A 57,671-nucleotide genomic window follows, 5' to 3' on the forward strand; every position below is an offset into this window, starting at 1 on the left:
CCGAAAAGTAAATTATCTTCTCGCGATGTCTTTAATGCGAGAATGCGAAACCATGCAAATCGATCTAAAATCAGCTAAAGAAGGTTATTTCTGGCTCAATGAACTAGCCGAAATCTTAAATCCTTATTTGGATGTAAATGATTAAACTATAATAAACGAAAAGCCACTTCACAGTGGCTTTTTTTATTTTTATTCTTTTCTGATTGTTTCCTTTTTTCGCCCGCTTTGTCATTCCGAAGAATGATGAATCTCCGCAAGAAACTCCGTCGCGATTGTTAAACTTGTTTTTCTGCAATTGCGTTTTGAATTTCAAGAATACAAGAATTCAAATTCTTTTTGATATCATTACTCCAGAAACGCAAAATCTTCCAGTTTTGAGATTCCAGATAAGTATTGACTTCTATATCTCGTTGCATATTTCGTTCAATTTTTTTGATCCAGAATTCAGGATTGGTTTGTGGTTTTTTTCGAGTTTCCCAATCTTTCCCATGAAAGAATTCTGAATCTACAAAAATGGCAATTTTTAATTGTTTGAAAGTAAAGTCCGGTTTGCCGAAGACTGTTTTGTTATTTTTTCTATATCTATAACCTAGATTCCATAATGCTTTTGCCAACGTTACTTCGGCTTTTGTTGCAGTGCTTTTGATGGCACGCATGTTTTTGGAGCGTTGTTCTGGATTATGGACATCCATATTTAAATTTAATAATTAGTAGTGTTTTATTAATTATATGGTAGTGAGAGAAAGTTATGTTATTTACATTTTTGAATTAAAGTTAATCTAATTCTTTTATTTTTATAAAATAATCTAGTAAATCCTCAATTGTTGTATCTTCCCTATGTTTGGCTAGTAATAAACGATTATCTAATGTACAGAAGCATTTACCATTTAGTCTCTTAAAGTTTTTCTCAATAAAAGCTGAATATTCTCTTTGATTAAGTTTTGATTCATAAAACTCAAAATCACATTCTTTATTATTGTTGAAAAATTCTAAAAAATGATTTCGAAATGTTTCTTTTACTTCTTTTCGAAATGTTTGAATTTCGGACTCATTAAAATTTGTATAAGACTTTAAAACGTATAAAAAATTAATTTTATATTGATGAACAAATAACGTATCCCTATCAAATAATCGTTGTATAAAATGATATGAAGATATTGGACTTCCTTTTTTTGTTATTGAATGTGTGTTATAATTTGAAATATCATCTATATAACCATAAATGAAGAAGTTCGGAGAAATATTATAGCCTTCGCTTATTTCATCCCTATACCTTAAATTACCAATGTGATTTTGATTGTTTTTATTAAGTAAATCAATATTGAATTGAATTACATTTTTTGCATAAGTAAACTGTTTGTATTTGGATATTTTTCCTGCTGTATTATCTGATTTATAGTATTTAGAATCTCCAATATAGAAGATATCACTAGTATCAATTAAGGATTTATAATCATAAATATGATCAATAATTTTGCCGTCATCATTGTGCTTTAACTTGTCAATTGTTATACCATCTACTTCAAGATTATTTAATTCATTCGAAAATAATTTGTCAACCATATCTTCAAACACTAGATTATAATTACTAATAGCAAGAAAATCTTCTCTTTTTCTTTTGATACTACTTTTGTCAAATTGAGAAAAATATAATGCACACAAACCATACATTTTTTTTAAAGTATCGTTAAAATATCGATATTTTATTTTTCTAAGTTTAGCACTACCATTTAGGCACAATTTGTCAAAAGATTTTCCTTTTATAAGATTGAATGCTTTATCAATTTTAAGGTTAAGATTATGTTGGGTATTTAGATGATTTAGTATGGAAAAAAAATAAGTTAGTAGTTCTTCTTCTGTGTTTGTTATTTTTTTCTTATTAGTTATTTCAATGTACATAGGTTTTTTCCCATTTGTTAAAATAGGTAAAGACTTTCTAATTGTTTTTTCCCATTTTGGTTTTTTAGCTTGATTAGAAATAAACTCTATATGTTTGAATAATATTTGTTGTTTATTTTTTTTGTAGAAATTCACAAAGCTTAATAATAAGTCTAGAAAAGAATATTCCTTATCACCTAAATTAGTATTAAGTTCAAATGTTTCAGTATTATGAATTATAGATGTGTCCCTAGATCTTTTTTTAAATTCAGATAAACTATTGTAGAAATGTATTGATAATTGGCGTACCCAATTATATTGAGTTTTATGTTTTACTGATTCATTCTCAATTAAGTCAACTAACTCAATTTTTTCGCAACCAAATACAGTTTTCTCTTTGTTTTCCATAAAGACTTTTGGGAGCATAAAAACCAAGCTGTTTTTCTCAAATGAATGATAATATCCTACCGACGTAATTATTCCATCCAAACCGTTTTGTTTGTAAAACTTTGGATCATCGAATACTCCTTGAAGTAGTTTTATTGGATATATTTCGTTCTCAATTAGGATTTTCATTTTTTTAAGCCTCTATTTTTTCAGTATCTTTTGCTGTTTGACTTGCTTTAGAATCATCTTCTTTCCCCTTTGATTAAGGGATTGGGTTTAATTCAATTCTATCAAATAATTCTTTGATTTTCTTTTTACCATTTTTACTGATAGGGAAGAAATTTTCATAAGAACTGTTTTCTTCAAAAACGTTATTGTCTTCATCTTTAAAAACATCATTCCATAAATAAAAAATCACTTTATTAATAAACGGTTTTAATGAAATCGTATTCTCAATGTCAGGTTTAATGAAATAATTCCCAATACATTTATCCATACCTAATGATTTATTATCATTGATGTGATTTAAATTTATTTTTTCAATGAATTTAATCCAACTATATTTTTTACCATCTTCTATGTCAATTTCAAAATAATAAGATTCGTTTTTGTTTTCAAAATCATCAGTAGGATCGTAGCATATAGGAATGTATTCCCAATCCCAACGTCTTTTAAATGCACTATCCATAGGGAATAAGGATTGATCGGAAGTATTCATTGTAGCTAAAATGCTTAAATTTTTAGGTAGTTTTAAACCATTTTTAATACCTAAATGATTTTTGTCTTTGAATGAGCCTTCTAAATATTCTTGTAATTCTTTGGATGGAGAAACGGTATATTTTGAGGTTCTATCTAATAATTGGAAGATTTCTCCAAAAATCTCGGCGCAATTACCTCTATTGATTTCTTCAATCACTAAATAATATGGATTGTCTAAATCTTTCCACGCACGCTCGTAGATGCTTGTAAAAGATTGAGATACAAATTCATAGTGTATCTCAGTCTCGAAATATTCTCCGCCTTCGTCTTCATGTTTTATTTTTACTGATCTTGGTTTATATCCACCTATAAAAGATATGTTGTCAAATTCAGGATGAAAAGTTACTCTTTCAAAAAAATGATTATCTAAATCTTCAATTTTTGTATCTATTTTATGAGATTTTCCTGTTCCTGGCGCACCATAAAAAATGATATTTTTTGCGGTTGTTGATTTTTCTTCTGAAATAATTTCGGGTCTTTTACTAAGAAGTAAGTGAACTGAATCTTCACTTGTAAGTTCAAATTCAGGATAAAATTTGTCTATAAGTTTTTTTAAAGATACAAGATCCAATCGACGCTCTTTTCCATTTGTCCATTCAGTAGAAAAATAATAAAATTTATTATCATTTATGAATAACGGCTCGGTAAAATATCTTAGTCTACCATCTTCAAAAGATAGATCAGTAGGATTTAGTAATTCTGTAGATGTTTTGAAAATACTTGTTAAACTAATTCCATCATTCTTGATAGATGTAAAGTTGGAGTCTTTATTTTTTTCAATTGTATCCTCTATCGCGTTCAAGTTGTCGTACTGATAAAGAAAAGAGAATACTTCTCTCGCGAAAACTTTGGTTATATCATTTTTAATTATGTATGGAATTTTATTAATGAATTTTCGTTCCAGATAATTATATAATTCTATGTTTTCGCATAAATTAAATATGAAGCTACCTAAAATTGAGGAGCTAGCTTGAGGAATGTTGATTGGTTTTAAGATAATTGAACTAAAAAAATCAGCAGTCCCTCTTAATGTATATTTTCCTTTTTTATCTTTATTTACTATTGATTTAGCACCTAGATTAAAGCTTGGATTAAAGAATATTTCTGGCCCAATTTTTTTACTGTAATCATCCAAATCTAAAGTAGAAAAAGATAGACTTTTATTGATTATCATTTCGCAAATCTCTACTGTATTAAACTTTGTTTTTAGCTTTTCAAAAGCATCTAAAAATTGCTTTACAGATAATGCTAGTGCTTTAATACTTACAGCATATAAAATATATTGACTTGGTAAAATAACATGATTATCCTTAATTTTTAATTGTAAAGAATGATCATTGACTAGTATGATGCTTTCTAATTCATTCAGATTTTCTTTATCTGTAGTATCAAATTTTATTTCTGGCCAAAAGTCAATACTTTTTATTTTTTCTTCCAGTGTTTGTGCTAATTCTGAATAGTTTTTAAGCATAATGTTATAGTAATTGCTTTTTAATTTCATTAAAAATAGTTTGTATCACAGGTACAGATACACTATTCCCAAATTGTTTGTAAGATTGATTATCTGATACAGGAATAATAAAGTTGTCAGGGTATCCTTGTAAATTTGCAGCTTCTCTGGGAGTTAATTTCCTTGGGTTTTTATTTTTTTGTTCAATCAAAATTTCGCTACCATCTTTATAATATCTCGCTGATATTGTACTTGTATAATTAGAATCTTTGTTGAAAGAAGAAAAGCCAAAACCATTTCCTTTTTCTCCATGTTCTTTTCTTCTTCTAATGTGGCCCGCATAGAGCTTATCCGAAATAGTATATTTTGGATCTACTTTATTGGATAATATGTCGCCGACTTTTGTTTTTTTAACTTTTGATATATCTTTTGAATCAAAAATTATATTTCCGTTTTCATCAATCCCTAAAGGGAATTTGAATTCTCTTTCAGTTTCTTTCAGCCATGCTACAATAAAAATACGCTCTCTGTTTTGAGGTAATCCAAAATTTTTAGAATTTAAAACCTCTTTTTCAACATTGTATCCTAAATCATCAAACGTTCGTAAAATGGTTTTTAAAGTATTACCCTTATCATGATTTTTTAATCCTTTTACATTTTCAAGGAAAATTACTTTTATTGGATTTCCGTTTTCAATTCTCTTATTAATAATATCGGCAACATCAAAAAACAATGTTCCTCTTGTATCTTCAAATCCTTTTTTTAAACCAGCATGAGAAAATGGCTGACAAGGAAATCCTCCACATAAAACATCAAATTCGTTAGGGATATATGCTTTTGTGCTTTCTTTTGTTATGTCTCCAAAAGGTGTTTCTCCAAAATTAGCACGATAAGTTATTTGTGAAAATTTATCCCATTCGCTGGTGAATATGCATTTTCCACCAGAGTTTTGTAATGCCATTCTAAATCCACCAATTCCAGCAAAAAGATCAATAAATTTAAAACTATAATTTTCAGGAGTTGGAAAAGGTACATTTTCAACTTCAAATAATAGATGTTGTAATGCAGAATCAGAAAGAATATTTAATTTTTCTTCTTCATTTTTATACTCAACAATTTGTTTTAAATATACTGTAGCTTCTTCTTCAAAATGATCTTTAACTCCATTATGATAATTATGTAAATAATGAGTTAAAACAGCTTTTCGATTATCATCTTCTTCGACAAAACGAATTTTAAATTTTTTCCCATCAAATTCATCAATTGATATTATCTCTTTCATTTCTTAAAATTGTTATCGTTAAAAAAAGCCCCAAAGTCAGTGTCAAGAGCGGTAATTATTTTTTCTATTATTTCTATTGAAACATTTCGTTGACCTTTTTCAATATCTGAAATGTAGTTTCTGTCAACGTTGGAAATATTGGCTAAATACTCGATTGAGTATCCTTTTTGTTCTCGAAGTTCTTTGACTTTGAATCCGAATTTTTCTTTGATATTCATAGTTTATAAAAGTAGTTTCGTGCGTACAATTGACCTGCGTACAATTGACCTCATTAAATTTTAGTTTTCAACGTGATATTAACCGAAGATTTTAAGTTTTTTCCGTAAAAAAAACGCCAATCATTTCTGACTGGCGTTAATTAATATTTCTAAACTTTCTTATGAAACCAAAAGCCCTAGCCCTGATGGGAACGGCATCCTTTTGTGGCGGGGTTCGCTGCAAAAGATATAGTGGACAGCAGGAAATAGCTTCTAGAAATTGAAATTACAATATTTTTAAATCCCAAATTTTAAAAGCTCTTTGACTTCGCTCAGAGAGACAAATCTTTGGCGAGTACTAGCGTGATTGCTTCGTTCCTCGCAATGACAAGATTGTATGAATTAGTGGGTGTTTTTATGCAATATTGCGTGATAAAATCACTTTCCTTTATCCTTCTTTCCCCATTTGATTTTCATTTTCCCATCGTCGTCAAGTGCGATTAAATGCAGTACAATTCCGCGGTCGCGAACGGCGTCGCGTTCGGCTTTGGTGGCGAGTTTGATGTCATTTTTAGAGTTTCTGAGTGGGATTGTGAGAGCAAGATTTGTGCCTCGGCCAAAAGAGTAAATTCCGTTGACGTCGAAGTTGAGCACGCTGGAACTTATGGTTAGATTATTCACGTCTATTTGTTCTCCGCGTATGTTGAGGTTGCCCGACAAATCGCTAAAAGTAATGTTCTTGACATCGCGAAACGGAAACGCAAATTTCCCAACTTTTACAATAGGTTCAAAGTTAAGTAACGCGCCCTGATTGACATTAAAATCAAGTTTTCCGTGCATAGAATTGGTGATTAATTCGCCTTTGCTATTGATTAATCCGGTGACATTTGCCTTGCTGCTAAGTTTTCCTTTGATATTATTTGGAGAAAAAGACTGAATCCCGAAGTTGTTAAACGATCTTAAAAAACTCGCAATATCAACCCGATTTACTTGTGCATTCGAACTAAAATTAAAGTTGTTTCCATTTGGCGCGACGATAGTGCTAAAAGTAATACTTCCGCCAGAAGTTTGCAGCGAACCATTTTTTATAATAAGCCTGGAATCGATCATCTGGATTTCGGCTTTTGTATTGGTGGCGGTCAGTTTATTATAATTTATTTTGTCGGCTTTGATGTTAATATCTACGACGCATTTTTCGATAGCATTTCGCAATTGATGAGACATTGTTGCTTTTTTGGGCGTTGCTTTACTTTTTTGTGAACTCGCCAAAACGCCCAGAAATTGTTTGAGATCAATATTAGGGCAATAAATATCCCAGTTTACAACCATTTTTTCGGGTGCATCGTAATATAGATTCAGGAAATTATCGATTTTACCTTCGATATAAACGATGTTTTTATTGTGTTTGTATGCGATTTTTTTAATCAGCAAAGCTTTTTCGGTAAAGTCGAGCTGAACGTTGATTTTTTCGGCGTGAATGTTTTTCGGAATAAAATGAAAAGAGACATTCTGCACATTTACGTTTCCAATAAAACGCGGTTTGGTGATAAACAAATCGACAATATCAAACTGAAACTTTAGATTTGCTGTGGCGTGACCTTCAGAAAACTGAATCCATTTGTCGTTGCTTGCTTCGTTTAGTTTCGTAACATCAAAATCTGAACTTACATAACCGGTTGCCAGCGGTTTCTCGAGATTATTGATCGACAATTGCGGAATCTTGAGCGGTATATTTTCATAATTTGCTGCAAAATGAGTTAAAATAATAGCCGAATTTGCATCGTTAAAACCTTCTTTTGGTTTAAAATTATTGGTGAAAATACCTTTAAAACTACAATCGGTAAGTTGCCCGTCTGGAATGCTGAGTTCGTTATTTTTAATTATTGCCTGAACTACAATTCTGGGATCACCTTCGGCATTAAAATCGCCTTTGATGTCACAATTCACATCGATTTCTTTTTTCAAGTTAAATCGGTTAAGCTTAGAACTTATGTTTGCCGATAATAAATTGGATGCATTTTGCCATAAAATAGTTGTTCCAATATTAATTCCGAAGAGCGCATTTCCTTTGGCTAAATTAAAATAAGCGGTAATATCAAAAGAATCTGTGCCTATTTTGAGACCTTTGATTACGACATCAATTTTTTGTTTTCCGGAATCATAAGAAACCTCAAAAGTTCCTTTGAGTTGTTTTTGTTTTGCAAAACTTCCGTGTACGGTATTAAATGCCAAACTGGCAATTTGAGTGTCCAGAAAAACATTTGTTTGCCAATTATCACCGTCATAATCTACTTTTGTGGTTAAGTTGGCAACATCAAAATCAAATAGTTTGTGCCCTAAACGATTATCGAGAATAAAGTGAACGCCGTTTAACTCAACTTGGTCAACTGTAGTTTCGGTTTCAGATTTATTGTTAGGATCTTTTTTCTTTTTAGGTTTAAAGATGTTCGCATTCGAATAGCCATTTTCGGCTTTATAAACATAAATATTGGCTTCGTTAATCAGGATTTTATGAATATTGATTTCGTTTTGCAATAAACTCCAAACGTTCAGTCGAACCTCAATTTCTTTTGCATTCAATAAAGTATGTTTGTGTGTTTGCCATTGATTGTCTTTGATTTCAACATCTTTTAAGGCCAAAGTAAAATTGGGGAAACCAGTTAAAAACTTATAATGAAAATCGCCAATGTGAAACTTTCCATTAATGTTTTCGTTGATTTTGGTATTGACTTTGGCGATAATTTCGGTTTTATTTTGGTTGAAGTAAATCGATAATCCGCCACAAGTAAGAAGTAGTAAAATGATGAGTCCCAAAATAAAGAAGCCAAAACGTTTGGCATATTTCTTAAAACGAACCGATTGAAAAAAGGTTTTTATATGAAGTAAAATTTCTCTCATTTCGCGTGGATTTTCAGGATCTATAAAGATAAGGTAAAAAACTGACGTTTTTTTAAAAAGATGAAGCTCAAATAGTTGTAGGTTAAAACTTATAAATAATACTTTTCGTGTTAATATAATTATTGACAATACATTTATAATGAAAACTAATCTGGGAATGGTGTTTCATTTGTATTTAATTTTTAAATTTGTACTCTAGTTTGAAGAGTAACAATTCAGACGATAATTTTAAAAAGATAAGAAATTATGGCATTAGCAATAACAGATGCTACTTTTGACGAAGTAGTTTTGAAATCAGATAAACCAGTAATGGTAGATTTTTGGGCAGCATGGTGTGGTCCTTGTAGAATGGTTGGTCCAATCATCGACCAAATCAGCGAAGAGTACGCAGGTAAAGTAGTTGTTGGTAAAGTAGATGTAGATGCAAACCAAGAATTCGCTGCAAAATATGGTGTGCGTAACATACCAACCGTTTTGGTTTTTCATAACGGTGAAGTAGTAGGAAAACAAGTAGGAGTTGCTCCGAAACAAACCTACGCAGATAGTTTAGACGCTTTGTTGTAATCGTAAGATTATGATTTATATAAAAGAGGTTTGGCGAAAGTCAAGCCTTTTTTATTGGAATAAAATTGAGCGTAATTTCTTAACATATAGATTTTTAAAAGAAATGTGTTTCTTAAAAAAAAAAGACTTTGCGCCTTTGCGTCTTTGCGCGATTATAATTTTAAGCGCTTTAATTGTTGGTTGAAATTTGCGCGCAAAGACGCAAAGGCGCAAAGTTTAAATATCTATGGCGTAAAAAAGCTTTAGAATGCAATCGTGAAAGTAGTTCCTGAATCTTGCAGAGATTTGACTTCGATTTTGCAATTTATGGCTGTAGCCAAATCCCGAATCAAATGCAATCCTAAACCGGATTTGATTCCTATAACTTCTGAATCGTCGTATAAAGCTTTGAATTGTTCCTGAGTTCCGCCTGGACCATTGTCTGTAATAGAAAGATACGTTTGATTGTTTTCCTGCCAGGCTTTCCAGATTATTTTGCCGTTTTGGGTTTTATCAAGTGCTTTTATGGCATTTCCTGTTAAGTTTCTGATGATGGTTTTTAGGTAATTTTCATCTGTGTTTAAGATGATGTTTTGCGAATTTTCGAATAAAATTTCAATGTTTTCTACACTCGAAAAATGGTTTTTCATTTCTTCAAATATTGTAGCTATTGAGATTTCTTTAAAATGAGGTTTGAAATTTTCCATCTGACTTTTGCTCCACAACAAAATATCTTCCATTGAGGATAATAGATTTTCTGCTCCCGAAATAACTTTCGTTTGCATGCGCAAGGCGGTGGCTTCATCAATAAGTTCCGGATTTTCTTTTTGAAGATGTAGAAAGTGAATTAAATTCGAAACGGGACTTCGCAAATCGTGATTTAAAATACTAAAAAATCGGGCTTTTATTTTATTTGCTTCGTCGAGTTCGTGGTTTAAAACCTGTAATTTCTCATTGGTTTTCTTTCGATTCTGGCTTTGTTTGAATACTAATAATACAATTATTCCAATGAGAATTAATCCCGAAATTAAAAAGATTCTCTGCTTTTTGGCTTCTTCAATCTGAATGTTTTTAATGGTATTTTGAGCCGAAAGATTTTTTATTTCCTGACCTTTTGTTCGGTTTTGATAACGGGCTTCGGCATTTGCAATGTTCTTGCTGGCAGATTCCTGCATGATTTCGTCATTAATCTTGCTGTAATTTTCGTTGTATTCATAGGCTTTTTGCCAAAGTCCCAAAGCAGCGTAACTTTGCGATAGTTTCTTGTTGATCGTAACATAAGATTCCTTGTCGTAGGTAAAAGCATTTTTTGAAGCAAGTGTCAAAGTTTCAATGGCTTTTTTATAATCTCTTTTTTCATATAAAACCCTTCCCATCGTTGTGTTCGCTTCCATTATAATTTCTTCATCGGTCGATTTTTGTCCTAATGAAACTGCTTTTTTAGCATAATTATAAGCAATGCCGATTTTGTTTTGTGTAATATAATATTCGGAAAGACTTCTATTAGCCAAACTCAAATTAAGAAACAAAGAATCTTTGGCGGAAGGATATGTATAAATTAGCTTGTAATATTTTTGAACGCTGTCGATTTTCTTTAACGGAACAAAACATTGCAAATAATAATTGCATAAAAACGCTTTGACGTACGGCGATTTTATATAAGGTTTTGATTCGTTTAAGTATTCAATTCCTTTATCATATTGCTTCATTTTTGTGTAAGCACTTGCAATCTGACTGTATGATATTCCAATGTTTTCGTAATTTGCTTCGCTTTTTTCGAGTTGCTTTTTATAGTTTATTGCTTTTAATTGATAACTAATAAAAGTGTCATAATCGTAATTGTCCATGTAATATTCGGCAACACTTCCGTTAAGGACAGCTTGAGAATAAGTGCTTTTTGTAGTGTCTAATACTGTTTTGATGTACTCAATTAGATGATCTCTTTTTGCAGTTGCATTAAGAGAATAATACATATAATTAAGACGCATCAAAGTGTTGGTTTCTATTTTAAGATGTCGGGATTTTTTAGCATATTTCCATGATAACTCATAGTTGTCTACTGCTTTTTGATATTGATTGTTGCTAAACTCATACGCATATCCTTTAAAATAATAGAATTTACCCAAGAAAGCAGGATATTTTTGAGAGAGGTTTATGCCTTTATCAGCACTAATTATAAGTTTTGGATAATCGTCTAAATTCTTAACATCGTTGCAGAATTTAACCCAGGCTTTAAGTTTTTCGGGTTGCGTTTTATACTTTGCCAGAATAGGTTCTTGCTGTGCGAAAACAGTTAAGTTGATGAAAAACAAAAACAAGAACCCCATTTTTTTCATGAGAACAGATTTAGGTTTTCTTTATAACTTCTGCCAACGGGAATCGTAATATTGTTGTTTAGAAGAATTTCGGTCGAATTTATTTTCTGAATGAATTGCTTCTGAACCGCAAAACTTCTATGAATTCGGATAAAAGACTGAAAATGATCTTCTTTCAAAAGATTGCCAATACTCGATAAAACGCAATGTCTTTTTTTGTCTGTAATAATTAAGGTATAATCTTTTAAAGCTTCGAGATATAAAATTTCGTGTAGTTTGACTTTCGTCTGATCGTGACCTTCTTTTATATAAATAGTGTCGCCGCCAATACTTGCTTCAAAAAGTGAGGCTTTCAATTTAATTTCCATAAACTCTTCGATTCGGCTTATGGTTTGTGCAAATCGATCAAGTTTTAATGGTTTTACAATAAAATCAAGCGTTTCTATTTCGAAACTTTCTACCGCATGTTCAGGATGTGCTGTTATAAAAATACAAACGGGAATTTCTAAGGCTTGTTTTCTGAATTCGATTCCGTTTAAACCCGGCATATCAATATCCAGAAACAAGATGTCGATCTTTTCTTTTTCGATAAATAAAAACGCATCTTCTGCCGATTCAAAAACACCTAAAATATCCAAAATCGGAAATTTTTTGGCAAACGATAACACCGTAAGTCTGTCAATTTCGTCATCGTCGATAATGATACAAGTGTATTTTTTGGTCATTTGATTCGGTTTTATAGTTGTCTGTCTATTTAAAATGTTGTTTATCTATTGGTGGTTTTTCCGCCCATTTTAATCCTGCAAATTTGTTTTGTAATTAAGCCTTCAGATAAAAGAAACGTTCTGTTACTATCATTTGGCTTTTACAAAAATAACGCTATTGAATTAAAAATTAACCATTTAATGAATTATTAAAACCAAATTATTATGAAAATTACTAAAACCATTTTTGCCATTTTATTACTTACTATTTTTTCAACTTCATGCAGCAGCGATGACGGAAAAGACGGAGTTGATGGACAAGTAGGAGCAACGGGAGCAACCGGAACGGCAAATGTTATTTATAGCGCATGGATAACGGCGCCAACTGCAGCTGCAGAAACAATTGATGGAACTTCAGGAATATCTACAACTATTAATGCACCGGAATTGTCTGATGATATTCTTTCAAAAGGAACCATATTAGTGTATGTGTCTTTTGGAATTGGTACCTATACATTGCCTTATACTTCGACAGCTGGCGGATTTGTCAATACAATTACGGCTATTTCTACTCTAAAGAAAATCAAATTGTTCCGATTTAGACATGATGCCGGAGGAACTGTAGGTCTTCCAACAACGCTGAGCTGGCGTTATATCTTGATTCCGGGTGGCGTTGCTGCGGCGACATCAAAAGAAGCCAAATTAGATTATTCTAAAATGAGTTACGAAGAAGTTTGTACGCATTTTAATATTCAAAAATAGTTTTCCCAAAAGAAAATAAAAGTATTTAAAACCAAATAAATAACCAGTTAATTAATTTATCATGAAAACTTTAAAAACGATTTTAGCCCTTTTATTACTGGCGCTGTTAACGATTTCGTGCAGCGGTGACGATAATGATAATAAAGGTCCGGTTACTTATGTGGCCGAAAATCCTTTAGATTCTTATTTGACAACCTCAGGATTTAATCAAAAAGCAGTGGATGTTAAAAATGAGGGATTCTATGAGTTTGGCTTTAGCTTTAAGCCAACAGTTACGGGTAAAATAACTTCCGTTTTTGCAAAAATGCCAGATACAAATACAGCTTTAAGAATTACAATATGGGATGCATCAACTAAAACTGTTATACATTCTGAAAAAATGTTTGTTTCTGTAGCAAACATGGCTTTCGAAAAAACAATAGTACCTATTCAGCTTATTAAAGATAAAGAATATTTTTTATCGGTTTATAGTGATGACTGGATTTCCAGAACAAAAACGGACGGATCTTCGACAACTTATCCTATTGTGGCGGGAAATATTATAATTACCGGATATGCATATTCCCTAAGTTCGGCAACAGAACCTGTTTATCCTTCAACCAAAAGGTTTGATTATTATGCAGGAGATTTTTCTTTTCTGTTTAAACAAACAGAATAATACCTCTTTTTTCTAGTTGATTTTCTCGAAATAACATGTTTAATAAACCTCAAAACTAAATTATTATGAAAGCCTTAAAACCTTTTTTACCGCTTTTGATATTCACATTTTTGATACTCATACTCGTGACAATCTCTTATAATACTGACGATAACAAAGCAGAACGTTTTACTTATAATGAAGGAAATTCTCTCACGACTTATATGGCGTTATCAGGATTTTATCAAAAAACTAAAGCCACGAAGAATGTTCCGGTTTTTTCTAAGCCCGGTTTTAAATTCAAACCGAGTGCTACAGGCAAAATAAACGCTTTTATTGTGAATATCCCAGATGGAAATCCTGCTTTAAGAGTTGCTTTATGGGATACAACTTTGAAATTTCAACAAACTGAATAATTTTATTTTTGGATAGCTTGAATTAGTAAGTTTGGAAAAGGTTTGGCGCAAGTCAGACCTTTTTTTGTTTTAGCCACAGATTAAATGATTTTTTTAATCTGTGAAAATCATTTAATTCGTGGCAAACTTTTTTTATTTTTACGAATCATATATTCCTATAAAAATGAAAATTCTCTACAGCTTTCTTTGTGTTCTTGCATTTACTACAATTGGTTTTTCTCAATCGAAACAAAAAGAAAATCTTGTTTTAGATAATGGTGTTTCAGAGCAAATGGCAATTTTTCGAAAACATCAAATCTCTAATGTTACTTACGAACTTTCGTTTGAGATTCCGAAAGAAAAACAACAGGAAATTAATTCGAATCTGACTTTGAATCTGGCTATTTCTGATCTAAGCGAGCCTTTGTATTTAGATTTTAAAGAGAAAACTCAGAATATAAAATCTATTCTGGTTAACGGAAAAAGTACTGCAATTCTTCATGAGAAAGGACATATTGTTATTGCTGCCAAAGACTTGATTTTAGGAAAAAATACTGTCGGAATTTCGTTTATAGCAGGAGATTTATCTTTGAACAGAAATGATGATTTCTTGTATACTTTACTAGTTCCGGATCGCGCAAGTACATTATTTCCGTGTTTTGATCAGCCGGATATTAAAGCAACTTACAAATTGAGTTTAACGGTTCCTAAAGATTGGTCGGTTTTGGCTGGAGCCGATGTAAAAGAGAAAGTAGAAAAAGGAGATTTTACGTCTTATACTTTTGGAGAATCAGACAAAATGAGCACTTATTTGTTTTCGTTTGTAGCCGGAAAATTCAAAACGGTAACGCAGAAACCAGGAAATCGAGAAATGACGATGTTATATCGTGAAAACAACGAAGAGAAAATAAAAGTTAGTACCGATACTATTTTCAGTTTACACCAACAATCATTAGACTTTTTAGAAAAATATACCAATTATAAATTTCCATTTCAGAAGTTAGATTTTGCTTCAATTCCCGTTTTTCAATATGGCGGAATGGAACATGTTGGCGCAATTCAATACAAAGAATCAAGTCTTTTTTTGGATAATAGCGCAACAGACAGCGAGAAACTTGATCGTGCAAAACTAATCGCGCATGAAACATCGCATATGTGGTTTGGCGATTTGGTTACTATGAAATGGTTTGATGATGTCTGGATGAAAGAAGTGTTTGCAAACTTTATGGCAGACAAAATTATGAATCCAATCTTTCCGAAAATCAATCATAATTTGCAGTTTTTCTCAGCACATTATGCAAGCGCTTACGCGGAAGATCGCTCGTTGGGAACGCATCCGATAAAGCAAAATTTAGCTAATTTAAAAGATGCAGGTTCGCTTTACGGCGCAATTATTTATAATAAAGCGCCAATAATGATGCGTCAATTAGAAGCTTCGATGGGAAAAGAAGCTTTTCAGAAAGGACTTGAAAAATACATTAAGAAATACGCAAACGATAATGCAGATTGGAATAATCTAGTTGAAATTCTAGATGCTGAAACTCCGCTTGATATGCAAAAATGGAGCAAAGTTTGGGTAAACAAATCCGGAAGAGCCATTTTTACAGATAAAATAAAATATGATGCTCAAAACCGAATTTCAGCTTTCGAAATTCAGCAAAAAGCAGAAGATAAGTCCGATAATATCTGGCCTCAGGTTTTTCAGATTGGTTTGATTTATCCGGATAATGTTAAGATTGTTGAGGTTAATATTAAAGACAAAAACAGTAGTATAAAAACTTTAATTGGGCAACCAAAACCTGAGAGTATTGTTTACAATTATAATGGTTTTGGATATGGAGTTTTTCCGCTTGACGGGAATAATTTAAATTATATATCAACTTTGAAAGATGAGGTTGCAAGAGCGTCAAGTTATAGCAATCTTTATGAAAACACTTTAAACGGAAATGTTTCGCCAAATAAAGCGTTTGATTGTTTTATAAAAGGAATTCAAGTCGAGCAAAACGAGTTGGTTTTGAAAATAATTACGAATCAGACAAATGCTGTTTTTTGGAAATTCCTAACAGAAAAGCAACAAAACAAGGCACAGAAACAACTTGAAGATGTTTTGTATGAACGTTTACAAGCCAATTTGTCGAGTAATATCAAAAAGACATTATTCAATTTATTTAGTTCAATCGCTTATTCAGATTCGGCGAAAGCCAAATTATATCAGATTTGGAATAAAGAAATTGCGATTCCAAGTTTAAAATTAAATGAAGACGATTATACCAATATTGCAATGAATTTGGCGATATTCAAGCATGAAAAAGTAAATGAAATCCTGAATAAAACCAAAACAACAATCACAAATCCGGACAAACAAAAGCGATTTGAGTTCTTACTTCCGTCTTTATCGAATGATGAATCAGTTCGAAATGCCTTTATGGAATCGTTAAAAGATGACAAAAACAGAGAAAAAGAAGCGTGGGTTTCTGTTGGATTAGCTAATTTTCATCATCCGTTGCGTCAGGAAAATGCTCAAAAGTATATTAGATTTTCATTAGATTTGGTGGATGAAATTCAGCGCACGGGAGATATTTTCTTTCCAAAAGATTGGTTGAGTAATACCGTTGGAAAATATTCGTCGAAATATGCTTTTGATGAAGTACAGCGATTCTTAAAAGAAAACCCTAATTTTAGTCCAATTCTGAAAAGGAAATTGTTGCAAGCGACGGACGGTTTGTACCGCGCACAAAATATTAAAAAAGAAACCGAATGAAAATTGAATCGGAAATAGAGAAAGTCTCCAGTTTTCAGCATCTCGAAATGCTGGCAAATCAGGTTGTAGAAGGTTTTATATCTGGAATGCACAAGAGTCCGTTTCATGGATTTTCGGCTGAATTTGCTGAGCATAAAGTCTATAATGCGGGTGAAAGCACAAAACATATCGATTGGAAATTATTTGCCAAAACAGATCGTTTATATACGAAACGTTATGAAGAAGAAACCAATTTGCGTTGTCATCTTATAGTCGATAATTCGTCGTCGATGCATTATCCGGAACTAAAATCTGGTCGGCCTTTTTATGAAAAGAAGATTGGATTTGCAGTTTTGGCGTCGGCAGTTTTGATGAATATCTTAAAGAAACAGCGTGATGCGGTTGGTTTAAGCGTTTTCTCAGACAGTTACGAATATTATGCTCCCGAAAAAGGAAGTGATCGCCATCATAGAATGCTGCTCAATAAATTAGAGCAATTATTAGAACAGCCAAAAGTCAAAAAGACAACCGATACAATTACGTATTTGCATCAAATTGCGGAGAAAATGCATCGCCGTTCGATGATTATCATATTTACGGATATGTTTCAGTCAGAAGATGATGAGAAGTTGTTTAATGCTTTGCAACATTTAAAACACAATAAACATAAAGTCGTTTTATTTCATGTTGTAGATGATAAAACGGAGCTTAAATTTGACTTTGATAATGCGCCTCGAAAGTTTATTGACTTAGAATCTGGTGAAGAAGTATCGATTTTTGCTGATAATGTAAAAGTAGAATACGAAAAAAGGGCAGAAGAGTACTTTAAAAAACTGTCTTTGACTTGTGCAAAGAACCAAATTAAGTACGTTCCGGTGAATGTTGGTGATAATTTTGAAAAAATATTGACTACATATTTAGTTGAAAAACAAAACTTTGGCTAAAGATTTAAAAATATATTTAATTTTTTTTATCAAAACGCTTGCAGAAATGAAATTCTGTACTATCTTTGCAACCGCAATAACGCAGAGGTTTGGTAGTTCAGTTGGTTAGAATACATGCCTGTCACGCATGGGGTCGCGGGTTCGAGTCCCGTCCAGACCGCAATATTGGGAAAAGCCTTTCTTAACGGAAAGGCTTTTTTGCCCAAATACGGTATCTAAGATTAGTTGTGTTGTTTTGCTACGACTTTGTAACTCGTAGCTGGTTTAGTAGTTAGACCAATGAAAAGCTTTCCACTTTTGTGGATGGCTTTTTTGATTTAAGACATATCGAGATTTTTGTTTAACCGCAAAGAACGCTAAGATTTACACAAAGTCCGCAAAGTTTTTATAAGCTTTGCGGACTTTGTGTTTTTACTAAAATAGCAAATTCATATTTATTGACGTATAGTTTTGTCATTTCGACCGAAGGGAGAAATCACACAAGAAACTCTGCAAAGTGTATTTCCAATCTGTGTCGATCAACTAGTGTGATTTCTCCTTGCGTCGAAATGACAAGATTGAAGACATTCCCGTGTTTCAACCTTGGGAAACGTACTAGACGAAATGCGAGTTTTGATATTTATTGCGTTTCAACGGTTGAAACCATTGGCAATGTTTAATTAGGAGAAGTTTATTTTTGTACGAAAAAGCTTGGTTAAAATTTTAAACTTCGCCAAAAATCGATTTGTTTTGCTAAAATTTGAAAATTTTATGCTTTGGAATTTATTTAAAATCAGCTCATTAAAAATATTTCAATTTTTATTCCTAAAAACCCTTGTATAATCCAACTTCTGGATGTATTTTTGCACTCACAATAACGCAGTTGGTTTGGTAGTTCAGTTGGTTAGAATACATGCCTGTCACGCATGGGGTCGCGGGTTCGAGTCCCGTCCAGACCGCAATATTGGAAGAAGCCTTTCTTAACGGAAAGGCTTTTTTGTTTTTATGATTTAAGGCTTAACCGCAAAGAGCGCTAAGATTTACGCAAGGTTCGCAAAGTTTTAATTAAGCTTTGCGAACTTTGCGTTTTTACCTTGCGCTCTTTGCGGTTAAACCGTCACAATTTATATTATTCTTACTATATTTAATATCGCAAAAACCGTCGTATTAAACTTTAATGGAACATTCCGGTCAGAAATTAGATAGATATTACATCAAAAAAGTAGATGCCGATAAAAAAAGCATTTATTGTCACCACGATTTGATGGGCGAATTGTTTGTGCCTACACATAAACATGAAAAAGCACAATTATTATATGCTGAAGGCGATGTGGTTTTTGTAACAACAGAAACGAAAACCTACTTTTTGCCGGCAAGACATTTTATCTGGATTCCTAGTGGAGTGGAGCATAGTATTGAGCCCAAATCTGAAAGTGTTACAATGCGAAACTTATATTTTCCGGTTGAAAAAGACGAAGATGTTTTTTATAAAAGTGAAGGTATTTATCCGGTTAATAATTTGTTGCTGCAAATGATGCTTTTTACGAATAGATGGAATGGTGATCTTAAAAAAGGAAGTCCGAATTTTGCGATTGCCAAAGCGATTAAGGCGATATTACCTCAAATTTGTCTGACCAATTTACCTTTAGAATTGCCGCAGCCAAAAGATCCGCGTTTGAGTAAAATCCTGCGACATATTGAGAATAATCTGGGCGAAACAATTTTGTTTGCAGATGTTGCGCATCAATTTGGATATAGCGAACGCTCTTTGTATCGCTTGTTTCAGAAAGACCTCAATATGTCATTTATTCAATACTATACTATTCGAAGAATTCTAAAAGCGATCGAACTTCTGCTTGATAGAAAACTTTCGGTCAAAGAAGTCGCTCTGGAAGTAGGATATAGTAGTGTGCCGACGTTTAGTAATACTTTCTTTAAATTCCTCGGACAAAGACCTTCTGATTACTTAAATGGAGAAGATATCTTGAGGATAAAATAAAACATATTTGCCCACGGATTTTACTGATTTAAGCAGATTTAGGCGGATTTATTTTATGATAATCTGCAAAATCAGTTTTAATCTTTTTAAATCTGCGTGAAACCCCAATTTATATAATTTTTTACAACGTATTGTTTTTCAGTATTTTAATATAACGTTTTCGGGAAATAAAATTTTAACATTTGTCCGAAATGAATATGTTATTGACTTTTTAGAATTATCAGTCATCAGAAAAATGAAGGAACTTTGCATTATAAAATTATTTAAATATTCATGTTCCTTAAAACAACAAATTCTACAGAGGATTGTTTTCTCAAAATCGTGTTGATATTTCTAATTGTATTGACATTTAATGGTTTACAAGCTCAAGAAATTCATTCGGTTTCGTTAAATGAAGCGGTGAAACTAGCTAAAGAAAACAATAAAAAGATCCTTAGATCTCAATTAGAGACTACGCTTTCAGAGCAAAACATCAAAGAAAGAAAAGAACTCCGTTTACCGGATATCGAATTAAACGGCGAATATTCCAGAATTACCAATATTACGGAATTCAAAGGAAGTGGTTTCCTAAATGGCAAAGAAGTAACGAAAGCAATTCCTGAAATCTATCAGGTGAATTCGACTTTTAAAATGCCAATTTATGCGGGTAATAAGATTAATAACGCCATTAAAATTGCGAATCAGGAAAACGAAATTGCCAAAATAAAAACCGAAAAGACTCAAAATGATATCGAGCTTGAAGTTGTAGCAAATTATCTGGCGATTTATAAAATGATGGAACTTCAGAAGATATTCGAAGAAAACATTAAAGAAGAAAAAAGCCGATTAAAAGAAGTTCAGTCTTTGCAAAAACACGGAACGGTAACCAAAAATGAAGTTATTAGAGCCGAATTACAGCTTTCGGATCGTGAATTAAGTGCACTTACAAACTCCAAAAACATAAAAATTGCACTTCACGATCTGAAAACTTTAATTCAGATTCCGGAAAGTGAAGAAGTAGCGATTGATACAACAGCCAATATCGATGAAATGAAAGGTTTAGATCCGTATGATTTTTACTTGGGAAAAGCTTTTCAGAATGAAGAAATGCGAATGGCAAGTCAGGAATTAAACATCAAAAAAACAGAATTGAAGTTGGTTAAAGCGAATTATTTGCCAACGGTAAACTTCTTTGGGAATTATGGTTTTTACTATCCAAACTACAAATTCTTTCCGCCAAATCCGTATTTGTACACTTTAGGACAAGTTGGTATTGAAGCGCATTTTGACCTTTCGGCATTGTATAAAAACAAAACTAAAGTAGATCAGGCGAACACAAAAATCGAATGGCAAAAAAAGCAAACTGAAATTACAAAAGATGAGATTCAGGATAAAGTGTTTAAAGAACATACGCAATATCAGGAAATCCTAGAGAAGTTTGTGGTTGTTGATAAAGCTTTGGATTTGGCCAATGAAAACTACCGAATCGTAAAACTAAAATACTTAAATCAATTGGTTTTAATAACCGAAATGGTCGATGCCGATAACGCTTTGTTACAGGCAAAATACAATAAGATTTCTACGAGATTGGATGCAATTCTAAAACATTACGAATTGTTGCATACTGCGGGGATAATGCCGGATCAGATTTAGATTTTAGACTTTTAGAGACAAGAAGCAAGAAGCAAGAATAAAGATTTTAGAAGCAAGAGAATAGAGTAAAGAATATAGATTTTAAGTTCCAGAGGAACGATTCATATTGTAGCGCCGGATTTTAATCCGGGGAGAATTAGAAAAAAATAGATAAAGAATATACAGTTTATTATGGTCAAGATAAAAAATGAAACTCGAAGAAACAGAACGTTTCATATATTAATAACAATTATAGCTTGCGTTTTGGTGGCAAGCGGAATCATTTTGGGGATTTGGTTTTATGTGTTTAATAGAAACCACGAAGAAACCAATGACGCTCAGGTTGAGCAATATGTAACGCCTATTATGTCGAGAATTACGGGTTATGTGCAGGAAGTTCGTTTTGATGAAAATCAGTTTGTGCATAAAGGAGATACTTTGGTTGTAATCGATAATAGAGAATATAAATCAAAGTTGAATGTGGCTCTTGCCGATGTTCAAAATGCGAAACAAAGTAGTGTTGTAGCAGAGAAAAATGTGGTGACAACGGCAAGTTCAACTGCAATTGGAGAATCGCAATTGGCTGCGGCCAAAACTAATCTTTGGAAAACAAAATTAGAATATGACAGATACAAAGCTTTGGTTAAAGATGAAGCTGCAACTTCGCAACAATTAGAAAAAGTTAAGGCAGATTACGAATCGGCGCAAGCACATTTGCAGGAAATGCGAGACAGAATTCAATCTTCAAATTTGAGTACTTCTCAAGCGCAGGCAAATGTTCCTACAACGCAAACTAATATCGCTTCAAAACAAGCTGTGGCTGATAATGCGGCATTGTTTCTTTCGTATACGATAATCACGGCGCCTTATGACGGTTGGGTTGGTAAAAGAACTTTACAACCTGGGCAAATGGTAAAAGAAGGACAATCTTTACTTTCGATAGTAAGTAAAGAAAAATGGATTACAGCCAATTTTAAAGAAACGCAATTGCAATATTTAACGGTTGGTCAGCAAGTAAAAATTCAGGCAGATGCGCTGAACGATAAAGAATTTACAGGAATCATAACTTCGTTATCTCCGGCAAGTGGCGCGAGGTTTTCGTTATTGCCACCGGATAATGCAACAGGAAACTTTGTGAAAATCGAACAAAGAATTCCGGTTAGAATTCAATTGAAAGACACTGATAAACAAGCTGATTTTTTAAGAGCCGGAATGAACATAACAGTTATTGCCGAACACCAATAAAATGGAAGATAAAAGTATTTTTAAATCCTGGGTTCCCAAATGGGCAATCATTATTATTTTGTTTGTCTGTTTGCTGCATTCCATGATTTTATTGGGAGTTTATACTTCAAACGTAACATATGCAGCGAGTTTTTTGGACATTGAACCCGAAGATTTGCAATTTGCAATGTGCGTAACTTACGGAACTTTGCTGGCAACGATTTTGATCGAAAGTAGATTTTCGAGTTTTTTTCCGGCAAAAAATTACCTGATGGCGGTTTATTCCTTAATCGGGATTACGATTATTTCATCGGCGTATATTACCAATTTTTATCTTTTTTTATTGCTAAGAGTTGCCGAGGGAATTTTGATGGCACTTCCGGTAATCACAATCAGGCAATTATTGATCGAGCAGTTTCATTCTAAAAATGCCATAATAATTGGTTTCTCCTTTTATTACGGTTCACTGTTATTGTCGACGCCATTTATTATGAATATTGCCGTTTGGTTTCTGGATCATTACGACTGGAAATACATGTTGTATGTTTCGGGCGGACTTCAGGTTTTGAATGTCTTTTTGATCTTGGTGACTTTCCGCGGACATAGAATCACAAAGAAAATTCCGTTGTATCAAATCGACTGGATTAGTTATATTTTGGTTTTGACAGCGATTCTTTGTGGCGCTTACTTTTTTGTTTATGCCGAAAAAAAATACTGGTTCGAGTCTTCTCACATGGTTATAATGTTGATGATTGCTTTAATAACCGGAGGTTTATTCATCTTTAAAGAGCGTTTGGTAAAAAGACCCACTTTTGATTTTGAAGTTTTTAAATATGCCAATCTGCGAATAGGATTCTTGTTGTTTTTCCTTTTTTATATCAGTCGAGCAACGTTGAGTCTTTGTCATTCGGCGATGTTTTCGATCTGGAATTGGGATCCGTCGCGAGTTGCGGGCGTGCAATATATTAACGGATTAGGAAATGTAATTGGATTGATTTTAGCCGCTTTTTTTCTGATGAAATCCGTTTCGACGAAAATCATTTTTATCATTGGTTTCTCGCTAATTGCGCTTTTTCATTTCTGGTTTACGTTTCTTTTTGTGTCAGATGTTGCTTTGTCAGATATTATCATTCCGTATGTTTTACAAGGAATAGGAGTTGGATTTTTATTTGTGCCTTTAATATTATTTACGACATCATCTGTTCCGGCAAAAATGGCGGTTTCTTCGGGAATTGTTGGAGTTTCGGGACGTTTTTGGGGAAGCACAATTGGATTTTGCGTGATGCAGAATGCGATGGTTTTTTTGAATAAAAAACACTTTCTGAAACTTAGCCAATTCGTAACCGGCGATAATCCCGAAGCGCAGCAAACAATCGCTTCAACAGCACAGGGTTTTATGGCAAAAGGATATTCGGCAGATAATGCGAATACTTTGGCTCTCAAAAAACTTTTCGGAACCATCACTAAACAATCGACTTTATTAGCCGATATGGAAATTTATACCATCGTAGGTTACGGTCTTGTGGCTTTGATTATCCTTATTGCGTGTAATCAGCATTTGAGACAAACAATGACTTTGGTTAAAAGTAAGATTTGGATTGGGTAAAGGTTTTTTGTTTCAAGTTTCAGGTTAATGGTTAATCGCGCAAAGCCTCAGAGTCGCAAAGTTTTTTATTTTTAAAGTTGCAGATTAATAATGTTTTAAGGATTTTTACTCTCGGAGATTTGGCAGATTGAGCAGATTTAATTTTAATAATTATCTGCGTTTATCGGCTTAGATCTTTTTTAAATTTGCGTGAAACAAAAAACTTTGCGACTCTGCGACTTTGCGAGATTCTATAAAAAACCTCTGTAGAAAATAAGTATCTTGCAATCGTTAAAAAAAACAAAATATAATGAAGCAGCAATGTGTTATTTTTGATATGGATGGAGTGATTTCTCACACGAATCCGCATCATGTGAAGGCTTTCGAGGCGTTTTTCGATAAATATCAAATTCCTTATACCAACGAAGAATTTGAAGAACATATGTACGGAAAACACAATAGTTATATCATGTCGCATTTCTTTAAGCGTCCAATTGCGGGAGAAGAACTAATAAAACTCGAAGACGAAAAAGAAGCAATGTTTCGCGAGATTTACAAAGACAAAGTCGATACGATTCCGCATTATTTGGAGTTTTTAAGCGAGTTGAAATCCCGAGGTTTTAAAACTGCCGTTGCAACATCGGCGCCACGTGCGAATCTTGATTTGATTATAAATGCATTGAAAATCGCAGACAAAATGGATTCTATGATGTCAAGTGAAGACGTAACGTTTCATAAACCAAATCCCGAAGTATATCTAAAATCTGCAGAACGTGTTGGAGTTTCTCCGTCGGATTGTGTGGTTTTCGAAGATTCTTTTTCGGGCGTTACAGCGGGGCTAAATGCAGGAATGAAAGTTGTTGGCGTATTAAGTACGCATACAAAAGAATATTTGCCTCCGTGTAGTTTTTATATCAACGATTACAGCGAAATTAATGTCGATAAAGTAATTGAGCTATTAAAAAGTTAATGACGCGGTTTTAAACCATATAAGTAATATAAGTTCATTTAAATAAAATGAGCATAATTTGAATAACCTTCAGTTTTGACTGGAGGTTTTTTTATGGCATTATTTCATTGTAAAAACAAGTTCTTAAAGTGAAATTTTATGTTTTTTACAATACCATTTTGGGTCGCACATCGTAACGACGCAGCCTCCTAATTTAACTTTTCCTCTTTTTGATTCTTTAAATGTTTTTTTGCTGGGAAGTCCATATACAATTGGGATTAATTTATCGGAGCTGTTTATTGGGCAAACATTTGAAGATTCCGGACATGGTTGTGGATAAGAAAATTCGAAAATAGTATCAGTTGTAGTAAAATTTAAATCTTGAATTGATGGTAGATATACAACATATGCGAGTTTTAGCTGATATGCGCCAAAATTTAAATTATTAAAAGAAAAGTTACCGTAATAATCCGTTTGAGTTTTAGCAATAGTTTTATTTTTCTGTAATATTTCAACACTTACTCCAGGAAAATCAATATGGTCATTTCTGTCTAATACATGTCCTTTAAAAGTTCCGGTTTGTGAATAAAGGGAAGAAAACATTAAAAGAAAGATTAGGTTTTTCATGGCTGTTGAGTTTATGAATTGCTTTCAGTTTTTTTTGTTTTAAAAGAAAAATTAAAAATCTTCCCAGAATATTTTTTTGTTATGTTCAACAAGATAAAGGCAAGTATTTCCGTTTAAGTCCAATTCTTTTTTTAAATCAAAAATATAGGATCCTTTAGATTCTTTGTTTCTCTCTGTGCCACAGTCGCTCCAATTCAGTTTGTATATTTTTTTGTCATTTATAAATCCGCTAATTTGTTCGTATGGGATTCCGCTATCAAAAAGAAATTCCTTGTAATTTATATATTCTGTTGAACTTCCATTTTTTAAATCGCCAATAAAAGTTCCTGCAATTACTAAAGAATCAAGATTTTCTCCAGTTTTATTGTAAAACTTTACATGAAGATTTTTATAGTTTAGATAAAAGATTGAACCAAATAGTATCAAAATAATGAAGATCAATATTTCTGTTTTTCTTTGTTTTGATAATTTCATTTATGTAAACGATTTACTTGGTTTATTTTAAAGGAAAATCAAGCAATTCTTTAGGTTCAATGTCTAAAGCATTAGCAATTTTTACAAGAGTTCTTATTCCGGTATTTATTTCTGCTCTTTCTATTCTTGCTACTTGGGATTTGGGAATTTCGGAGTCATTCGCTAAGTCTTGTTGCGACATATTTTTCTTTTCACGTAATTGTCTTATGTGAATCCCAAGATTTGCAATAAAAGTTTCTTCTGAAATATCCATATTTCAAAAGTCACAAGATTTATTTTTCATTCGGGCTCAAATATGAGCTCAAAAGTATTATATTTGAAAGATATAAAAAATAAGACTATGGCTACAGAAAGGCTTTCGAAAGAAGAAGAACAAAGATTGATAGATTTTTTTAATAAAACTGTAGATGCAAAAGATCTGGCAAAGACAATACGACGCCTAAATTATTTAATTGCTTTAGGGATTATGAGAAAAGATGAAACTCTAAAATTAGAGGTTGCCAAGATAGAAGAAGGTTTTTATTGGCTAAATGAATTTGCAGAAATTTTAGATCCTTATTTGGAAGTTTAATAGAAATGGAGATTGTGTTCGTAACAAGTTTGCGTTAAACCCGACAGGTTTTAAAAACCTGTCGGGTTTAGAATTATATTGTGGTTACGTTGTGTTCAAGGGATTGAAATCCCTTGCTACAAAATAGATCATTCCTTCGGAATTTTATGTAGCGTTCCGGAGGAACAAAGTATATTGTAGGGATGGATTTTAATCCATTCTAGGTAGTTATAATCGACAAATATTGTGGTTACGTTGTGTTCAAGGGATTGAAATCCCTTGCTACAATATAGATCATTCCTTCGGAATTTTATGCAGAGTTCCAGCGGAACGAACTATATTGTAGGGATGGATTTTAATCCATTCTATGTAATAATGATCGACAAAAATAGGCGGCATTCTGTGCGGAGTTTCTTGCGGAGATTCCTCGTCCCTCGGAATGACAAATATTGGGGTTGCATTGTGTTTTCATCTTTGTCAAAGTTCAAAACTTTGACAAAGATTAGGATGTTGCTTAAATGAACTTATATCACTTATATGGTTAAAAAGTAGTGGTGAAATTCGGCGAAAGCCTAAAAATAAAAAAGCTTCTGATTTCTCAGAAGCTTTTTCAGTGCGGATAATAGGACTCGAACCTACACGCCTTGCGGCACCAGATCCTAAGTCTGGCATGTCTACCAATTTCACCATATCCGCTCAATTGTGGGTGCAAAGATAAACATAACTTCTAGATTTCAAAACATTTTTTGAAAAAAAATATTAATTCTCTTTTTCGTATTTTTGAATTTCTATAAAAATAATTTAAATGGAAAATATTAAGTCATACGTTCAACAACATAAAGATCGGTTTATCAATGAATTGATCGAATTATTGAAAATTCCGTCGGTAAGTGCCGACACTGCATATTCGCAAGATGTGATCGATACTGCAGAAGCTGTTAAGGAAAGTTTAACAAAAGCAGGCTGTGATTTTGTCGAAATTTGCGATACTCCGGGCTATCCAATCATTTATGGAGAGAAAATAATCGACCCAAATTTACCTACAGTTCTAGTTTACGGACATTATGATGTTCAACCACCAGATCCTATCGAATTATGGACATCGCCACCATTCGAACCCGTAATCAAAAAAACAGAAATTCATCCAGAAGGCGCAATTTTTGCTCGTGGAGCATGCGATGACAAAGGACAAATGTACATGCACGTAAAAGCGCTTGAACTTATGGTGCAAACCAATACTTTGCCTTGTAACGTAAAATTCATGATCGAAGGCGAAGAAGAAGTAGGTTCAGCAAGTTTGGCTTGGTTTGTAGAACGCAATCAAGAGAAACTGAAAAACGACGTAATTCTTATTTCAGATACCGGAATGATCTCTAATCAACAACCGTCGATTACGACAGGTTTACGTGGTTTGAGTTATGTAGAGGTAGAAGTTACTGGGCCAAATCGTGATTTGCATTCAGGATTATACGGTGGAGCAGTGGCGAACCCAATTAATGTTTTGGCAAAAATGATCGCTTCTTTGCATGACGAAGACAATCATATTACGATTCCTGGTTTCTACGATAACGTACAGGAATTATCTCTTGAAGAAAGAGCCGAAATGGCAAAAGCGCCTTTCAGCTTAGAAAAATATAAAAAAGCTTTAGACCTAAACGATGTGTATGGCGAAAAAGGATATTTAACCAACGAACGCAACTCGATTCGTCCAACATTAGACGTAAACGGAATCTGGGGCGGATATCAAGGCGAAGGAGCGAAAACCGTTATTGCGAGTAAAGCTTTTGCTAAAATCTCAATGCGTTTAGTTCCAAATCAGGATTGGCATGAAATCACAGAGCTTTTTACTAAACATTTCACAAGCATTGCACCGTCTGGAGTTACAGTAAAAGTAACGCCACATCACGGTGGACAAGGTTATGTTACGCCAATTGACAGCGTTGGATATCAGGCAGCAAACAAAGCGTATACAGAAACGTTTGGAGTTCCTGCAATTCCTGTTCGTTCAGGCGGAAGTATTCCGATTGTAGCTTTATTCGAAAAAGAATTAAAAAGCAAAACAATCCTTATGGGCTTTGGTTTAGACAGCGATGCAATTCACTCGCCAAACGAGCACTTTGGAATCTTCAATTTCTTAAAAGGAATCGAAACTATTCCGTTGTTTTACAAATATTTTGTAGAGCTTTCTAAGTAAGGTTTTGCTCTTTGTCAAAGTTTTAAACCTTTACAAAGATGAATCTCAAATCATATAAAATCCGTTCAGAAATGAGCGGATTTTTTTATTTCGAAATTGAATAGGCTCCAGCTTTAGCTGGAGTTTTTTGAGAATAAAACAAATGGCTTTAGCCGAATTCTTTAATGTTTTACAGATATATTTATTTGGCTAAAGCCAATTTCGTCACGCTTTTTGTAAACCCCAGCTAAAGCTGGGGACTATTCAAAACCTTTGTTGCTTTGTAACTTTGGATCTTTGAGTCTAAAAGAAAAAAACTTTGTCCCTTTGAACCTCTGCACCTTTGAACCTTAAAAAAAGAAACCTTTTCTTGCAAATTCACTAATAAATTCTAGGTTTGTAGAATCACTTTTAGATATTACATATGAAAAAACTTTTTTTAGTATTGTTTTGCGGAATATTATTTTTAAGCTGTAAAAGCAAACTGATCAATCAGAAAATTGATCATAAAAAAGAAGGTGTTTGGATTGATGACTACGCCGAAGATGGTATAAACATTAAATCATATGAATATTATAAACACGACAAGCCTGTTAAAAAGTGGAAAACCTACAATCAAGGGAAAATTTATAAAACAGAAAAATACAAAAGCGAAGTTTGCATTGTAAAATACTATCATGAAAACGGAAAACTGCAATCAAAAGGAAAAACCAGAGTTCAGGTTGATTCAATTGAAACGCATTGGTTTTATTTTGGAGTATGGAAATTTTATTCGGATAAAGGAAAATTAACCGAAATCAAGAACTACGATAAAGGTCAATTAATTTCGGAACAAAAAATTTGACAAAAAAAATCCGCTTCTTTTGCCTAGAAGCGGATAAATAAAAAACTAAAAAAAAATTCTAAAAAACAAGCAATCCAGATCTTAGAACAAATCCGGATTGTATCCAAAATAGGGCATAATCTGTTCGTTAAAAACAACCCCATATTCTTCTAACTCCTTCAAAATTGGTTGATACACTTCTTCTTTTATAGGAAGTTGTACGCCAGGAGTTGTAATTTTTTTATTCAAAATCAATAATGTCGCCATTGCAACCGGTAATCCAACCGTTTTTGCCATTGCCGTATACGTTTGATCGTCGCCAATGCAAACCATTTTTGAGTCAATTTGCTTTTTCTCGCCATTAAGTTCGTAGCCAAACTTATGATACATTACAATCATATCTTTGTCATTTGGTTCAAGCGTCCAACTGTCCGAAAGTATTTTTTCTAATATCTGAGCCGGAGTTGCATTTGGCAGATTTACTTTTTTCTCAGGATTAAATAAATCCAATTCAAGAAGTTTATCCCACATAATATCGTCCTGATCGATTTTTAAAATCAATCTCATTTTAATTTCTACAGAATCCGTTGGATGATAAGGCAGGAATGAATTCACGAACTCGCGGTAACTCATGTTTTCTGAACCTTCCATGGTATAACTATCATCCGTCATACCCAATTGCACAAACATATTCCATGCTTTTGAGTAACCAACTCTTCGAATTGTTCCTCTATATAAGGTAAGAATATCATCTAAACCATAAATCGATCTGTATTTAAGAGAATCGCGGTTCGAATAAGCTTCAAATTTGCCGTAATCTTCAACTTCTAGAAACTCAGTTCTGCGAAATAAAGCTCCATACGGAATATATTTATAAGTTCCTTCCTGAATAAATTTTGCTGCTCCGCCTTGTCCGGCCAAAACAACATTTCTAGGCGCCCAGGTAAACTTGTAATTCCATAAATTATTATCAGATTCTGGTGCAACTAAACCACCGCAAAACGATTCAAAAAGTAACATTTTGCCACCTTTTGCTCTAATTTCGTCAATAACTTTCATGGCGCTCATATGGTCGATTCCAGGATCGAGACCAATTTCGTTCATGAAAATCAAGTTATTTTTCTTGGCTTTTTCATCCAGGGCTTGCATTGCATCACTTATATAAGATGCAGTTACAAGGTGTTTTTTAAATTCTAAACAGTCTTTGGCAATTTCGATATGCAAATGTGCCGGCAACATCGAGATTACAATAGAAGCTTTTTCTATAGCAGCTTTTCTTTCGGGAGCATTAAAAATATCTAAAGCTATTGCAGTTGCATTGGGGTGTTTCTGCGTCTTTTTTTCGGCTAGAGCCAAAGAAAGATCGGCTACTATAAGATGTAGATTTTCACTTTCAGATTTAGATAACAAATATCGTATCAATGACGATGCAGATCTGCCTGCTCCAATAATTAAAATGCTTCTCATGTTTTAAATTTATAACACAAATATATTAAAATGTTATATATGTAACACTTTTAATTTATTAAAAATACATTCTTTTTTATTTTAATGCCAAAATGTGGCGGATTTCCTTTTAATAAAATATTTTTGAAAAGTAAAAAGCTTTTTAAATTCTATTGAAGTATTTTTGTTTTATAAAAAAAAGAAAGTAGAGAAACTATGGAAAGAAGAATTGTTTTAACAGGAGCTTTTATCGGAATGTTAGCTATTATTTTAGGTGCTTTTGGAGCTCATTTATTAAAGAAGTATTTATCTGTCGAAGAATTAAATACCTTTGAAGTTGGTGTTCGTTATCAAATGTATCATGCACTCTTTTTATTCTTTTTATCTACCAGAAAAGACATCGCCGAAAAAACCTTAAAAACAATCTATAATTTAGTTGTTGCCGGTGTAGTTCTTTTTAGTGGTTCAATCTATTTATTGGCTACAAAAAGTATAAGCTCATTTGATTTTAAAATTATCGTATTCGCAACACCTTTAGGCGGTTTCTTATTAATTATTGCTTGGGCGTTATTATTTGTTACGATTTTGAGGAGAAAATCATAAAATCCCGAATAAAAAATTCTATCTAAAAATTAATCTTTAATTTTGTCTCATAAATAACATATAATCTTATTTATGTGAATTTATTTTGTTTTTTACTTTAAACAGCAAAAAATGTAACAAATTCATTTATAAGGTTATAAGAAAACAAATTAAAAGCGGTTATTTTTTTGTTTTATTAAAATTAAAGATCAATTTTTACTTTATTGATATAAATTAAAGTGAAATTGAAATATTTTTAAAGGTTTAATAATAAATTCTATAATTTTGCTTTTTATAAATATCACACACAACTAAAAATTTATGGACAGTCACACAGTTTTCACGCAATCGATTTCGCTAAATGATTTAGGAATTGAAAATGCAAAAGTTCGCTACCAATTATCTGCAGATGAATTGCATGCGATTACTTTGCAATCAGGCCAAGGTGTTGAGAACTCTACTGGAGCTTTGGCAATTAATACAGGTGAATTTACAGGACGTTCTCCACAAGATCGTTTCATTGTAAAAGATAGTATAACTGAAGATCAGGTTTGGTGGGGAAATGTCAATATTCCATTTTCAACAGAAGCTTTCGAAAAATTATACAATAAGGTAACTAAGTTTTTATCAGACAAAGAAGTTTTTGTACGTGATTCTTATGTTTGTTCAGATGCAAATTATAGATTAAATGTTCGTGTTGTTACAGAAACAGCTTGGTCAAACTTATTTTGCTATAATATGTTCTTAAGACCAGAAGAGTCTGAACTTGCAAACTTTACGCCAGAATGGACAGTGATTTGTGCGCCAAGTTTTATGGCAGATCCTGCTGTAGACGGAACACGTCAGTCTAATTTTGCTATTTTGGACTTTACTAAAAAAGTTGCCCTTATTGGAGGAACTGGTTATACAGGAGAAATGAAAAAAGGAATTTTTTCTGCTTTAAATTTCATTCTGCCAGTTTTCAAAAATACTTTACCAATGCACTGTAGTGCAAATGTTGGAGAAGCTGGAGATACTGCAATTTTCTTTGGATTATCAGGAACAGGAAAAACAACTTTATCAGCAGATCCGGAACGTAAGTTAATTGGAGATGATGAGCACGGTTGGACTGCAGAAAATACAGTTTTCAACTTTGAAGGTGGTTGTTATGCAAAAGTGATTAATTTAACGGAAGAAAACGAACCGGACATTTTTAGAGCGATCAAAAAAGGAGCTCTTTTAGAAAATGTAGTTTTCAAACCGGGAACAAACGAAGTTGATTATGATGATGTTTCGATCACACAAAATACTCGTGTAAGTTATCCAATAACGCATATTGATAATATTCAGCCGGGATCTATTGGACATAATCCTAAAAATATATTTTTCTTAACGGCAGATTCTTTCGGAATTTTGCCTCCAATCTCAAAACTAACTCCAGGTCAGGCTGCTTATCATTTTATTTCAGGATATACGGCAAAAGTTGCAGGAACTGAAGCAGGAGTTACAGAACCACAACCTAATTTCTCAGCTTGTTTTGGAGCGCCATTTATGCCGTTACACCCAACACGATATGCAGAAATGCTAACTAAAAAAATGAAAGACACAGATGTAAAAGTTTGGTTGATCAATACTGGTTGGACAGGTGGAGCATACGGAACCGGAACTCGTATGAAGTTGAAATATACTCGTGCAATGATTACAGCTGCCTTAAAAGGAGAATTGGACAATGTAGAATATAAAAATCATGCAGTATTTGGAATTGCAAAACCACAATCTTGCCCAAATGTTCCAACTGAAATTTTAAATCCTAGAAATACTTGGGAAGACAAAGATTTATACGATAAAAAAGCAATAGAATTGGCTCAAAAATTCAAAGCTAATTTTGCCAAATTTGAAGAATTTGCAAATGCCGAAATCTTGGCAGGCGCACCGATTACAGAATAAGGAAAGTTACTAATTCACATTTAAAAAAAGCTGTTCAGTGATGAACAGCTTTTTTGTTTTTTTGTCACACTGAGCGAAGTCGAAGTGCTTTTCTTTGCGGGACTTCGACTTCGCTCAGCCTGACAATATTGTGAGTATCAATTTCAGAATTCGAACTTGAAACCTGAAACTTGAAACAACTATTTTTTAGCGTCGATGCGAGCTTGAATCAAATCCCAGGCATAATAATGAAAAGTCATTCCGTTGCTCATGGCTACAAGAAGACCATTTTTGAAGTTTCCGCCTAAGTTTATATTGCTTGCGTCAGCGCCGTCACATTCAATAGTCGAAGTTGGAATTTCTGCTAACAAAGGATAATTATTCGGATTACCTTTTGCACCTTCTCTTGGATAAACCATAAAAGTATTGGCTTGTTGATTGGATACTAAAATATATCCAGTAGAATCTGTTTTTTTGTAAATCGCGATTCCTTCATTATCAGCTTTAAAACCTGTTTTTCCGAAAAGAGCGATTTCTTTGTTGTCATTTAAAGCAGGATCGGCTTTATATTTTCTGATCCCGAATTGTTCGTCGCAATATAAAACAGTTCCTAATTCGTTATCAACCGCAATGGCTTCGATTTCTTTTTTTCCGCTATAAGCGCCAAATTTACGAACCACTTTTGCAGTAGCAAATTTGCCATTTCCAGAAAGTTCATATTGCCACAAATAGCTTCCTGATGGTCCGGATTTTCTACCTACTATTGCAAATATTTTATTATCACTTTTTCTGGTATATAAAGCAATTCCCATTGGGTCGCGTAATTCTTCACCTTCAAAAACAGCAATTCCGCCATTATCAATAGCTTTTAAATCAGGTAAACTAAAGATTCTTATTTTATTAGATTCACGTTCTGTAGTTACAGCAACGTCTACTTTTTTTCCGTCGATTACTAAACCATAAGCAATATCAACGTTATTCGGACGTTTTAAAACTTCTGATTTTGTAATGATTTTTCCCTTTAAATCAAAAGCATACAAACCGCCATCTGTGTCTTTATCAGTTCCTACAATAATACTTTTTGAAGCATCTGTTGGGTGAATCCAAATCGAAGGATCATCAGTATCGTGAGGTAAAGCTTCGGTAACAACGGTTGGTTTTACAGCATTTGCAGCAATTGGTGCTAATTTATCATCTTTACAAGCGATGAATAAAACGCTCGAAAGTAAAAAAGTAAGTATAAATTTATTTTTCATTATGATTTCATTTGAATAAAATTAGACAGAACCGCAAAGTCCTGTCTAATTTAAGAATTTTATAAATTGGTTATTACAAGTCAAGTTTCAAACCAAAATTATATCTGGCTTGGTAGTATTCTGCTTGTTTGGTGTGCGCCTCAACTCCTTGGTAGTAACGTAAAGGCTGGTTTGTTAAGTTGTTAGCTTCGGCAAAAAGACGAAGTTTTGGGGTAATTTTGAAAGAAGCATTTGCATCTAAGAAAAATTGCTTGTCATAATAACTGTCTTTGTAAGATTCAGAACCCAATTCATCTAGATAATCTGAAGTGAAATTCGTTGAAACTCTCGCAGAAAAACGTTTGTTTTCCCATGACAATGAACCATTAAACATATGTGGAGTTGTTCCCGGAAGACTGATATTATTTCTTTCGTTTCCGTCTTCGTCAGCAATTCCTTTTGCTTTAGATTTAGTGTAAGTGTAGTTCAAATAGATACCAAATCCTTTTAGGAATTTCCCCGGAAGGAAGTCTAACTGACGTTGAAATGCAACTTCAAATCCGTAAACATCAACTTTATCTCCATTTCTTGATTGTAAAAATGACCACTTTTCGCCAACCGGAATTGGGTTAGTTTGATTTGGGAAATCAGCAGCAAATTTTACAGAATCATATTGATTATCACTATAATTGTAAATGAAATCATTTAATCTTTTGTAGAAAACACCTCCTGAAATTAAACCAACAGATTTGAAATAATTCTCAGCCATGAAATCATAGTTGTAAGAGTAAGTTGCATCAAGATCCGGATTTCCGGCACTGATTTCTTTGTCAGCAGCAATATTATTTACATAAGGAGCCAATGCATAATAGTTTGGTCTTGCCAATGCAGTTGTTGCAGCAGCTCTTAAAACTAAATCTTTTGTAGCATTATATTGAAACGAAACACTTGGTAATACATTTGTGTATGCATTTGTAGTGTTGATTTGGCTTTCTAATTCTTCTTCATCCAAAACTCTGTTTCCAGTATAATCAATGTGAGTATTCTCTACACGAAAACCTAAAACCATAGATAATTTGTCGTTAAAATCCTGATCCCATCTTACATAAGCAGCATAAATACTTTCTTTAGCATTATAATTTACCGCTAAAAATTCTGCAGGATCAGCTGCTTTATCAAATAATGCAGTATTATTCAAGTCTAAACTTCCTAAGAAATTTGCCGAAGCAAAAGTTCCCGGAACATATTTACTTCCCGGATTAAAGTTTTTTCCATCATAATAACTTGTTGGAACTCCAGATAACAAAGCGATATCGTCATTGATTGGTTCGTAAGAATAGAAGTTGTTGTTTCTTTCTTTTTCTTTCAAACGAAGTCTAAGTCCAGTTCTTAATCTTCCTTTTTCAGAAGGAATGATTGTAAAAGGAAAACGGATATTAATTTTTGCTCCAAATTCACTTTCGCTCGTTTCATCTGTGTTTTCTGTAACCGATTGAAATTTGAATTTATCTAAAGATTCTCCGGTTGTTGTAATCAAAGGAAATCTAAGATCAGACAAATCTTCGGTCATTTCAAGACCTTTTTGACGGTATTCGATATAACGTTCTTCAGGACGATATTCTCTTGCTTTGGCATAATTTGCAGACCAGTCTAAATCTAGTTTAGAGTTGATTAAATGTTCTCCACGAATCGAATAATTTTGAACACGCTGATCTTCTAATCTTCGATTTTTGTTACGATTATTGTCAATTCCACCTTTTGTCTGACGTTTTACACGACCTTCAAAACCGGTGATTTGTTCACCATTATAAATAGGTTCAATATCATCATAAGTCGTTCTGAAACGGTTTTCACGATCATCTCTCCAATTGTAAATCGCGTTGGCAAAAATGGTATTGTTTTCGTCAAATTTATAATCTAATGCAACAGATCCGCTACGACGAATACGCTGTACATCGTATTTTCTAATTTCTGAAGCTTGCAAATACTCATTCCCGAATTCATCTTTTACCCATTCGTTTTCGATGTTATCAGATCCGTAATCTACATTATTATAAGATCCGCTGAAAACTGCACCAAGTTTATTGTCCAGAAAGCGATTTCCGTAAACTAAACCAGCTGTATAAGTTCCGTGCTCACGAATTGGCATATAACCTCCGGCAAGAGTTGCAGAGATTCTTTCGCCATTTGGAGTCGCTCTGGTTACTAAATTTACAGAACCTCCAATTGCGTCAGCATCCATATCCGGAGTTAAAGTTTTGTTGACTTCGATCGTAGAAATCATATCAGACGGAATCAAATCCATTTGTACGTTTCTATTATCTCCTTCAGCAGATGGGATTCTGTCACCATTTAAAGTTACCGAATTCAATGACGGAGCAAGACCTCTAATAATAATATTACGAGCTTCACCCTGATCATTTTGCATCGTGATACCCGGAACACGTTTTAAAGCGTCTCCAACATTCGCATCCGGAAAACGTCCCATTTGATCAGATGAGATTACGTTTCCAATATTTTTACTGTTTTTTTGTTGATTCAACGCTTTTGCCTGACCTTTTAATATGTCTCCAACAACAACCTCATTCAACTCAGTTCCTGAAGTTTTAAGCGCAAAATCAATCACGTTATTTTTTCCTTGTTCTACAGTGATTTCTTGAGTTACTGCAGTATATCCTATATATTTTACTTCTACTTTATAAGTTCCGGCATTGATGTTAAGTAACTCAAAACGACCATTGTAATCTGAGATTGTGTATTTGTTCTCACCTACAATTTGAATCATCGCTCCCGGTAAAGGAAGTTTGTCGTCAATGTCTAATACTTTTCCAGAGATTATCGCTTTTTGAGCATAACCTGAAAAGGCTAAAAGCATGAATGTTACTACTAAATAAATTTTTTTCATTGTGTTTTAGTTTGATTTCTTGCGAAACTAGAACCTTAATGTTATTAAAGACCGTAAAAAAAATTAACATAGTGTTATGATTCCTCTTCAACATTAGAGATAGATTAATGTTAAAATAACATTTATTAAAACTTAAATTTTATAGGCACAACTAAAAACAAATCAACTATTTACCTCAGAATTAAATTTTTGGCGCTAAATTTGCCGTATCAATCACAATCAAAAATCATCAATCATGTTAAAACAATTTTTTATCCTATGTTCCGGAGCAGATCGAGACTTACTCGAAGGTTGCTCAGAAGGCGAACAAACCAAATATGTTGGTATTGGCGCCACCGTTTTCTTTACCGCAGTTATGGCTTTTCTTGCCAGTGCTTATGCGCTTTTTACTGTTTTTGATTCGATTTATCCAGCTTTAATTTTTGGGTTTGTATGGAGTTTACTTATTTTTAATCTGGACCGATTTATCGTTTCTACGATTAAAAAAAGAGATCGTTTTATGGATGAATTTCTGCAGGCTACACCTCGAATTATGTTGGCAATTATCATTGCAATCGTAATTTCGAAGCCATTAGAAATTAAAATTTTCGAAAAAGAAATTAATACCGTTTTGTTGAAAGAGAAAAACGAAATGGAATTGGCAAACAAGAAACAAGTTGGTAATTATTTCAAATCAGATTTAGATAAAAACAAAGCTGAAATTGCAGGTTTAAAAGCTGATATTCTGAAAAAAGAAAAAGAAGTAAACGCTTTATATTCAACTTATATTACAGAAGCCGAAGGAACGACAGGAACTAAAAAACTAGGAAAAGGTCCAGTTTATAAAGAGAAACGCGAAAAGCACGATGCAACTTTAAAAGAATTTGAAACTTTAAAAGCGACAAATGAAGCTAAAATTGTCGAGAAAGAAAAAATCGGAAAACAATTGCAAGCTGATTTAGACAAAAAAGTAACGCAAACGCAACCAATCATTGAAGGTTTTGACGGATTAATGGCGCGTATTAATGCATTGGATAAATTACCGTGGTTGCCTTCGTTTTTTATAATGTTATTGTTTTTGGCGATTGAAACTTCTCCAATTATAGCAAAATTATTATCTCCAAAAGGAGAATTCGATTTTAAACAAGAAGAAGCCGAAACAGCGATGAAAGCTACTTTGGCACAAAACAAATATCAACGTGATTTGTTAATCAAAACCAGTGCTGAAATGCACGATAAAGTTTACGCAGATATTGCCGAAGATAAAAGCCTCTACGATCTGCAACGTAAAAATGCAAAAGAGCTATTGGAATTACAATCCAATAGTTTTGTAGAAAAGCAGAAAGCGACTCTATAAGTTGAAAGTCTTAAAGTCGAAGGTCGAAAGTCCAAAAGATTAGAAATAAAAAAGCCAGAAATAGAAAATTCTATTCTGGCTTTTTTATTTTATGTCAACGAAAACTTTAAGACTTTCGACTTTTGACTTTAAGACTAAATTACATGTAGCTTAGTATCTCTTTTTTATAAGTATCATATTCTCCTTGCATGATTAAACCATTATCAAGCAATTTTTTGTAATTCTGTAATTTATCAAAAAGTTCTTCTTTAGATAATTCACTCAATTTACGATCTCCCGTTGGTGCTGGATTTTGTTGCTGAATTGGCTCGTAAGTTTCGTAAGGAGTTGTCGCAGGTAAAATTTCTGCATAATTTGTTACTTCTTCCGTTTCAACTTCTTCAACTTCAAGATCGTCTTCTTCTTCAATAGCTTGTGCTGTTTCTACGATTGGCGTTTCAGCAACAATTGGATTTTTTAGTAAATCTAATTGCTCTTTTGCATAAGTGTAAATTTTTCTAGCCTGAGTTTTCGGGATATAATCGATCGAAATCGTCAAGTCAGTTGTAGTTCCAAATGAAAATTCAGAACCTAAAATATTCTCCTTTACAAAAGTGCTTGTAATATCATCCCAAGTATAATCTGTAAAATCCATTGAAAGACCTAAATTTTTAGGTTTGCAAATAATAATACGTTTATTCGTTAAGATTATGCTATCTGGAAAAACAGTAATTGCTGGTTTTTTTTGAACCGCGATATAACCAATTTCTTCGTTTTTCATCAATAAATCGTTGAGTTTCGAAGTGATTTTTTCAATCGCTTTTGGATCTTGTTCTTCGTTCAGAAATTTTTTAAATTGTTCTTTCATGTTCTATAAGTTGCTAAGTTGCAAATTAATTGAGTGGTTAAGTTTATATCTTACGCTGCAAATGTAATGCCTAATTTTCTAATTAGATAATTTCATTCTGAATTTTCTTTGTCAAACTTTTGAAAACCAATTCATACGAGTGATCAATCAATTCTTTGATAAAAGCAGTCGGTAAATTTCCGTTTAAAGCAATCGTATTCCAATGTACTTTGCTCATATGAAATCCTGGTTTTATCTCATCATATTCTGCCCTTAGTTCCTGTGCGCGTTCCGGATCACATTTTAAATTCACCGAAGGTTCATTTTTTTCCCATTGCGCTAAAGAAGATAAAGCAAACATTTTTCCGCCAACTTTAAAAACCAAAGTATCTTCATCAAAAGGAAAATGTTCACTAACACCTTTTTTCGAAAGACAATATTCATAATATGTTTCTAGATTCATATCAATTTTTATTTACCAATTTCACCTAAATGTGTGTATTTAAAACCCTTTTCATATTTCAGTCCATAACCAAAAATGCGATCCATTGCCGAATGCGAAAATAATATAATCCCAATAAGTTGAACCATTTCAAGTTTTAAGAAACAACCAATTATATATAAACAAACTGCAATCCCTTTATGATGAAATAAGTTGTACAAAAAAGCGCCAGTTTTATTGCCAAAAACATAACCAATCATAGAAAGATCAGGTGCTAAAATCAAAACCAAAAACCACCACCATTGATAATTCAAAAGGCTGAATAAATAGATTCCGAGGATAAATAATCCTAATTCTTCAAGTTTAACGATTGTTTTCATAGTTTCTTTTCCATCATTTTCTCCGGATGTTCCAAAGGTTTAAAACCAAATTTTTCATATAAAAAATGCGCATCAGTTGTTGCTAATCGCCAAATTTTAATGTCTTTAAGAATAGGTTCATTCATCATTGTTTCAATTAAAATAGACGAATAACCTTTTCCACGATGTTCTTCAGTAATAAAAACATCCATTACATATCCAAAAACCACATAATCTGTAATTACACGTGCAAAACCAATTTGTTTTTCATTCAAATATATTCCAAAACAAACTGAAGCATCAATTGTTGTTTGTACTTCATCGATAGTTCTTCCCGCAGCCCAATAAATATCTTTCAGGAAATTTTGAATAAAAGGAACATCAAGTTTAGTTTTATCAGTCGAAACGTTAATCATAGTATTCAGTCTCAGTTTTAAGTATTCAGTAAATCTACAATCTATCCCGAAACTTCGGGACTAAAGTCTGCAATTTTATATAAAATTGGTTTGCTCGGACTTGCGTCATTTTCAAACGAAGCGATTTGTAAATTTAGTATATAATTGCCATCTTGAATTTCATCAGAAACAAAAATCATTTCGGTAATTGTTGCATTCAATCGTGCATCAGAATTTAGATTAACTGTGTCTTTTACATTCCAAAATGCTTTATGAGCCAATAATTTTCCTTCGTCGTGTTCTTTGTCAACACTTGGCAAATCGATTAATAAATGCTGAATTTCGCTTTCGCGGATGAAAATCGCAGCTTCTTCAGATAAATAAGGCGGATTTGTATTTGAGTATTTTCTTGACTTTTTATTTTGTTGATTCGGAAGTGTTCGAATAATAATTGCTTCTGGTTTTGTACCATTAAGTGAAGTCAAAATATGCTCTTTTGTAATAACGAAATCATCACCAATCTTTTCAGGTTCAACCGTAATCAGTTTTGCAAAAAAGAAAAACTGTTTTAAGGTTTGATTAATGCTGTAAAAATCATTGGTAATATGCCCTAAACATTCTGTATGCGTTCCGTGTCCATGTGGATTAAAGAAAATATTATTGAAATTCGTAGAAGATTTTCCTTCAGAAACTTTCCCAATCCAATCTCCAAAAACTACAGGTTCTATAACTGGTTTTTCAATATACCAGGCAATCGGATTTTCGTCTGTATTTGTTAATGGAATTGAGATATCAATTGGTTTTGATAAGTCTATTTGATATTTATTGTCTAAAAGTGCTAGCATAATAGAACGCGGATTTTACAGATATTCTAACGCGGATTTTTACGGATTTTATCAGCGTTCAATTTTTAGTCTTCCAAATTTAGATAAAATAAATCTGAAGCTATTCCATCCGTTAGAAATTTTCCTTTTGCGGTTGGTTTTAGAATGTTATTTTCAATTGAAACCAAATCGTCATTCAAGAATTTTTGACTTTGTTTTTTGAGATAAGTCAGATATTCCAAACCAAATTCAGTTTCAATTCTTTCTAACGAAACGCCCCAAATTGTTCTCAATCCTGTCATAATATATTCGTTATAACGATCTGAAATTGTTAGAATTTCAGTCTCAATTGGAAGTTCATCATTTTGAATTGATTTTATATAAAGGGAATTATTCGCCACATTCCAGCCTCTTTTTTCGCCATCATAACTATGTGCCGAAGGACCAATTCCGATATATTTTTTGCCTAACCAATAAGCCGAATTGTTTTTAGAGAAATAACCTTCTTTCCCGAAATTGGATAATTCGTAATGAATAAAACCATTTTTCTGAAGCGTTTCTACCAAAATCATAAAGTGATTCGAAGCAACTTCGTCTTGAGGTTCAGCAATTTTTCCGGTATCAATTAGTTTTCGTAAAGCTGTTTTGGGCTCAACCGTCAAGGCATAACTCGAAATATGCGGAATCCCAAATGACAACGCCGTTTCAATATTTTGTTTCCACATTTCGTCAGTCAATCCTGGAATTCCGTAAATTAAATCAAGCGAAATATTATCAAAGTATTTAGTTGCTTCTTGTAAACATTTTATGGCTTCCGCCGAATTATGCGCGCGATTCATCATCTTCAAATCTTCTTCATAAAAAGACTGAATCCCAATGCTTAAACGGTTTATTGGACTTTTTGATAATTCTAAAATTCGTTCTGCAGATAAATCATCCGGATTTGCTTCGAGCGTTATTTCCGGATTTTCAACAACATCATAATTGCTGTAAACAGTATCAATTAAAAAATTTATTTCGTCATTCGTCAAAACCGAAGGCGTTCCTCCTCCAAAATATATAGTCTCAATTTGATTGTCACTTTGAGCGGAGTCGAAAAGCTTAAACTCATTTTTGCGCATGACAATTTCTTTGGCTAAAGCCAAAACCATATCGTCTTTCTTTTTCATCGAAGTCGAAAAATGAAAGTCGCAATAGTTGCAAGCCTGTTTGCAAAAAGGAATATGAATGTAGATACCGCTCATTAATTAGATAATGTGTCAATTAGAAAATTAGATAATGTGCCTATGAGATAATGTGTCAATTATAAATTAAATATCCATAATACAAGAATTATCTAATTTTCTAATTGACACATTGACTCATTTCCTTATTTTATCTTCGTTTTGTTTTACAAAAGCATCCCAGCCAGTATAACTTTTTCCGGCAACGATTTTTCCGGAGTTAAAGAAATGGCAAACTGCAGCCGCTAAACCATCAGTTGAATCCAGGTTTTTAGGTAATTCTTTCAATCCTAAAAGTTGTTGAAGCATTTTGGCAACTTGTTCTTTACTGGCGTTTCCGTTTCCGGTAATTGCCATTTTTATCTTTTTAGGTTCGTATTCTGTAATAGGAATATCTCTCGAAAGTCCCGCCGCCATTGCAACACCTTGTGCGCGTCCCAATTTTAACATCGACTGAACGTTTTTGCCAAAGAAAGGAGCTTCAATCGCGATTTCGTCAGGATTGTGCGTTTCGATTAATTCGATAGTACGTTCAAAAATGATTTTTAGTTTTTGGTAATGATTGTCATACTTGGAAAGTTGCAATTCGTTAAGCTGCAAAAACTCCATTTTTTTATTGATGACTTTAATCAATCCAAAACCCATAATTGTCGTTCCGGGGTCGATACCTAATATGATGCGTTCTTTTGTCAAGGTTTTTTTAATTTAAATAAGAAAATTTCTTTTCAACTTCTTCTTTAGAGATATTCGCTTTAATTATTTTGTTCTTATTATTTATAATGAAATACTTTCCATTTTTTAAAACATAAAATTCATCTGCCTTCCTTTCTGGAACAAAGGCTAAATCTGTATATATATTTTCATAATCAAGAGGAATTATACTTTTATTATGAATGTTTACGACACCATATTTGCCATTTTTAGAAAGAATAATTGTGTTGTCATCATTGTAAAATAAACTATCATAAATCGTCGGAATAACAATTTTTCCTTCTTTGGTGATCAATCCTTTTTTATTGTTTTTAGTTACAAAATGATAGTTGTCGCCAGGACCGTATTCAACCCAATTTGACATTTCGTTATATTCAAAAGGAATAATTATTTTTCCTAATCTATTTATAACGCCATATTTATTATTTTGTTTAGCTATGAAAAAGTTTTTAGTATCATAAAAACAGGGAAACAAACTCTGATAGTCAAAATTTAAGATTGTTTTTAGATTTGTGTCAATAATTCCCGCTTTGTTGTTTTTGCTTATGATATAATAATCGAGATCTTTCCCGGTCATTATTGATTCATTGTCTATTGGATATAAAATTTTGTTGTCTGAACTGATAATACCAAATTTCCCTTTGAGTTCAACTACGGTATTTGCTGTTCCGTTAAAATCCTGAATTGCATCATACAGAAAAGGAACTATTATTTTTCCCTGAACATCAACTACGCCATATTGTTTTTTAAAATTCTGAATGATATAAATTCTGTGAACTTTTTTGTCGAGACGACTATAATCAAATCTGTAATCTTTTATTTTGTCATAGATTTTATTCCCACTTTTGTCCAGTAAAGTGATATTGTTTTTGTTTTTTCCTTCAAAGATTTCAGATTCATGATAATCTTCTTCAGGATGAGCTAATGTATCATATTCCGGTTTAAGGATTTCTTTTCCAAATTCATTTATGATTCCATATTTATGGTTTTTAGAAACAATTGCAATTCTGTTTTGATTGAATGTTTCTCCCGAATCATATTTCCCAAAAGGAATTACTTCTTTTAAATTTTTATCTAAATAAGCGGTTTGACCATTTTTTCTAACTAAAATCAAACCGTTTTTCCAAAAAGAGCTTTCACTTTCTCCATTAATTTCAAAGCCTGTTGAAGCAATTTCATCATAAATAAATTCGGTTTTTTGTTTTCCAAAAGAATCAAAAAACGCCCATTTTCCTTCTTTTTTTAAAGAAAGTAAGCTATCAGATGTACCTCCATTTGCATCTTGATAAATGATTGAAATTATTTCTTTTCCTTTCTTGTTTATAAAACCATAATGCCCATTTTTCTTCACTAATGCTAGCCCATTTTTTTCAAAATAGGTTTCATCATCAAATTGTATTGGTATAACAGTTTTTCCTTTTCTGTTAATGAAACCAAATTTCCCATTCTTTTTTGCACAAGCAAGTTCCTGATAGAAATAAGTTAAGTCATCGTATTCAAAAGGAACAATTATATTTTCATGAATATCAATATAGCCATGTTTGTTTTTTAATTCCGATAATATCATTCCTTTTTCATCAATAGGATTTAAGAATTTATATTTCCCTAAAGGGATAATAGAATTTCCTTTTTCATCATTAATTCCCCAGGAATTTTTCCCCATGATTCTAATATATGTTGTAGGTTGATTTTTTGAATCAACTTTATTACAAGAATAGAATACGAATGATACCAGGAATATTTTAATGAATAATTTTATCATATTTTGATATGCATAATGGATGATTTTAATCTTTAGAAAAACGAATATTATTCGTTTTCAAATTGATTACTTTTGCGGCATGATTTCAATTCCTCACAAAGCTAAACAATTCCTAGTTCTTCTGATCAAACTTTTGATTGTAGGTGGCGCATTTTATTTTATTTATGATCAATTGGCGCACAATGATAAACTCGATTGGCAGAAGTTCATTACGCTTTTCAAAAAAAATCAATCCGTTTTGGGAATTGGGTTTATATTGCTTTTGAGTGTTCTGAATCGTTATTTTGAGATTTTAAAATGGCAGAATCTGGCCAAAGTAATTCATGAGATTTCTTTAGGCGAAGCAACAAAACAAGTTCTGGCGGCACTTACAGCCGGAATTTTTACGCCAAACGGAGTAGGAGAGTACGCTGGAAAAGCATTGTATTATGCAAAATCAGAAGCTAAAAAAGTCGTTTTCCTGAACCTGATTTGCAACGGAATCCAGATGATTTTAACGGTCATTTTTGGAATTTTTGGTTTGTTGTATTTCAATGCCAAATATGAAGTTATCACAACTCAAACCGTAGCTATTCTATTTGGAATTTTTGTCTTATTATTTGTTGTTTTGTTTTCGTTGAAGAAAATAAAAATCAAAGGATATTCGATTGAAAAATTGGTGCATAAAATCAATGAAATTCCAAAACCAATTCATCGTAAAAATATACTTTTAGGAACTTTACGTTACTTGGTTTTCTCGCATCAATATTACTTTTTGTTTTTGGCTTTTGATGTAGATTTACCTTATTTTACTTTAATTGCAACAATTGCTGTAGTTTATTTTTTGGCGTCATCATTGCCTACTTTTCAGTTTTTAGACTTTGCTGTAAAAGGAAGTGTTGCCATTTATTTCTTTGGGATTTTGGGTGTAAACGAATGGATTGTAGTTTTTATAAGTACTTTGATGTGGTTTCTAAATGTAGTTTTACCCGTAATTATTGGAGCTTATTATGTGCTGAATTTTAAAACGAAAACGGTAGAATGATTTTGGTTTTATTTTCCATATTCACAATTTATATAATCACTATTGGATTGCTTATTTATGGCTTTACCAAAGTAAAAAAATATCAGAAAACAGATTTAAAACCCCAAACAAGTTTCACGATTATAGTTCCGTTTAGGAATGAAGCCGAGAATTTGCCGAATCTTTTGCAGAGTTTTTCAAACCTAAATTATCCAAATGATCTATTCGAAGTAATTTTGGTTGATGACAGTTCTAAAGAGAAATTTCAAGTTTCAGGTTTCAGGTTTCAGGTTTCAATAATAGACAATATTCGTGTTTCGAATTCTCCTAAAAAAGATGCTATTTCAACAGCAATGCAACATGTGAAAACCAATTGGGTAATTACAACTGATGCTGATTGTTTGGTGCCCGAAAATTGGCTTTTAGCATTTGATAATTACATTCAGCAAAATGATGTTTCAATGCTTGCGGGAGCAGTTTCTTATGAATGTGAGAATTCTTTTTTAGATCATTTTCAGCAATTAGATTTAACCAGTTTGCAAGGCGCAACAATAGGAAGTTTTGGACTTGGGAAAGCTTTTATGTGCAACGGAGCCAATTTTGCCTACACAAAATCTTTATTCGAAAAACTTAATGGATTTGATGGAAATAATAAAATTGCCAGCGGTGATGATGTTTTTTTACTTCAAAAAGCAGCGAATTTATTTCCTGATAAAGTTCATTATTTAAAAGCAGAAGAAGCTATTGTTATTACAAAACCAACTGAAAACTGGAAAACATTATTTTATCAAAGAGTGCGTTGGGCGGCAAAAACATCTTCGTATCAAAGTAGTTTCGGGAAGGTTCTTGGATTGATTGTTTTTTTTGGAAATCTTAGTTTCGTGATTGCATTTTTCTTTTCTGTTTTGGGAATTTTACCTTATCCGTTTTTTGTTTTGTTTGCTTTTTCGAAGTTCATAATTGACTTTGTATTGCTTTATATAACAAATCAATTTTTGACAAAAACCAGAATAAAAAGCTTGCTTTTAAGTAGTTTGTTTTATCCCTTTTTTAGTTCGGCTGTAGCTTTGTATAGTTTGTTTGGTTCTTATGAATGGAAGGGAAGAAAGTTTAAAAGCTAAATTATTTTACGAACGCAAAAATTGCACGCGGATGACGCGGATTCGCTTTGCGAAAACACGGATTTATGCGGATTTTTATTTTTAATATGACATAAAATAAGAAAAAGAAATCTGTGCAAATCTGCTTAAATCAGTAAAATCTGCGTCCAATAAAAAATGTATCTTCTTATGAAACCTAAAGTACTAGCCCTGATGGGAGGGAAAATCCTTTTGTGCCGGGGTTCGGCATAAAAGATTGGAAGGAACAGCAGGAAATAGCTCCCGATTCTTCGACTTCACTCAGAATGACAATAATAAAGATAAATAAACGGTTTAAATTAAATGAACTTACATCACTTATATGGTGAAGAAAAAACTATTCTTTGCCTTTTGCTTTAAGAATAACAGGCAAAATAAACTGAGTTTTTACCGGAAGTCCGCGTTTGAGCGCTGGATTTATTTTTGGGAAATCGACTAAACGAGCACGCAAAACACTGTCGATTTTTATGGTATCATATGCAACCGAATCTTTACGAAATTGCGGTTCGAATTTCATTGTTGCATTCGGAAAAACGGTCACTTTTACTTCGATTGTATCAAGTTCAGGATACATTATTGAGAGTGTATCGATGTCTAATTTCTCTTGAATAAGTTGTGCCATAAACTGAAAAAAACATTGTTGACGTTGTTTTTTATCAGCGATTTTTTCGCAATTGGCAACAGATGGAAATTCATCAACTTCTTTCCAGTTGATTGTTTTTAGTTCTTTTTGAAGTAAATCTTTTTCAGACGGAACCTGCTTATCAATATATTGACAAGAATGAAGGGCTAAAAAAGCTAAAAGAAGGAAAAACTGCTTCAAGGTTATGAATTTGATTTGGATAAAATAATTACTGGTATAAAAATACAATTATTTTTTTTGAGAAGCTTTGAATTGTAAATAATCTTCATAGCTTTCTGAAAGCCATTGTTCTTTATTTTTTGCTGCAACTTCCTTTTGTTCAGGATATAATTTTGCAAGTCTATCAGAAAAAGTGGCAATTTGAACAGTGTATTTATAAAACTCAGCCTTTGTTAAAACAATATTTGCATCATTTTTGGTAGTAAAAAATTCAAAGAAAAGAGAATCAAATTCTTTCATAGAAAAGTTTAGTACTTTTTTCTTATTACTTTTATAAATACTGTCTTGCAATAGTTGATCGTCAATCGAGAGTTTTTTAGATTGTGCGTACATTGCATTACTGATTGGGAATATCAGGAATAAAAACAAAATAAGTTTAAAAAAACGATGCATTTACAAGTTTTATTGAATATTTGTAAGTGCAAAATTACAAAATAAATATGGATTCACTCTTGCTCTTGCTCGGTTTTATATGTATGATTGTGGGTATTTTTGGTAGTTTTCTTCCGGTTTTGCCTGGTTTATCCTGTTGTTGGGTTGGTTTGTTATTGTTGTATTTAACAAAAGCTGTGGAGAATAATTATTGGATTCTGGGAATTACACTTTTAATAACCATAATAATTACAGTTCTGGATTATGTAATTCCGGCGAAAGGAACCAAAAAATTTGGCGGAAGTTCTTACGGAATTTGGGGAACTAATATTGGCTTAATAGTTGGCATTCTGGCTCCTATACCTTTTGGAGTTATTATTGGTCCTTTTGTTGGAGCATTTGTTGGAGAGTTAATTTACGATTCAAAAAATCATCGTCGCGCATTAAAAGCTGCAACGGGATCATTGCTTGGTTTTTTAGCTTCAAGTTTTATTAATTTTCTTTTCTGCATCATTTTTCTGGGTATTTTTCTGAGTATAACATGGAAATATCGAACATTATTATTTTAATTGTGTAACGCACATTTAAGCTTTTTCTTATCTTTTTTAATTTTTATTAAAACAATTGAAAATTTCGAAAAAAACTTTTTTGTTTGTTTTGATAACGAAGGGGTTATGTTTACTGGTGATTCAGGATTTTTACCTTTAACAATTGTTAAATTCGCATTTATTATTTTAACTTCTTTTTTGGAAATGTTAAAATATTTTATATTTTTATCCTGATAAACGATAAAAAGCCTCACTTTATCGATTATTTTGAACTAATTTAAATAGTAAAATTTATGACTCCAAACCTACAAATTGAACTTAGACGTTTTATTTCTTCTAATGTTGTCTCAAAATTGAACAAATTTTATTTTGAAAACGATGCACTTTTAATAAAGGGAATTGATGTTTCAATAGGAACAATTTTAATGGGTTTGTATAATAGGGCGGAGGAGTCGGGCTTTTACAAAGAAATTATCTCACTAATAAAAGAAGATTCTACATTTTATCAGGAAGTCGATTTTACCTCCGGAAGAATTTTATCAGTCGACGACTGTTACAGATTAGAGGGAAATGCAATACTAAAAGAAATCTTTACCAACAAAAAAGGCAGAATTTCTGAAATGATTTCTAACGAAGTCGGAATCAAAAGCGAAACGGCAAGAGAAATCCTTAACTTCTCAGCATTATTAGTCGTTTCTTACTTAAAGAACAATATCCAATTACTAGACAGTTTAAAATTATTGCTTGAAGAGCAAAAAAGAGACATTTTAAACAGCATCCATCCCGGAATCAAAATTATCTTAGGTTTCTCTTGTTTTGAAACAGTCGAAGATAAAAACCAATCAATAGGAAGATCAATCTTTACTTTATTCGGACATAACTTTTTCAGTTTCTAAATAAAAAAATCCCATCTTACAAAAGTAAAACAGGATTTATATTTAAGTCAAATTTGAAGCGTTTCTTAAACGTTTTTCAAATTGATAATTTCTTGCTCTGTCAAAAAGCGCCAGTTACCTCTAGGTAAATTCTTTTTGGTTAAACCAGCAAATGATACACGGTCAATACGTAAAACATCGTAGTCAAAGTTTTCGAAAATTGCACGAACAACTTTTACATTCGAGGAACGTAATTTAAGACCTACCTCGCTTTTTGCTTCTTTTTCAATATAGCTTATTTCTTCAACAAACACGCGGTGTCCGTCAATAACCAAACCTTTACTAATTTTTTCTAAATCCTCAAATTTCAAGTTTTTATCTAGTGAAACCTGATAGATTTTAGACGATTTCTGACTTGGTAAAGTAAATTTACGAATCATATCAGTATCGTTAGTAAACAACAATAAACCAGTGGTGTTTTTGTCCATTCTACCAATCGGAGCAATTTTTGCCGTTGTAGAACCACGAACAAGTTCCAGAACATTACGATATTCCTGACCTTCGTCAAGAGCAGTTGTAAAGTTTTTTGGTTTGTTCAACAAGATGTATTCTTTCTTTTCAGGAGTCAAAACAACACCATCAAAGTTTACAACATCGTTTAATTTTACTAAATAACCCATTTCAGTTACCGGAACGCCATTTACTTTTACGTTTCCAGACTGAATGTATATATCGGCATCACGACGTGAACAAACACCAGAATTAGAGATATATTTGTTCAAACGAATTTCGTCTGCAGCTTTTTGTCTTTTTGGAGCCTGATTCTGTTTTTTGATTTTTTCTGCCTTTTCTTCTTCAGCAGCCTTAACAGCAGGTTTCACTTTTTTCGGCCCTTGAGCGCGCTTCGCCATAGGAGGTTTTGGCTTGTTAGAGTTTGGTCTAGAGCTATTTGGCCTAGAACCGCCTCTTTTATTATTGCCTTCCTTATTGTTCATAAATTCTGTAATTTGTGCAAAGATAGTTTATTCTTGCTAAATAATCCTAAGTTCATTGTTCTTAGATTGATAGCTATTATTTTTTGAAGTTATAGAAGCATCATAATTGGCTTTTTTTCAGGCATAAATTCCCGCTTTTTGCTTCAATCTTTTATTTTTTAAAGAAAAAAATAAAAGGATTTCCGCTTCAATCGGGGCTATTTTTCAAACAATTGGCTTCTTTTAAATATTTTGAAAGAAAATGATAGTAGAGAAATACACAAATATTTTACATAAAGAAAGCACAAAGTTAAAAATAAAAAATCGGTACAAATCTGCCTAAATCCGCGTCATCTGCGTGCCATCTTTTATATACTCTAGGTCTGCAAAAGCAAATTTTTCCCATGCCATAAAACACTCGGATTAATCAAAACGATGCAAAAAACTCCCGAAACAATCAAAAATTTAAGCACATTATGAAGCATCAAAAATTGTTCTTTAGAATTTGATTTCCATAAATAAAGCAAGAAAAACAAGAGAACAACAAAACAAACATAAAAGTAAATGTCCATATATCCCACATCATAAATATCAATCAGGACATAAACCGGAATCACCGTTAAAAATGTTAGAACCGTAATAATTTGTTTAGAAACCGTTTCGTTATAAAGTATCGGAATCGTTCTGTAATCATTTGCCAAATCTCCTTTTAGGTTTTCTAAATCCTTAATCATTTCCCGAATTAGTAATAACAAGAATAAAAAAACTGCATGTGCCGAAATCACGGCAAAATGACTCATATGATCTTCAATTTCTTCAAACGAAATCTTATTATAGAAATATAAAAGAATTGCAAAAAAAGGCAAAACTGCCATAAAAGCTGCGGTTAGATTACCAACTATTGGATACTTTTTTATTTTGTGTGAGTAAAACCAAATCAGAAAAATATATCCTGAAAAGAACAAAAAAGCACGCCATGAAACAATCAAAGCCATTAATGCGGCAATAAAATTAAGCGTAAAATAAACGGATAATTTCGTTTTCTGACTTACCAATCTGTCCAGCATTGATTTATTCGGACGATTAATTAAATCTTTCTGACTGTCGTAAAAATTATTAATAATATATCCGGAAGCAATCGTAATTGCCGAAGCAAAAACAATCAGAAATAAGTTGAAATCAAGTAGGATATCCAGCGCTCTTTTTTCGGGTGCCAATATAAAAATTGCCGATAAATATTGTGCCAATACAATAATCGGAATGTTATAGCCTCTTACCACAGAGAACAAACTGACAATTTTCATCATTAAAAGTTTGTGCTGTCTGCTTAACATTTTTTAATTTCAGTTTTTGAGATTGAGGTGTAATTTAAGATTTTTTGTTGAAGAACCTTCGATCAAAGTTTGTTTTTTAGTAGTTCTTTAGCACCAAAGCCTAATTTTCGGATACAGGCCAAAGCTTGTTTTTGAGTTATATCGACTTCTTTAATGTCTTTTTTTTCTACAAAAACTACAGAACCGCTCCACGGATTTGGAGCATCGGGAACAAAAACCGAAAAGTTATTTTCGTTTATTTGTTCTATAAGAAATGCAAATTGCCAACCTGCATCTGTTGGAACCAAAATAACTTTTAAATCCTGATTGGATTCAAAACCCATTATGCTTTCATTCATGCTTTTCATGAAAGAATAACCAGGAACAAAGCTCAAAATTCCATCTTCCAGCTTTTGTATTAACTTTTTAGCATATTCAGTTCTTGCAATTAAACCAGCTGTAAAGCAAATAAAAAGTATAATAACTATGGCGACAACTTCTTCAATTGCTAATCCTAAAATCTTCACTTTCGGAAAATGATTAATAATAGGATTTGTAATTTTTTGAATAATACCAAAGCCTTTTTCTAAAAGAACCAAAAGCAGAATTAACGGTGCTAAAAATAAAATTCCTCCTAAAAAAGTTGCCTTAATAATCTGTAAAATACTCTTCATATTCAATAGGTTTTTTAGGGTTAATATTTTTAGGAAAGTCTATTCAAATAAGGATCTTTTTAAGAAGATTGATATTTAAAATTGATAAACTACTTCTAATTTGTAGTCTTTCAAAGATGCTTTTGCACGTTCTAAATCTTCGGTAAAACCTAAGATATATCCGCCACCACCAGAACCACAAAGTTTTAGGTAGTAATCGTTTGTGTCAATTCCGTTTTGCCAGATTCCGTGAAATTGTTCCGGTATCATTGGTTTGAAATTGTTTAAAACGACTTTTGAGAGCTTTTTAGTATTTGTAAACAAAGATTTCATGTCGCCGTGCAAGAAGTTTTCTACACAAGCGTCAGTATATTTTACAAATTGATTTTTAAGCATCGTACGGAAACCTTTGTCTTTTAGGTTTTCCATAAAAATGTTTACCATTGGAGCCGTTTCTCCAACAATTCCAGAATCTAATAAAAAGACAGCGCCTTTTCCGTCAAAACTTTGAGTTGGAATTCCTGTTGCTTCAATATTATCTTTAGAATTAATTAGAATCGGAATACTCAAATAACTGTTTAAAGGATCTAAACCAGAACTTTTTCCGTGGAAAAAACTCTCCATTTGAGCAAATATATTTTTAAGTTGTAACAGTTTTTCGCGAGTTAAATTCTCTAAAACAGTTATTTTATGTGTAGCATATTTATCGTAAATAGCAGCAACAAGAGCGCCACTACTACCAACTCCGTATCCTTGCGGAATACTTGAGTCAAAATACATTCCGGTTTCAACATCATTTTTTAAAGTTACTAAATCAAAAGCAACCAATTCCGGTTGTTCTGTTTGTAACGTTTCAAGATACGATGCAAAACGTTTTAAACTTGCATTTGATGCTATTGCTTCAGCCGAAGGATCTTCGATTTTCTTCAACGCACCATTGTAAAAATTATAAGGAATAGAAAGTCCTTTAGAGTCACGAATAATTCCGTATTCTCCAAAGAGTAATATTTTTGAGTAAAATAATGGTCCTTTCATGTTTATTTTATGTCTTTTATTTTATTTGGGTCTTGTCTGGTAAAAGATTGTAGAAGTGTGTTTAAAAATATTATCTATACTTTTTCATTAAATCTTCGAAACTTATATATTCACCTCGTTCAAATTCTAATTCACTTTGAGCAACATCTTCTTTTTGCTCATTGCTCAAATCGTCCCACCAATCTTTTTTCATTTCAATCAGCATTTTTCCAATCGTTTTTAATGATTACTGTATCATTAGTTTCTTTCAGCATATTTATCGCTTCAAGTTTCTCTAATTCAATGTCCATAATCAAAAATTTAATTAAAGATACGGAAAATTATAATGCAATTGAACCGTCTCCAATTTCGTCGCAAATGTACTGACCATTCTGGCAAAATACAACTAATTCGTCCTGAATAAATTGAAGTACTTTTTCGCTAACGTTTTCGGGATATAAAACATGAACATTTGCACCTGCATCAAGCGTAAAACAAACCGGAATTTGGGTTTCATTTCTGAATTTCCAAATGGCATTTATGATCTGTAATGTGTTTGGTTTCATCAAAATAAAATATGGCATCGATGTCATCATCATAGCGTGCAGCGTCAAGGCTTCGCTTTCTACAACTTTAATGAATTCATCTAAATTCCCACTTTCAAATATGGCAATTAACTGATCCAGATTTTCGTGCGCCTGAGCAAAACGTCTTTCGGCATAAGGATGATTGTGCATTAAATCATGTCCTACAGTACTTGAGACTTGTTTTTCGCCTTTGTCAACTAATAAAATTGTATCTTGATAGTTCTTGAAATTTTCATGGATTTGGTATGGAAATTCAACTCCAAATAAATCAGAACTTCCTTCGATATTTGCTTGATTTCCCCAAACGACAACATTTCCTTTTACACTTCTGCAAGCGCTTCCAGAACCTAAACGTGCTAAAAATGATGCTTTTTGATAAAAGTATTCGTCTGTCATTTCAGGATTTAATACTTTTTCTAAACTCATAAAATTCATTGCCAAAGCTGCCATTCCTGAAGCCGAAGAAGCAATTCCGGAACTGTGCGGAAACGTATTTTGAGTATCAATTGTAAAATGATATTCTTTCAAAAAAGGCAAGTAAACTTCAATTCGTTCTAAAAACTTCTGAATTTTTGGTTTGAAATCCTCTTTTGGTTTTCCTTCAAATAATAAATCGAACGAAAAACCATTATTTGTCGCACTGAGCGGAGTCGAAGTTTCTCTTTTTTCAAAACCTAATTTGGTAATCGTTTTGCAATTATTTAGCGTAAAACTCACCGAAGGATTTGCCGGAATTTGATTGTCTTTTTTCCCCCAATATTTCACTAATGCAATATTGCTGGGAGCGCTCCATTCAAAATTTCCGTTTTCGATGGTCGAAGTATATTTTTTAGGAATAAAATCAGTTGCTGTAAACATGAATTATAAAATTTTGGCAAAGATAGTTTTTAAATAGAAAATGGAAACGAAACGTTTACAAAAGATAAACGAAACGTTTACAAAATTCAAATGAAATTCAAATGAAACATAAACTAAAATGAACTTACATTACTTATATGGTTTAACCTTTCTTTTTAACTATTTTTGAAAAAAAAATCAGTAGGAAGATGAACAAGACAGTAAAAATCGCAATCGCTCTAGTAATTTGTTTAATGGTAGGATATTCAGCAAGTGTTGTAACAAGACCAAGTGTTGAAACGTGGTATCCAACAATTATAAAACCAAGTTTTAATCCGCCAAATTGGATTTTTATGCCGGTTTGGACTTTGCTTTATATTTTTATGGCAGTTGCAGCAGGATTAGTTTGGGACAAAATAAAAGAACAAAACGAAGAAGTAAAAAAAGCATTAGGTTTTTTCCTGATTCAGTTGACATTGAATGCAATTTGGTCTTATATTTTCTTCGGATTAAAAAACCCGATGTTGGCCTTAGTAGAAATTGCACTTTTATGGCTGTTCATTTATGAAACCTATTTTAAATTCGTCAAAATCAATAAAATTGCAGGATATTTATTGATTCCATATATGGCTTGGGTTGCTTTTGCAGGAATTTTGAACGCTAGTATTTGGTGGTTAAATAGATAAAAAATTCTGTTTCAAGTTTTATGTTTTTTTAGTTTCAGGTTTAATCGATACGTTTTACTTTATGAATAAATTCAAGGCTTTTGTTATTGTGTTGGTTTTAATTTCGTTTAAGGGATTTGCTTGCTTAAATGGAGATACTAAGGTTTTGAAAAATGGAGTTGAGCTTTATTATGATGAACATGAATTAATTCCTACTGGACATGAGTTTAATGTAGAGAATTTTTCGAAATTGATTCAGGATCTTAAAGATGAATACAAAAAAACAAATGACATTGATTATTTGTCTGATAAAGGATATGTATTAATTATTAGCGGAAAATATGAAGAAGCTTTAAAGTTATATTTAGAGATTGAAAAAATAAAACCTAACCGATATTCTACGGCTTCAAATCTTGGGACTCTTTATGAGTTAATGGGAGAAAATCAGAAAGCTTATGAATGGATAAAAAAGTCGATTCGGCTAAATCCAGAATCTCATAAAGGCTCAGAATGGCTGCATTTGAAAATATTAGAAGCAAAAATTAAGAATCTTAAAGAGGTTTCGGGCGAATTTTTAATTAATACTACTTTTGGTTTAGAAGCAATTCCCAAAACAAAATTATCTAAAGCACAACTCGAGGAATTATATAAAGCGTTGTATTATCAATTAAATGAGCGTATCACTTTTATAAAACCAAAAGATCAAATTATTTCGGTTTTACTTTTTGAGTTAGGGAATATTGCAATAATAAATAAAGATTATTTGTCTGCTTCTCAAATCTATGAACTTTCAAAGAAATATGGATTTCAAGAGGAATTGATAAACAAAAGAATAATACTTTGTTATGAGAAATGGCTGCATTATTATTCGAGTAAAGCTGAAGAACTTGAAATGCAAAAAGGAGGTTCATTTCGATTAGAAGGATATCAAATCGATGCTGTTGTAATTAGTTTGATTGTTGTGTCTTTTCTTTTCGTGAGTTTATTAATCTA

At 32.5% G+C, this 57,671-nt stretch carries 54 protein-coding genes and 3 tRNA genes (2 of these 57 cut by a window edge); 26 read left to right on the forward strand and 31 right to left on the reverse strand.

Annotated elements, in window-relative coordinates; all coding sequences use genetic code 11:
* Nucleotides 1–145: the 3' portion of a hypothetical protein gene (locus WN975_RS21110; protein WP_337968206.1), read on the forward strand. The gene continues 92 nt to the left of window position 1, outside the view; 145 of the gene's 237 nt are visible here — the last part of the coding sequence; the start codon falls outside the window, past its left edge; its stop codon occupies nucleotides 143–145.
* 130 nt (nucleotides 146–275) lie between these two features.
* Here the strand turns inward: WN975_RS21110 and WN975_RS21115 are convergent, their stop codons facing one another.
* The 6 genes from WN975_RS21115 to WN975_RS21140 form a co-directional block, all read right to left on the reverse strand.
* Nucleotides 276–692, reverse strand: a complete 417-nt coding sequence (locus tag WN975_RS21115) for a very short patch repair endonuclease (RefSeq protein ID WP_337968207.1) — start codon at nucleotides 690–692, stop codon at nucleotides 276–278.
* 82 nt (nucleotides 693–774) lie between these two features.
* On the reverse strand, nucleotides 775–2,454 hold the full coding sequence (locus tag WN975_RS21120; RefSeq protein WP_337968208.1) for a hypothetical protein: 1,680 nt from the start codon (nucleotides 2,452–2,454) through the stop codon (nucleotides 775–777).
* 73 nt (nucleotides 2,455–2,527) lie between these two features.
* A complete protein-coding gene (locus WN975_RS21125) occupies nucleotides 2,528–4,525 on the reverse strand; it encodes an AAA family ATPase (RefSeq protein ID WP_337968209.1) in 1,998 nt (665 codons plus the stop codon).
* On the reverse strand, nucleotides 4,500–5,756 hold the full coding sequence (gene dcm, locus WN975_RS21130) for a DNA (cytosine-5-)-methyltransferase (protein WP_337968210.1): 1,257 nt from the start codon (nucleotides 5,754–5,756) through the stop codon (nucleotides 4,500–4,502). Before dcm ends, WN975_RS21125 begins: the two co-directional genes overlap by 26 nt.
* On the reverse strand, nucleotides 5,753–5,974 hold the full coding sequence (locus WN975_RS21135; protein ID WP_026982691.1) for a helix-turn-helix transcriptional regulator: 222 nt from the start codon (nucleotides 5,972–5,974) through the stop codon (nucleotides 5,753–5,755). Before WN975_RS21135 ends, dcm begins: the two co-directional genes overlap by 4 nt.
* Nucleotides 5,975–6,391: 417 nt before the next feature.
* Nucleotides 6,392–8,851 (reverse strand): AsmA-like C-terminal region-containing protein, encoded by a 2,460-nt coding sequence (locus WN975_RS21140; protein WP_337968211.1) that lies wholly within the window; start codon nucleotides 8,849–8,851, stop codon nucleotides 6,392–6,394.
* Between the two features lie 246 nt (nucleotides 8,852–9,097).
* Between WN975_RS21140 and trxA the strand changes: the two genes are divergently transcribed.
* The gene (gene trxA, locus WN975_RS21145) at nucleotides 9,098–9,415 is read left to right on the forward strand and encodes a thioredoxin (protein WP_041516662.1); all 318 of its coding nucleotides are present in this window, start codon (nucleotides 9,098–9,100) and stop codon (nucleotides 9,413–9,415) included.
* A gap of 242 nt (nucleotides 9,416–9,657) precedes the next feature.
* On the opposite strand, the gene WN975_RS21150 is transcribed toward trxA, so the two are convergent.
* Nucleotides 9,658–11,730, reverse strand: coding sequence for a HAMP domain-containing sensor histidine kinase (locus tag WN975_RS21150; RefSeq protein WP_337968212.1), 2,073 nt, complete (start codon nucleotides 11,728–11,730; stop codon nucleotides 9,658–9,660).
* Nucleotides 11,727–12,434, reverse strand: coding sequence for a LytTR family DNA-binding domain-containing protein (locus WN975_RS21155; RefSeq protein WP_337968213.1), 708 nt, complete (start codon nucleotides 12,432–12,434; stop codon nucleotides 11,727–11,729). The genes WN975_RS21150 and WN975_RS21155 overlap by 4 nt, the downstream gene beginning before the upstream one ends.
* Before the next feature lie 204 nt (nucleotides 12,435–12,638).
* Between WN975_RS21155 and WN975_RS21160 the strand changes: the two genes are divergently transcribed.
* The 12 genes from WN975_RS21160 to WN975_RS21215 all read left to right on the forward strand — a co-directional run bounded on the left by WN975_RS21160 (nucleotide 12,639) and on the right by WN975_RS21215 (nucleotide 25,259).
* Nucleotides 12,639–13,175: a hypothetical protein gene (locus WN975_RS21160; protein ID WP_337968214.1), complete on the forward strand. Its 537-nt coding sequence runs from the start codon at nucleotides 12,639–12,641 to the stop codon at nucleotides 13,173–13,175.
* A gap of 61 nt (nucleotides 13,176–13,236) precedes the next feature.
* Nucleotides 13,237–13,833, forward strand: coding sequence for a hypothetical protein (locus WN975_RS21165; RefSeq protein ID WP_337968215.1), 597 nt, complete (start codon nucleotides 13,237–13,239; stop codon nucleotides 13,831–13,833).
* A gap of 65 nt (nucleotides 13,834–13,898) precedes the next feature.
* Nucleotides 13,899–14,228 (forward strand): hypothetical protein, encoded by a 330-nt coding sequence (locus tag WN975_RS21170; protein ID WP_337968216.1) that lies wholly within the window; start codon nucleotides 13,899–13,901, stop codon nucleotides 14,226–14,228.
* A 163-nt stretch (nucleotides 14,229–14,391) separates the two neighbouring features.
* Nucleotides 14,392–16,968: a M1 family aminopeptidase gene (locus WN975_RS21175; protein WP_337968217.1), complete on the forward strand. Its 2,577-nt coding sequence runs from the start codon at nucleotides 14,392–14,394 to the stop codon at nucleotides 16,966–16,968.
* The gene (locus WN975_RS21180) at nucleotides 16,965–17,891 is read left to right on the forward strand and encodes a DUF58 domain-containing protein (protein ID WP_337968218.1); all 927 of its coding nucleotides are present in this window, start codon (nucleotides 16,965–16,967) and stop codon (nucleotides 17,889–17,891) included. Before WN975_RS21175 ends, WN975_RS21180 begins: the two co-directional genes overlap by 4 nt.
* Nucleotides 17,892–17,977: 86 nt before the next feature.
* Nucleotides 17,978–18,051, forward strand: a tRNA-Asp gene (locus tag WN975_RS21185).
* 704 nt (nucleotides 18,052–18,755) lie between these two features.
* A tRNA-Asp gene (locus WN975_RS21190) sits at nucleotides 18,756–18,829 on the forward strand.
* A gap of 218 nt (nucleotides 18,830–19,047) precedes the next feature.
* On the forward strand, nucleotides 19,048–19,869 hold the full coding sequence (locus tag WN975_RS21195; protein ID WP_337968219.1) for an AraC family transcriptional regulator: 822 nt from the start codon (nucleotides 19,048–19,050) through the stop codon (nucleotides 19,867–19,869).
* Between the two features lie 321 nt (nucleotides 19,870–20,190).
* Complete coding sequence (locus WN975_RS21200; RefSeq protein ID WP_337968220.1) at nucleotides 20,191–21,501, forward strand: TolC family protein; 1,311 nt, start codon at nucleotides 20,191–20,193, stop codon at nucleotides 21,499–21,501.
* A 171-nt stretch (nucleotides 21,502–21,672) separates the two neighbouring features.
* Complete coding sequence (locus WN975_RS21205) at nucleotides 21,673–22,725, forward strand: HlyD family secretion protein (protein ID WP_337968221.1); 1,053 nt, start codon at nucleotides 21,673–21,675, stop codon at nucleotides 22,723–22,725.
* Between the two features lies 1 nt (nucleotide 22,726).
* Nucleotides 22,727–24,310, forward strand: a complete 1,584-nt coding sequence (locus WN975_RS21210) for an MFS transporter (RefSeq protein ID WP_337968222.1) — start codon at nucleotides 22,727–22,729, stop codon at nucleotides 24,308–24,310.
* 289 nt (nucleotides 24,311–24,599) lie between these two features.
* Nucleotides 24,600–25,259 (forward strand): HAD family phosphatase, encoded by a 660-nt coding sequence (locus WN975_RS21215; protein WP_337968223.1) that lies wholly within the window; start codon nucleotides 24,600–24,602, stop codon nucleotides 25,257–25,259.
* Nucleotides 25,260–25,382: 123 nt separating this feature from the next.
* Here WN975_RS21215 and WN975_RS21220 read toward each other — a convergent pair whose 3' ends face one another.
* The 3 genes from WN975_RS21220 to WN975_RS21230 are packed head-to-tail and all read right to left on the reverse strand — an operon-like array spanning nucleotide 25,383 to nucleotide 26,592.
* Nucleotides 25,383–25,865 (reverse strand): carboxypeptidase-like regulatory domain-containing protein, encoded by a 483-nt coding sequence (locus WN975_RS21220; RefSeq protein ID WP_337968224.1) that lies wholly within the window; start codon nucleotides 25,863–25,865, stop codon nucleotides 25,383–25,385.
* A gap of 51 nt (nucleotides 25,866–25,916) precedes the next feature.
* A complete protein-coding gene (locus WN975_RS21225) occupies nucleotides 25,917–26,339 on the reverse strand; it encodes a hypothetical protein (RefSeq protein WP_337968225.1) in 423 nt (140 codons plus the stop codon).
* A gap of 22 nt (nucleotides 26,340–26,361) precedes the next feature.
* Nucleotides 26,362–26,592 (reverse strand): helix-turn-helix transcriptional regulator, encoded by a 231-nt coding sequence (locus WN975_RS21230; RefSeq protein ID WP_337968226.1) that lies wholly within the window; start codon nucleotides 26,590–26,592, stop codon nucleotides 26,362–26,364.
* A gap of 63 nt (nucleotides 26,593–26,655) precedes the next feature.
* Between WN975_RS21230 and WN975_RS21235 the strand changes: the two genes are divergently transcribed.
* Nucleotides 26,656–26,910 carry a hypothetical protein gene (locus WN975_RS21235; protein WP_338140826.1) on the forward strand — a complete coding sequence of 85 codons (255 nt, stop codon included), beginning with the start codon at nucleotides 26,656–26,658 and terminating at the stop codon, nucleotides 26,908–26,910.
* Between the two features lie 593 nt (nucleotides 26,911–27,503).
* On the opposite strand, the gene WN975_RS21240 is transcribed toward WN975_RS21235, so the two are convergent.
* Nucleotides 27,504–27,585: transfer RNA gene (locus WN975_RS21240), tRNA-Leu, on the reverse strand.
* Nucleotides 27,586–27,694: 109 nt separating this feature from the next.
* Here WN975_RS21240 and WN975_RS21245 point away from each other — a divergent pair.
* Both WN975_RS21245 and WN975_RS21250 read left to right on the forward strand, forming a co-directional pair.
* Nucleotides 27,695–29,083, forward strand: a complete 1,389-nt coding sequence (locus tag WN975_RS21245; RefSeq protein WP_337968227.1) for a dipeptidase — start codon at nucleotides 27,695–27,697, stop codon at nucleotides 29,081–29,083.
* Between the two features lie 403 nt (nucleotides 29,084–29,486).
* Nucleotides 29,487–29,906 carry a hypothetical protein gene (locus WN975_RS21250; protein WP_337968228.1) on the forward strand — a complete coding sequence of 140 codons (420 nt, stop codon included), beginning with the start codon at nucleotides 29,487–29,489 and terminating at the stop codon, nucleotides 29,904–29,906.
* 81 nt (nucleotides 29,907–29,987) lie between these two features.
* Here WN975_RS21250 and WN975_RS21255 read toward each other — a convergent pair whose 3' ends face one another.
* Complete coding sequence (locus WN975_RS21255; protein ID WP_337968229.1) at nucleotides 29,988–31,352, reverse strand: saccharopine dehydrogenase C-terminal domain-containing protein; 1,365 nt, start codon at nucleotides 31,350–31,352, stop codon at nucleotides 29,988–29,990.
* A gap of 195 nt (nucleotides 31,353–31,547) precedes the next feature.
* Between WN975_RS21255 and WN975_RS21260 the strand changes: the two genes are divergently transcribed.
* Nucleotides 31,548–31,934: a DUF423 domain-containing protein gene (locus tag WN975_RS21260; protein WP_099710458.1), complete on the forward strand. Its 387-nt coding sequence runs from the start codon at nucleotides 31,548–31,550 to the stop codon at nucleotides 31,932–31,934.
* 300 nt (nucleotides 31,935–32,234) lie between these two features.
* Nucleotides 32,235–33,839, forward strand: coding sequence for a phosphoenolpyruvate carboxykinase (ATP) (gene pckA / locus WN975_RS21265; RefSeq protein WP_337968230.1), 1,605 nt, complete (start codon nucleotides 32,235–32,237; stop codon nucleotides 33,837–33,839).
* Between the two features lie 179 nt (nucleotides 33,840–34,018).
* Here pckA and WN975_RS21270 read toward each other — a convergent pair whose 3' ends face one another.
* Together WN975_RS21270 and WN975_RS21275 are read right to left on the reverse strand one after the other, a co-directional pair.
* The gene (locus WN975_RS21270; RefSeq protein WP_337968231.1) at nucleotides 34,019–35,074 is read right to left on the reverse strand and encodes a phytase; all 1,056 of its coding nucleotides are present in this window, start codon (nucleotides 35,072–35,074) and stop codon (nucleotides 34,019–34,021) included.
* A gap of 73 nt (nucleotides 35,075–35,147) precedes the next feature.
* The gene (locus WN975_RS21275; protein ID WP_337968232.1) at nucleotides 35,148–37,958 is read right to left on the reverse strand and encodes a TonB-dependent receptor; all 2,811 of its coding nucleotides are present in this window, start codon (nucleotides 37,956–37,958) and stop codon (nucleotides 35,148–35,150) included.
* A gap of 235 nt (nucleotides 37,959–38,193) precedes the next feature.
* Here WN975_RS21275 and WN975_RS21280 point away from each other — a divergent pair, with 235 nt between their 5' ends.
* The gene (locus tag WN975_RS21280; RefSeq protein WP_337968233.1) at nucleotides 38,194–39,294 is read left to right on the forward strand and encodes a DUF4407 domain-containing protein; all 1,101 of its coding nucleotides are present in this window, start codon (nucleotides 38,194–38,196) and stop codon (nucleotides 39,292–39,294) included.
* 139 nt (nucleotides 39,295–39,433) lie between these two features.
* Here the strand turns inward: WN975_RS21280 and WN975_RS21285 are convergent, their stop codons facing one another.
* The 8 genes from WN975_RS21285 to WN975_RS21320 form a co-directional block, all read right to left on the reverse strand.
* Entirely contained in the window at nucleotides 39,434–40,141 is a 708-nt protein-coding gene (locus tag WN975_RS21285; RefSeq protein WP_337968234.1) for a PH domain-containing protein, read from the reverse strand.
* An 82-nt stretch (nucleotides 40,142–40,223) separates the two neighbouring features.
* Nucleotides 40,224–40,583 (reverse strand): MmcQ/YjbR family DNA-binding protein, encoded by a 360-nt coding sequence (locus WN975_RS21290; protein WP_337968235.1) that lies wholly within the window; start codon nucleotides 40,581–40,583, stop codon nucleotides 40,224–40,226.
* Nucleotides 40,584–40,591: 8 nt separating this feature from the next.
* Nucleotides 40,592–40,942: a DUF4260 domain-containing protein gene (locus WN975_RS21295; protein WP_337968236.1), complete on the reverse strand. Its 351-nt coding sequence runs from the start codon at nucleotides 40,940–40,942 to the stop codon at nucleotides 40,592–40,594.
* A complete protein-coding gene (locus WN975_RS21300) occupies nucleotides 40,939–41,337 on the reverse strand; it encodes a GNAT family N-acetyltransferase (RefSeq protein ID WP_337968237.1) in 399 nt (132 codons plus the stop codon). Before WN975_RS21300 ends, WN975_RS21295 begins: the two co-directional genes overlap by 4 nt.
* Nucleotides 41,338–41,378: 41 nt before the next feature.
* Nucleotides 41,379–42,161: a cyclase family protein gene (locus WN975_RS21305; RefSeq protein ID WP_337968238.1), complete on the reverse strand. Its 783-nt coding sequence runs from the start codon at nucleotides 42,159–42,161 to the stop codon at nucleotides 41,379–41,381.
* Nucleotides 42,162–42,226: 65 nt separating this feature from the next.
* A complete protein-coding gene (gene hemW, locus WN975_RS21310; RefSeq protein WP_337968239.1) occupies nucleotides 42,227–43,384 on the reverse strand; it encodes a radical SAM family heme chaperone HemW in 1,158 nt (385 codons plus the stop codon).
* Nucleotides 43,385–43,501: 117 nt separating this feature from the next.
* Nucleotides 43,502–44,056 carry a crossover junction endodeoxyribonuclease RuvC gene (gene ruvC / locus WN975_RS21315; RefSeq protein ID WP_099710470.1) on the reverse strand — a complete coding sequence of 185 codons (555 nt, stop codon included), beginning with the start codon at nucleotides 44,054–44,056 and terminating at the stop codon, nucleotides 43,502–43,504.
* Nucleotides 44,057–44,063: 7 nt separating this feature from the next.
* A complete protein-coding gene (locus WN975_RS21320; RefSeq protein WP_337968240.1) occupies nucleotides 44,064–45,836 on the reverse strand; it encodes a WG repeat-containing protein in 1,773 nt (590 codons plus the stop codon).
* A 79-nt stretch (nucleotides 45,837–45,915) separates the two neighbouring features.
* On the opposite strand from WN975_RS21320, the gene WN975_RS21325 reads away from it, so the two are divergent.
* Both WN975_RS21325 and WN975_RS21330 read left to right on the forward strand, forming a co-directional pair.
* Nucleotides 45,916–46,860 (forward strand): lysylphosphatidylglycerol synthase domain-containing protein, encoded by a 945-nt coding sequence (locus WN975_RS21325; RefSeq protein WP_337968241.1) that lies wholly within the window; start codon nucleotides 45,916–45,918, stop codon nucleotides 46,858–46,860.
* Nucleotides 46,857–47,960, forward strand: coding sequence for a glycosyltransferase (locus WN975_RS21330; RefSeq protein WP_337968242.1), 1,104 nt, complete (start codon nucleotides 46,857–46,859; stop codon nucleotides 47,958–47,960). Before WN975_RS21325 ends, WN975_RS21330 begins: the two co-directional genes overlap by 4 nt.
* Nucleotides 47,961–48,315: 355 nt before the next feature.
* Here the strand turns inward: WN975_RS21330 and WN975_RS21335 are convergent, their stop codons facing one another.
* On the reverse strand, nucleotides 48,316–48,801 hold the full coding sequence (locus WN975_RS21335; protein WP_337968243.1) for a hypothetical protein: 486 nt from the start codon (nucleotides 48,799–48,801) through the stop codon (nucleotides 48,316–48,318).
* Between the two features lie 48 nt (nucleotides 48,802–48,849).
* Nucleotides 48,850–49,080, reverse strand: a complete 231-nt coding sequence (locus WN975_RS21340) for a hypothetical protein (RefSeq protein ID WP_337968244.1) — start codon at nucleotides 49,078–49,080, stop codon at nucleotides 48,850–48,852.
* A gap of 236 nt (nucleotides 49,081–49,316) precedes the next feature.
* Between WN975_RS21340 and WN975_RS21345 the strand changes: the two genes are divergently transcribed.
* Both WN975_RS21345 and WN975_RS21350 read left to right on the forward strand, forming a co-directional pair.
* Nucleotides 49,317–49,781: a DUF456 domain-containing protein gene (locus tag WN975_RS21345; protein ID WP_337968245.1), complete on the forward strand. Its 465-nt coding sequence runs from the start codon at nucleotides 49,317–49,319 to the stop codon at nucleotides 49,779–49,781.
* A gap of 272 nt (nucleotides 49,782–50,053) precedes the next feature.
* The gene (locus WN975_RS21350) at nucleotides 50,054–50,656 is read left to right on the forward strand and encodes a DUF937 domain-containing protein (RefSeq protein WP_121327344.1); all 603 of its coding nucleotides are present in this window, start codon (nucleotides 50,054–50,056) and stop codon (nucleotides 50,654–50,656) included.
* A 65-nt stretch (nucleotides 50,657–50,721) separates the two neighbouring features.
* On the opposite strand, the gene WN975_RS21355 is transcribed toward WN975_RS21350, so the two are convergent.
* From WN975_RS21355 to WN975_RS21380, 6 genes are all read right to left on the reverse strand, one after another.
* Nucleotides 50,722–51,630: a pseudouridine synthase gene (locus WN975_RS21355; protein ID WP_337968246.1), complete on the reverse strand. Its 909-nt coding sequence runs from the start codon at nucleotides 51,628–51,630 to the stop codon at nucleotides 50,722–50,724.
* A gap of 356 nt (nucleotides 51,631–51,986) precedes the next feature.
* Nucleotides 51,987–52,943, reverse strand: a complete 957-nt coding sequence (locus WN975_RS21360; RefSeq protein WP_337968247.1) for a geranylgeranylglycerol-phosphate geranylgeranyltransferase — start codon at nucleotides 52,941–52,943, stop codon at nucleotides 51,987–51,989.
* Between the two features lie 62 nt (nucleotides 52,944–53,005).
* The gene (locus WN975_RS21365) at nucleotides 53,006–53,596 is read right to left on the reverse strand and encodes a DUF502 domain-containing protein (protein WP_337968248.1); all 591 of its coding nucleotides are present in this window, start codon (nucleotides 53,594–53,596) and stop codon (nucleotides 53,006–53,008) included.
* 75 nt (nucleotides 53,597–53,671) lie between these two features.
* Nucleotides 53,672–54,610 (reverse strand): mevalonate kinase, encoded by a 939-nt coding sequence (locus tag WN975_RS21370; RefSeq protein ID WP_337968249.1) that lies wholly within the window; start codon nucleotides 54,608–54,610, stop codon nucleotides 53,672–53,674.
* Nucleotides 54,611–54,680: 70 nt separating this feature from the next.
* Entirely contained in the window at nucleotides 54,681–54,803 is a 123-nt protein-coding gene (locus tag WN975_RS21375; protein ID WP_337968250.1) for a hypothetical protein, read from the reverse strand.
* A 127-nt stretch (nucleotides 54,804–54,930) separates the two neighbouring features.
* On the reverse strand, nucleotides 54,931–56,034 hold the full coding sequence (locus tag WN975_RS21380) for a diphosphomevalonate decarboxylase (RefSeq protein WP_337968251.1): 1,104 nt from the start codon (nucleotides 56,032–56,034) through the stop codon (nucleotides 54,931–54,933).
* A gap of 188 nt (nucleotides 56,035–56,222) precedes the next feature.
* On the opposite strand from WN975_RS21380, the gene WN975_RS21385 reads away from it, so the two are divergent.
* Nucleotides 56,223–56,699: a TspO/MBR family protein gene (locus WN975_RS21385; RefSeq protein ID WP_337968252.1), complete on the forward strand. Its 477-nt coding sequence runs from the start codon at nucleotides 56,223–56,225 to the stop codon at nucleotides 56,697–56,699.
* Between the two features lie 61 nt (nucleotides 56,700–56,760).
* A protein-coding gene (locus WN975_RS21390) for a tetratricopeptide repeat protein (protein WP_337968253.1) crosses the window boundary here: on the forward strand, nucleotides 56,761–57,671 show its 5' portion. It continues 49 nt past the right edge of the window; 911 of the gene's 960 nt are visible here — the first part of the coding sequence; its start codon is at nucleotides 56,761–56,763; the stop codon falls past the right edge of the window.

It is taken from the genome of uncultured Flavobacterium sp. (genome assembly GCF_951805225.1).
GTDB lineage: Bacteria > Bacteroidota > Bacteroidia > Flavobacteriales > Flavobacteriaceae > Flavobacterium.

Excerpts from the sequence above, each read along its gene's own strand:
- WN975_RS21115 (WP_337968207.1), bottom strand. The coding sequence starts at position 692 with ATGGATGTCCATAATCCAGAACAACGCTCCAAAAACATGCGTGCCATC.
- WN975_RS21120 (WP_337968208.1), bottom strand. The coding sequence starts at position 2,454 with ATGAAAATCCTAATTGAGAACGAAATATATCCAATAAAACTACTTCAA.
- WN975_RS21125 (WP_337968209.1), bottom strand. The coding sequence starts at position 4,525 with ATGAAATTAAAAAGCAATTACTATAACATTATGCTTAAAAACTATTCA.
- dcm (WP_337968210.1), bottom strand. The coding sequence starts at position 5,756 with ATGAAAGAGATAATATCAATTGATGAATTTGATGGGAAAAAATTTAAA.
- WN975_RS21135 (WP_026982691.1), bottom strand. The coding sequence starts at position 5,974 with ATGAATATCAAAGAAAAATTCGGATTCAAAGTCAAAGAACTTCGAGAA.
- WN975_RS21140 (WP_337968211.1), bottom strand. The coding sequence starts at position 8,851 with ATGAGAGAAATTTTACTTCATATAAAAACCTTTTTTCAATCGGTTCGT.
- trxA (WP_041516662.1), top strand. The coding sequence starts at position 9,098 with ATGGCATTAGCAATAACAGATGCTACTTTTGACGAAGTAGTTTTGAAA.
- WN975_RS21150 (WP_337968212.1), bottom strand. The coding sequence starts at position 11,730 with ATGAAAAAAATGGGGTTCTTGTTTTTGTTTTTCATCAACTTAACTGTT.
- WN975_RS21155 (WP_337968213.1), bottom strand. The coding sequence starts at position 12,434 with ATGACCAAAAAATACACTTGTATCATTATCGACGATGACGAAATTGAC.
- WN975_RS21160 (WP_337968214.1), top strand. The coding sequence starts at position 12,639 with ATGAAAATTACTAAAACCATTTTTGCCATTTTATTACTTACTATTTTT.
- WN975_RS21165 (WP_337968215.1), top strand. The coding sequence starts at position 13,237 with ATGAAAACTTTAAAAACGATTTTAGCCCTTTTATTACTGGCGCTGTTA.
- WN975_RS21170 (WP_337968216.1), top strand. The coding sequence starts at position 13,899 with ATGAAAGCCTTAAAACCTTTTTTACCGCTTTTGATATTCACATTTTTG.
- WN975_RS21175 (WP_337968217.1), top strand. The coding sequence starts at position 14,392 with ATGAAAATTCTCTACAGCTTTCTTTGTGTTCTTGCATTTACTACAATT.
- WN975_RS21180 (WP_337968218.1), top strand. The coding sequence starts at position 16,965 with ATGAAAATTGAATCGGAAATAGAGAAAGTCTCCAGTTTTCAGCATCTC.
- WN975_RS21195 (WP_337968219.1), top strand. The coding sequence starts at position 19,048 with ATGGAACATTCCGGTCAGAAATTAGATAGATATTACATCAAAAAAGTA.
- WN975_RS21205 (WP_337968221.1), top strand. The coding sequence starts at position 21,673 with ATGGTCAAGATAAAAAATGAAACTCGAAGAAACAGAACGTTTCATATA.
- WN975_RS21210 (WP_337968222.1), top strand. The coding sequence starts at position 22,727 with ATGGAAGATAAAAGTATTTTTAAATCCTGGGTTCCCAAATGGGCAATC.
- WN975_RS21215 (WP_337968223.1), top strand. The coding sequence starts at position 24,600 with ATGAAGCAGCAATGTGTTATTTTTGATATGGATGGAGTGATTTCTCAC.
- WN975_RS21220 (WP_337968224.1), bottom strand. The coding sequence starts at position 25,865 with ATGAAAAACCTAATCTTTCTTTTAATGTTTTCTTCCCTTTATTCACAA.
- WN975_RS21225 (WP_337968225.1), bottom strand. The coding sequence starts at position 26,339 with ATGAAATTATCAAAACAAAGAAAAACAGAAATATTGATCTTCATTATT.
- WN975_RS21230 (WP_337968226.1), bottom strand. The coding sequence starts at position 26,592 with ATGGATATTTCAGAAGAAACTTTTATTGCAAATCTTGGGATTCACATA.
- WN975_RS21245 (WP_337968227.1), top strand. The coding sequence starts at position 27,695 with ATGGAAAATATTAAGTCATACGTTCAACAACATAAAGATCGGTTTATC.
- WN975_RS21250 (WP_337968228.1), top strand. The coding sequence starts at position 29,487 with ATGAAAAAACTTTTTTTAGTATTGTTTTGCGGAATATTATTTTTAAGC.
- WN975_RS21255 (WP_337968229.1), bottom strand. The coding sequence starts at position 31,352 with ATGAGAAGCATTTTAATTATTGGAGCAGGCAGATCTGCATCGTCATTG.
- WN975_RS21260 (WP_099710458.1), top strand. The coding sequence starts at position 31,548 with ATGGAAAGAAGAATTGTTTTAACAGGAGCTTTTATCGGAATGTTAGCT.
- pckA (WP_337968230.1), top strand. The coding sequence starts at position 32,235 with ATGGACAGTCACACAGTTTTCACGCAATCGATTTCGCTAAATGATTTA.
- WN975_RS21270 (WP_337968231.1), bottom strand. The coding sequence starts at position 35,074 with ATGAAAAATAAATTTATACTTACTTTTTTACTTTCGAGCGTTTTATTC.
- WN975_RS21275 (WP_337968232.1), bottom strand. The coding sequence starts at position 37,958 with ATGAAAAAAATTTATTTAGTAGTAACATTCATGCTTTTAGCCTTTTCA.
- WN975_RS21280 (WP_337968233.1), top strand. The coding sequence starts at position 38,194 with ATGTTAAAACAATTTTTTATCCTATGTTCCGGAGCAGATCGAGACTTA.
- WN975_RS21285 (WP_337968234.1), bottom strand. The coding sequence starts at position 40,141 with ATGAAAGAACAATTTAAAAAATTTCTGAACGAAGAACAAGATCCAAAA.
- WN975_RS21290 (WP_337968235.1), bottom strand. The coding sequence starts at position 40,583 with ATGAATCTAGAAACATATTATGAATATTGTCTTTCGAAAAAAGGTGTT.
- WN975_RS21295 (WP_337968236.1), bottom strand. The coding sequence starts at position 40,942 with ATGAAAACAATCGTTAAACTTGAAGAATTAGGATTATTTATCCTCGGA.
- WN975_RS21300 (WP_337968237.1), bottom strand. The coding sequence starts at position 41,337 with ATGATTAACGTTTCGACTGATAAAACTAAACTTGATGTTCCTTTTATT.
- WN975_RS21305 (WP_337968238.1), bottom strand. The coding sequence starts at position 42,161 with ATGCTAGCACTTTTAGACAATAAATATCAAATAGACTTATCAAAACCA.
- hemW (WP_337968239.1), bottom strand. The coding sequence starts at position 43,384 with ATGAGCGGTATCTACATTCATATTCCTTTTTGCAAACAGGCTTGCAAC.
- WN975_RS21320 (WP_337968240.1), bottom strand. The coding sequence starts at position 45,836 with ATGATAAAATTATTCATTAAAATATTCCTGGTATCATTCGTATTCTAT.
- WN975_RS21325 (WP_337968241.1), top strand. The coding sequence starts at position 45,916 with ATGATTTCAATTCCTCACAAAGCTAAACAATTCCTAGTTCTTCTGATC.
- WN975_RS21330 (WP_337968242.1), top strand. The coding sequence starts at position 46,857 with ATGATTTTGGTTTTATTTTCCATATTCACAATTTATATAATCACTATT.
- WN975_RS21340 (WP_337968244.1), bottom strand. The coding sequence starts at position 49,080 with ATGAAAGAATTTGATTCTCTTTTCTTTGAATTTTTTACTACCAAAAAT.
- WN975_RS21345 (WP_337968245.1), top strand. The coding sequence starts at position 49,317 with ATGATTGTGGGTATTTTTGGTAGTTTTCTTCCGGTTTTGCCTGGTTTA.
- WN975_RS21350 (WP_121327344.1), top strand. The coding sequence starts at position 50,054 with ATGACTCCAAACCTACAAATTGAACTTAGACGTTTTATTTCTTCTAAT.
- WN975_RS21355 (WP_337968246.1), bottom strand. The coding sequence starts at position 51,630 with ATGAACAATAAGGAAGGCAATAATAAAAGAGGCGGTTCTAGGCCAAAT.
- WN975_RS21360 (WP_337968247.1), bottom strand. The coding sequence starts at position 52,943 with ATGTTAAGCAGACAGCACAAACTTTTAATGATGAAAATTGTCAGTTTG.
- WN975_RS21365 (WP_337968248.1), bottom strand. The coding sequence starts at position 53,596 with ATGAAGAGTATTTTACAGATTATTAAGGCAACTTTTTTAGGAGGAATT.
- WN975_RS21370 (WP_337968249.1), bottom strand. The coding sequence starts at position 54,610 with ATGAAAGGACCATTATTTTACTCAAAAATATTACTCTTTGGAGAATAC.
- WN975_RS21375 (WP_337968250.1), bottom strand. The coding sequence starts at position 54,803 with ATGAAAAAAGATTGGTGGGACGATTTGAGCAATGAGCAAAAAGAAGAT.
- WN975_RS21380 (WP_337968251.1), bottom strand. The coding sequence starts at position 56,034 with ATGTTTACAGCAACTGATTTTATTCCTAAAAAATATACTTCGACCATC.
- WN975_RS21385 (WP_337968252.1), top strand. The coding sequence starts at position 56,223 with ATGAACAAGACAGTAAAAATCGCAATCGCTCTAGTAATTTGTTTAATG.